Below are 57,671 nucleotides of genomic sequence, written 5' to 3'. Positions count from 1 at the left end.
GGAACTAATTACATGGTGATGCAAGGACTTGTGCAGAAAGGTTATGGTAAACTGGCACGGGAGATTTGTTTGAATCATTATGCTCAAGTGTTTGAGGTCTATAAGAAGACTGGAACTTTTTGGGAATATTATGCTCCGGAAAGTGCTGAGCCGGGATTTATGGCAAGGGATAATTTTGTAGGTTGGGCAGGACTTCCTCCTATTGCCGAATTGATAGAATTTATTATCGGTATTCGGGGAGATTATGCCAAAAAGCAGATTATCTGGGATATGAATTTGACGGAGACTAACGGCATAGAACGTTATCCTTTTGGTCCCGAAGGGCTTATTTCCTTAAAAGCTGAGGCACGCCGTTCGGCAAGTGATGAACCTCGTATTACAGTAGATTCCAATATCGATTTTGAACTGTGTGTACTCTATGGTGGAAAAGAGAAAAAGATAAATGTGACATCCGGTAAGCATACCTATTAAAGAAGACATCAATCATGAAAAACAATATGTCAAGACGCCAATTTCTGAAGACTGGCGGGCTTGCCTTGGCTGCAATGACCTTTCAGCCCGCTTCCGTGTTATCTTCATCCGGGACTTTGAGCCAGAGATATGTTTCGTTGCGTCCTTCTGCAAGCAAAAGGAGCTTCATTTCGAAGGCAGTAGATGCTGCCATTGAAGAAGCAAAGCCTAAAATAAAGGACGAGAAGTTGCGCTGGATGTTCGAGAACTGTTTTCCCAATACGCTTGACACTACTGTCAGATATAGAGTGAAGAATGGCAGACCGGATACTTTCGTCATTACAGGTGATATAGATGCCATGTGGCTGCGCGACTCTTCAGCGCAAGTATGGCCCTATCTGCCGTTGATGAAGAAAGATAGGGACTTGCAGCTGATGGTGGCAGGACTTGTCAACAGACAGACTGAATGTATCTTGATAGACCCGTATGCCAATGCCTTCAACGACGGGCCGTTGGGCAGCTATTGGGAAACCGACCATACACAACATATGGTTAAGGAACTGCATGAACGCAAATGGGAGATAGATTCTTTGTGCTATCCCATTCGTTTGGCCTATCATTATTGGCAATACACGGAAGACACGTCTGTGTTCGATGAAAATTGGCATAAAGCGATGCTGCTGGTGGTCAAGACCTTTAAAGAGCAACAGAGGAAACAAGGCTTAGGACCTTATAGCTTTACGCGCGATTGCGACCGCCCTACAGATTCGCAGATTAACAACGGATGGGGAGCACCGGTAAAGCCGGTCGGCTTAATCGTTTCTTCTTTCCGTCCGTCAGATGATGCTACACAATACGGTTTTCTGATTCCTTCTAATATGTTTGCAGTTGTGTCATTGCGCCAATTGGCCGAGATAGAGGATAAAGTTTATGGAAACAAGGACTTCTCTGGCAAATGTATAGCACTGGCAGATGAAGTGGATGCAGCTATCCGCAGGTATGGTACTTTCAATCATCCGGTTTGTGGACGTATTTATGCTTTTGAGGTCGACGGTTTTGGTAACGCGCTTTGTATGGACGATGCCAATGTACCCAGTTTGCTGGCTGCGCCTTATCTGGGTTATTGTTCTTTTAAAGATGCGATTTACCAGAGTACCCGCAAAATGATATGGAGTGACAATAATCCTTATTTCTTTAAAGGAAAAGCCGGCGAAGGGGTAGGAGGTCCTCATGTGGGATTGAATTATATCTGGCCGATGAGCATCATTATGAAGGCTTTTACAACGGATGATTCCGAAGAAATACGTGCTTGTCTGAAGCAACTTCGTGATACGGACGGAGGGACGGGCTTTATGCATGAGTCTTTCCATTCGGAGGATGCCGCGGACTTTACTCGTTCCTGGTTTGCCTGGACAAATACTTTGTTCGGTGAACTGATATTGAAGACAATCAAGGAATATCCCAACTTATTATCCCAAATACTATGAAGATAAGATATTGGTTACTGGCTATGTCATTCATTTTTCTCTCTTGTGGGAGAGTGGCTGATGATGTAGCGGCAAACTATGGTATTATACCCATGCCGAATGAACTTGCTCCAATGCAGGGAGTGTATGTCCTGCAAGGGGAAAAAACAGTGGCTGTCCCTTCCGGGGAAGCCGCGATGAAAGTTTTTCATTATTTGGAGGATGCGTTGAAAAACACTTCTGTAACGCTGAAGGGTATTTCGGAAACGGGAAAGGCCGATATTTGCTTATCTATAGATAATTCCTTGCCCAATGAGGCCTATACATTGGAGGTTTCTTCCGATAGGATAAATATATCTTCCAATGAAACTGCCGCAGGATTTTTTTATGGTGTCCAGTCTTTGCTGCAGCTCATGCCGGCAGCCATTTATGATGGTGACCGGAAATACGAAGGAAAGATTAGGATTCCTGCTGTCAGCATTACGGATGCTCCCCGTTTCCCTCATCGTGGGGCTATGATGGATGTAGGACGTAATTTTCTGCCCAAAGAGGAAGTGCTGAAGTTTCTTGATTTGATGGCATTCTATAAATTGAATAAATTCCATTTTCATCTGACAGATGACCAAGGATGGAGAATAGAAATAAAGAAATACCCGAAACTGACTGAAATAGGTTCTTATCGTAAACAGACTCAGATAGGACACTCTGATTATTATTTTCCACGGCGTTACGATGGAAAAGAAAAGAGAGGTTATTATACGCAGGAAGAAATAAAGGAAATTGTGAAGTATGCATCCGACCGTTTCATTACGGTCATTCCCGAAATAGAAATGCCGGGGCATGCATCCGCAGCACTGGCTTCCTATCCGGAACTTTCTTGCGGATTGGGAAAGACTTATGTGGTGCGTGATTATTTTGATGTTTTTGATGAGGTCTATTGTTCCAAAGAGCATACATTTGAATTCTTACAAAATGTGCTGACCGAAGTTATGGAACTCTTCCCCAGCCATTATATCCACATTGGTGGAGATGAGTGTCCCAAGAAAGCATGGAAGAAGTGTGCCCATTGCCAGCATTTGATGAAGCGGGAAGGTCTGCCCAACGAAGAAGCTCTGCAAAGTTGGTTTATCCATCGGATTGAGCAATTTGTGAACAGTAAAGGGCGTGACATCATCGGGTGGGATGAGATTCTGGAAGGAGGGCTTGCCCCTAATGCTACCGTCATGTCATGGCGTGGCGAGAAAGGAGGTATCGAAGCGGCTCGCCAACGGCATAAAGTCATTATGACACCCGGCAAAAAGTGTTATTTGGATTACTACCAGGAAAGTCCGGAATTCGCTCCGTTGGCTATCGGCGGTTTCCTTCCATTGGATACGGTGTACAATTATAACCCGCTTCCTGCAGAACTGACTCCGGAAGAACAAGCTTATATAATAGGTGTACAAGCCAATATCTGGGGAGAGTACATACAGACTCCCGAGTATTTTGAATATATGGCTTTCCCCCGTTTGCTGGCTATGTCAGAGGTGCAATGGACACAGCCGGAACATAAGGACTTCGAGTCGTTTGCCCGTAGGCTGGATAAGGAGTTTGAACGATTGGATTATTGCGGAGTGAATGCTTGCCGCAACTTCTATGAAGTCAATCAGACTGGTGCGTGGAACAAGTCGCAGCAGACTTATGAGGTGACTTTGAACACCTTCTGTCCGGATGCCGATATTTACTATGCCGTAAATGATTCAACGGTCAACACTTCATCTTCCCTTTATGAGACTCCGATACCGTTGGACGAGGATGCAACTGTTTATTCGGCAGTTTACAGAGACGGTAAGCCGCTAGGGAAAGTGACCCGCAAGAGTTTTGCTGTAAACAAGGCAACCGGATGTGACTATACTTGTAATCCTGAAGCAGGATGGGAGCACTTGAATAAAGGCTTCGGACTAACTGATGGACGATGTGGCTATGCCCGCGACATGCGTCGCTGGATTAGCTTCTACCAGGATACTGTACAGATTGTAGTGGAACTGAAGAAACCTCAAAAAGTCAAGGAAGTTGCCTTTTCTTCTTTATGGAGGCCGGTAAATGGGATATGGCCGGCAAGAGCGATGGGTGTCTCTGTTTCAATGGATGGTCAGACTTTTATTCCGGTGGGCACTAAACGGCTGACTTATGATTTTACCTTGACGGAAGGTACCCGCTTCCCGGTATCTCTTTCATTTGCCGAAACGGAAGCTGCATTTGTCCGCTTGGAATTATTGAGTGGTGGCTTGTGCCCGAAAGGATATTTTCATGAAGGGTTGCAGAGTGAGTTGGCAATAGATGAAATAGAAATATATTAATCTCAAGAAATTATGAAGAAAATAGCTGTTTTTTTAATTGTACTATTGGGCTGTATGTCGGTAACGGCTTTTGCGCAGAAGCAATTCTTTTTTAAGAATGGCAAGTTTGTAGTAGCACAATTTACAGATTTGCACTGGATGCCGGGTTCTGCAAAGTGTGCCGAAACGGCAGCTACTATCCGTGCTGTCCTGGCAGCCGAACATCCGGACATTGCTATACTGAGTGGGGATGTGGTGACCGATGACCCTGCTATGGATGGATGGAAAAGTGTAGTGGATATTTTCAATGAAGCTAAGATGCCTTTTGTGGTGATGATGGGAAACCATGATGCAGAATATTTGACGCGCAATGAAATCTATGATTTCCTCTTGAAGTCTCCCTACTATGTGGGGGCAAAAGGCCCTGAAGATATTATGGGATGTGGTAATTGTGTGATTTCTATTTATAGTCCGGAGAAGAAGGACCAGGTAGAGGCATTGCTCTATTGCATGGATTCCAACGACTATCAGCCTAATAAAATCTATGGTGCTTACGACTGGATTCATTTCGACCAAATAGAATGGTACAGAAAGCAAAGTAAACACTTTGCGGAGAAGAACGGTGGTAATCCCGTTCCTGCTTTGGCCTTTTTCCATATTCCGCTGATTGAATACAACGAAATCAGAGGTGACGGGAAAACTTATGGCAATGATAAAGAAGGTGGAGTTGCCTCCGCTAACATCAATTCCGGTATGTTTGCTTCCTTCCTTGACATGAGGGATGTAATGGGAGTATTTGTAGGGCATGACCATGATAACGATTTTATAGGAATAGATAAAGGTGTTGCATTGGGATACGGACGGGTGACCGGTGCGGATGCGTATGGAGAGTTGACGAGAGGAGCCCGTATCATTGAACTGTACGAAGACCAATTCAAATTTGACACATGGATTTCCACTCCTTCGGGAAGGGAGGCTGCCTACTATTACCCTTCAGGTCTGAATTCGGATGAGGAGCAGAGTATGGCTTATTTGCCGGCTACGGGAACTTCTCCCAAGAAGCAGGGTGTGGCATATACCTATTATGAAGGCAAATGTAAACGTGTTGCCGATATTGCCGCCTGTAATAAAGTGAAGGAAGGGGTGATGAAGAATTTCTCGATTGAAGAAGCAGCCGTCCCTGATCATTTTGCTTATGATTTCCGTACGTTGGTGAAAATTCCAGAAAGGGGAGTATACCGTTTCTATACTTTTTCCGATGATGGTTCTAAACTATACATAGACGGTAAATTGATTGTTGATAACGACGGCGGACACAGCGGACGCCGTTCCGAAGGGAAAGTCGCTCTCGAAGCAGGGTACCACGAGTTGCACCTGCTGTATTTCGAAGATTACATGGGCCAGGAATTGGAAGTCGGGTATTCGGGGCGGAATGTTCTGGAAACCGTGTTACCTGATACCATGTTGTTTGTACCAGATTAAATCAGTGCTGGTAACTCTTTGTCTGGTACTCTTTCCGATATTCATTGGGAGAAACTTTCTTCAAAGCTTTAAATTGGCGGGACAAGTTCTTCAGGTTATTTATTCCGACTTGTTCCGCCACATCTGCAATCGGAGCATCACTGGTCAACAGCAATTGGGCAAAGCGTTCCATCCTAAGGTTGAAGATATATTTGTGGATGGACTGCTGAGTGACTTGCTTGAAACGAATCTCCAATAAACGGCGTGATAATGGTACTTGTTTCACTATATCCGATACAGTGATATCAGCCGCTATATTCTGATGGATATATTTCAGAGCGGTTTGGATATGGGCATCGGTGGTAGAATAGAAGTCGGTCGAAAGCCGGTTAATTATATTAACCGGTTGGAGGACTACGTCCTGATAAGTGGCCTCCTCGTCATTCAATAGATGTTCTATGAGGGCGGCAGCCTCAAATCCGCCTCTTACAATGTTTTGGCTGATGCTGGATAGGGGAGGGTCTGAAAGGTTGCATATAATCTCATCATTGTCGACTCCTAATATTGCTATCTTGTCGGGCACTCTGATATTGTTGACTTTACAGATTTCCGTAATGCGGTTACCTTGATTGTCATCGCAAGCCATGAGTGCCGTAGGTTGCGGCAATGACTTTAACCAATTGAGCAGAGGTGGTGCCTCATAAAACCATAAGTCATCAAGTGATTGATCTTGATAAGAATAGAAATTGTTTCCAAACCCTTGGGATACTATGCACTCATAGAAACCCTCGCAACGTTCTTGTGACCATACCGTATCGCGATAACCGTAGAATGCGAAGTTCTGAAAGCCTTTACTCAGAAAAAACTCTGCTGCCATTCTGCCGGTCTTGCGGTAATCGCCGGTGATGTTTGGAATATTGCTGAACCTTGATTTGTAATCCTGGGCCAACGCGATAATCCCGTTTTCACGGAATAGCTCCACATTGTCATCATTGTCAAATCTGCCGATGATTGCATCTGCATGCCATGTCTTTGCCCATTTCAAGACTCCTTCTATACCATGACTGTTTTTGTAGGAGGGTGGCATACGGCATACTACCCATGGTTCATGGCTTTTGGAATAGGCCAATACCCCCTTTAGCAGATTGTACGAAAAGGACTCTGTAAAATCGGTCAATAATATCAATCGAATCATAGCAGTTGACTAAATGTAACAGATTGTTACTTATACAAATGTTAGCTTAATTGACAAATATAGGATTTTATTTCTTTTTCTTCAAATCTTTTCCCTCATATTTGCAGATTGCTTCAATCCACTCTTCTTCCAGTGGTTTGGATTCGTGTTTGGCGAGGTCGAAGGCTACCATGACGGAAGTACAAACGCATTTTACTTCTTGGGTTTCCGTATCGATGACACGCTGTGCCAGATGGAAACTCTTGGTTCCTATTTCAGTAACGGCAGTTTGCACGGCAATATGGTCCGAACCATAAATCTGCGCAAGGAAATTTGCTTCAATATGGACGACAACGATGCCATCCTTTTCCCAATCTACATCCGGGCATACGGAAGCGAAATATTCCGTTTTTCCTAAATCATAAAAAGAAAAGTAAACAGTGTTGTTTACATGGCCGAATTTGTCGACGTCATTGAAGCGTAGTTGTATGGGCAGGGTGTGGTTAAATTGAATTTCTTCCATTGTTTTCTCTTAAACTTTATTTATAATCGCTGCAAAAATACTATTTTTGCATGTTAATCCGTGAACTTATATATCAAGAAATGATAGAAGACATTAAAAAAGCCTGCCAGGTGATGAGCGAAGGCGGGGTAATTTTGTATCCGACAGATACGATTTGGGGCATAGGTTGTGACGCTACCAATGAAGAAGCGGTGCGCCGTGTATATGAAATCAAGCGACGCTCTGACAGTAAGGCGATGCTGGTATTGGTAGATTCCCTGGTAAAGGTGGATTTCTATGTGCAGGATGTTCCAGAGGTTGCCTGGGATTTGATAGAACTGGCTGACAAGCCTCTTACCATAATTTATTCCGGAGCGCGTAATCTGGCTCCTAATTTGCTTGCCGAAGATGGTAGTGTGGGTATCCGCGTCACCAGTGAGGCATTTTCAAAGCGGCTTTGCCAGCAGTTCCGTAAGGCGATAGTCTCTACTTCTGCCAATGTCAGCGGGCAACCGTCTCCCGGCAACTTCAGTGAAATAAGTGAAGACATCAAGTCTGCGGTAGATTATATAGTAGGATACCGCCAAGAGGAAACGGGACGCCCGAAACCGTCCAGCATCATTAAGTTGGGCAAGGGCGGAGTCATCAAGATTATTCGCGAATAAAAGGAAAAAATGGCAGAGGATAAGAGGAGTTTGTTGCAGCGCTTCATCATTTGGCGCGAAAAGAATATCAAGGAGAAGCAATTCATACTGATTCTCAGTTTTCTTGTGGGTATTTTTACGGCGTTCGCCGCACTGATACTGAAAGGCATCATACACTGGATACAGAACTTCCTGACGGACAATTTCAATGCGACGGAGGCCAACTATCTTTATCTGGTTTATCCGGTAGTGGGTATCTTCCTGACCGGATTGTTTGTCCGTTACGTGGTGAAGGACGACATCAGTCATGGTGTTACGAAAATCTTGTATGCCATCTCGCGGCGACAGGGACGTATCAAACGACATAACACTTGGTCGTCCATCATAGCCAGTTCCATTACCATCGGTTTCGGTGGTTCGGTCGGGGCGGAGGCGCCTATTGTGTTGACGGGTTCGGCTATCGGTTCTAATCTGGGAAATATATTCAAGATGGAGCATCGTACGCTGATGCTGTTGGTGGGATGTGGTGCTGCTGGTGCGGTTGCAGGCATTTTCAAGGCACCAATTGCCGGTCTGGTATTTACGCTGGAGGTACTGATGATAGATTTGACAATGTCTTCCTTGTTGCCGTTGCTGATATCCGCGGTGACGGCTGCAACTGTTTCCTATATCGTGACGGGTACGGACGCCATGTTCAAATTCCATTTGGACCAAGCTTTCGAATTGGAGCGTATTCCGTATGTCATTATGTTGGGCGTCTTCTGTGGATTGGTTTCCCTTTATTTCACCCGCGCCATGAACTCTGTGGAAGGCGTGTTCGGAAGGTTGAGAACTCCCTATAAGAAGCTGATAATGGGCGGTGCCATGCTGAGTATCCTGATATTCCTTTTCCCACCGTTGTATGGCGAAGGTTACGATACGATAGAATTATTGCTGAATGGAGTGAGTAATGCCGAATGGGACACGGTGATGAATAATTCCTTCTTCTACGGGCACGGCAATCTGTTGCTGATATACCTCATACTGATTATTCTGTTCAAGGTTTTTGCCTCGAGTGCCACGAATGGCGGTGGCGGTTGCGGCGGTATCTTCGCACCTTCATTGTATTTGGGGTGTATTGCCGGTTTTGTCTTTTCACATTTCAGCAATGAAATAGAGATGACGGCTTATCTGCCCGAAAAGAATTTTGCCTTACTGGGAATGGCGGGGGTTATGAGTGGGGTCATGCATGCTCCGCTGACCGGCGTGTTTCTCATTGCCGAACTTACGGGAGGATACGACTTGTTCCTGCCGCTGATGATTGTTTCCGTCAGCTCCTATCTTACCATTATCATGTTCGAACCTCACAGTATTTACTCCATGCGTTTGGCAAAGAAAGGAGAGTTGCTGACGCACCATAAGGACAAGGCCATCCTTACCCTGATGAAGATGGAGAATGTGGTGGAAAAGGATTTTGTGACCGTGCATCCCGAAATGGATTTGGGTGAACTGGTAAAGGCCATTTCTGCTTCGCATCGTAATGTCTTTCCCGTGGCCGATAAGGAAGGAGTACTGATTGGTATTGTTTTGTTGGACGATATCCGGAACATTATGTTCCGTCAGGAGTTATATCATCGCTTTACAGTGGGAAAACTGATGACTTCGGCTCCGGCACGTCTGTATGATACGGACAGTATGGAGCAGGTGATGCGTACCTTTGATGATACGAAGGCGTGGAATCTGCCGGTGGTGGATGCGGAAAACAAATACTTGGGATTCGTGTCCAAGTCGAAGATATTCAACTCGTATCGTGAAGTGTTGGTACATTTTTCAGAGGACTGAGGACATGTACAATTTACCATTTACAATGTACAATTTGCCATTCGGAGTGCTGTGTACATTGTACATGGTAAATAGTACATGAGTAGCCTCGCAAATTGTACATGGTACATGGTAAATAGTAAATGGAGTAAATTGTAAATGAAATGGTGGAAAAGAAGAATTTGAGGATTGTATATATGGGTACTCCCGATTTTGCGGTGGAGGCTCTTCGTTGTCTGGTAGAAAGAGGTTACAATGTGGTGGGTGTCATTACGATGCCGGACAAGCCTGCCGGACGGGGGCATAAGCTCCAATTCTCTCCGGTGAAACAGTATGCACTGGAACATAATCTTCCGCTTCTTCAGCCGGAGAAGTTGAAGGATGAGGCTTTTGTGGAGGCGTTGCGTGCATGGAAGGCCGATTTGCAGATAGTCGTTGCTTTCCGCATGTTGCCGGAGGTGGTATGGAACATGCCGCGATTGGGCACCTTCAACCTGCATGCTTCCCTGCTTCCGCAGTATCGCGGCGCAGCCCCCATCAACTGGGCGGTGATTAATGGTGATACGGAAACGGGCATCACCACTTTCTTCCTGAAACATGAGATTGATACCGGTGAGGTTATTCAGCAGGTACGGATACCCATTGCCGATACGGACAATGTGGGTATCGTTCACGACAAACTGATGCTGTTGGGCGGTCGCCTGGTGGTAGAGACTGTTGATGCCATTCTTGCCGGTACGGTGAAAAGTATTCCTCAAGAAGAAATGGCCGTAGTGGGTGAACTGCGTCCGGCACCGAAAATCTTCAAAGATACTTGTCGTATTGACTGGAACCGTCCGGTGAAGCGTATTTACGATTTTGTACGCGGCCTTTCTCCCTATCCTGCCGCTTGGACGGAGTTGGTCCAGCCCAGTGGAGAATCTATTGTAGTAAAAATCTTCGAGACGGAGAAGATAGGGGAATCCCATCAACTGGCTCCCGGAACCTTGCAGACAGACGGGAAAAACTATATCCGCGTTGCTGCCGAAGATGGCTTTGTCGGCATCCGCTCCCTCCAGCTTCCGGGCAAGAAGAGACTGAAGACGGATGAACTGCTGCGCGGCTTCCGGTTGACGGAAGAATGTGTGATGAAATAACTGATTGTCATTCATCAACTTCCTACTGCAAAACTACTGCATTTGTTTTGCAGCGTCACTGCAAACCGCTTTGCAGTGTTGCTGCAACTAATATGCAGTGTGACTGCAACTGCTTTGCAGTAGCACTGCAACACGTTTGCAGTGACGCTGCAAAAGGTATGCAGTAAGTTTGCAGTGAGAGTTTTGACTTCCAATGTTAGGCCGACTTAAATCTTTTATCTATATTTGTACATCACAAAGTTCGTAAACTTTAGAATACAGCATTATGAAACCAATCATATCCCCTTCTATTCTCTCTGCCGATTTCGGTTATCTGGCACGGGACATTGAAATGATTAACGAAAGTGAGGCAGAGTGGGTACATATCGACATCATGGACGGTGTGTTTGTCCCCAATATTTCTTTCGGATTCCCGGTACTGAAGTATGTGGCAAAACTGTCGCAGAAACCTTTGGATGTGCATCTGATGATTGTACAGCCGGAGAAGTTTATTCCGGAGGTGAAGGCTCTGGGAGCCCATGTCATGAATGTGCATTATGAGGCTTGTCCGCATCTGCACCGCGTGGTGCAGCAAATTCGCGAAGCAGGGATGCAGCCGGCAGTAACGATTAATCCGGCAACTCCCGTGTCCTTGTTGAAGGATATTATTAATGATGTATACATGGTGCTGATCATGAGCGTAAATCCTGGCTTCGGCGGACAAAAGTTCATAGAGCATTCTCTTGATAAAGTGCGCGAGTTGCGTGAATTGATTACGGTTACCGGTTCGCAGGCCTTGATAGAAGTGGATGGTGGCGTAAACTTGGAAACCGGTTCGCGTCTGGTAGAAGCTGGAGCAGATGTACTGGTGGCAGGCAATGCCGTTTTCTCAGCTCCCGATCCGAAGGAGGCCATCCGTGCATTAAGGAATCTGTAATCCGTCTTCTGGATTGATAATCGACAGCTGGCAACGGCATCCTTTCCTTCGACTGTTGATGCCGTTGGTAGTTGGTATTTTGTGTGGAGATGCGTTTCCACACGTGCTTTCTGCATGGGAGTATGTGGCAGGTTTTCTGCTTTTTCTTTTTATCATAGGCAGATACAAGCATACCGGATGGGTGTATGGAGCGGCGGTATACCTTTTCTTGGGTGGTACGGGGCTCTGCTTGATGAGTTGGCAGCAGGGAAAGACGGCATTTCCCTTTTCGGGCAAACCTGCTGTTTATAGGGTTTGTATCCGCGAGCATCCCGAAGAGAGGGAGCGCAGCATATTGTGCAGGGTTGTCCTGCTGGGAGAGGTAGAGCAGGATGCAGTTACGGGTTGCCCCCGGAATCATCTTTTTCTGGCTTATTTTCCGAAAGATTCTGCTACGGCCACTTTGCGCAGTGGTGATGAGTTGCTGGTATCTACCCGGCTTGTTCCTCCGGCAAACAATGGTAATCCCGACGAGTTTGACTATGCTCGCTACCTGAGGCGGAAAGGCTATAGCGGCACGGCTTACGTGGCTGACGGACATTGGCGGAAGACGGGGCATGATGCCTCTCGCACTGTCAGCCAGGTGGCACTGGATTATAGGGAGAAAGTGATTGGCTTATACCGGAGTTTGGGTTTTGAAACTGATGAATTGGCGGTACTTGCTGCGTTGACAGTGGGGGATAAAGAGGAACTGAGTGATGATATTGTGGAGACCTACTCCGTTTCGGGAGCCAGCCATGTACTGGCACTTTCGGGATTGCATATAGGGTTTCTGTATGCTTTGCTCTTGTTTGTGCTTCGTCCTTTGTGGAGGCGATGGCGGCGGTTGAAACCTTTGTTGCTTTTGCTTCTGGTCCTTTTCTTGGTGAGTTTTGCTTTTTTCACGGGATTGTCCTCCTCGGTGGTGCGGTCGGTTGTCATGTTCTCTTTGTTGGCGTTTGCCGGTTTGCCGCCGGAAAAGCCGCTGACTCTGAATACGCTGGCGGCAACTGCTTTCCTGATGCTGCTGTGCAAGCCGGCCTGGTTGTTTGATGTCGGTTTTCAGTTGTCATTCTCGGCGGTTACAGCTATTGTACTTGTACAGCCTAAGTTGTATGCCCTTTGGAAGGTTGACAATTGTTTCCTGCGATATTTGTGGGGACTTATGACAGTGTCTGTGGCAGCTCAGCTGGGTACGGCCCCTTTGGTCATTGTCTATTTCTCCCGTTTTTCCACTCATTTTCTGTTGACTAATCTTTGGGTAATTCCCATGGTGTCACTCGTTCTGTATTCGGCGGTCTTTCTGTTGATGCTTACGCCGCTGCCTTTTGTACAACATCTGTTTGCAAGGGTAGTAGAGGCATTGGTACATGTCCAGAATGAAGTGCTTCGCTGGATAGAGCATCTTCCCGGCGCTGCTGTCGATAATATTTGGTTGGATATATGGGGCGTTCTGCTCGTCTATCTGTTCTTGGGGATGGCATATTATGGCTTTCTACGCCTTACGGTACGTAGAGTCTGCTTTGCGTTGCTGGCATTGTTGGCAGTGGTTTCCTGGCATTCCCTTTCCATCATGTCCAATGCTCCCCGGCAGGGGATTGCTTTTTATAGCGTGAGAGGCTGTCCCGTTGTCCATTGTATGGCAGACAACCGTCATTCTTGGTTGGCATGTACCGATAGCTTGCCGGATATGCCGCGTCTGTGCCGTGCCCTTTCTCCACATTGGAACCGCCTGCGTCTGGAGACTCCCCGACTGGTTGCCGGAGATTATACAACTCCCGGCTTATCCATGCGCAATCAGATTGTCTCTTATGCCGGTAAGTGCATCTGTCTTCTTTCCGACAACCGTTGGAGAAACAAGAACTCTTCCCGTCCCCTCTCAGTTGATTATTTGTATATCTCCAAGGGGTATCAAGGTGGGATAGAGGAACTTACTTCGCTCTTTTCCATAGGGATGGTGGTACTTGACTCTTCTCTTTCAGACTATTATCAGAATAAGATTGCCAATAATTGCGTTCGCTTAGGTATTCCCTATCTTCTTCTTTCTCAAAAAGGTTCTTACCGCATATTGTTATAAATCACAAACTTTTTGTACTTTTGCCCCTTCAATTTGTTATAAACGCCAAATAGTAAATAGTCAATCGTCAAATAGTAAATAAATATATGTTGACCAAAGTAATAGAACAATCCAAGATAGACCATTTCACCAAATGGTTTGACCGTGCAGACAAGATAGTAATCGTTTCGCATGTGGGCCCCGACGGGGACGCCATCGGCTCTTCTCTGGGCTTGTGGCACTTCTTCAGCTCGCAGGGAAAGACGGCGAATGTTATTGTGCCGAACGCTTTCCCCGACTTCTTGAAATGGATGCCCGGGAGCAAGGACATCCTTCTGTACGACCGCTACAAGGAGTTTGCCGACAAGCTGATTGCCGAGGCGGATGTCATTTGTTGTCTGGATTTTAATGCTATCCATCGTATAGATGCCATGGGTGACGCTGTTCTTGCATCCCCGGCAAGAAAAATACTGATAGACCATCATCTCCATCCGGAGGATTTCTGCAAGATTATCATCTCCCATCCGGAGATATCTTCCACTTCGGAACTGGTTTTCCGCCTGATTTGCCGTATGGGCTATTTCAGTGACATTTCAAGGGAAGGTGCGGAATGTATCTATACGGGCATGATGACCGATACCGGCGGGTTCACCTATAATTCCAATAATCGGGAAATCTATTTCATCATCAGCGAACTGTTGTCGAAAGGTATTGATAAGGACGAGATTTACCGCAGAGTGTTCAATACTTATTCAGAAAGCCGTCTGCGCCTGATGGGATATGTCTTGTCACAAATGAAGGTCTATCCGGACTATCATGCAGCCTTAATTTCCTTGACTAAAGCCGAACAAAGCCAATTTGACTATGTGCGTGGAGATAGTGAAGGGTTTGTGAACATTCCTTTGAGCATCAAAGGGGTGATTTTCTCTTGTTTCCTGCGTGAAGATACGGAGAAGCCGATGATAAAGATTTCTTTACGTTCGGTCGGTACGTTCCCTTGCAATCAGCTGGCTGCCGAGTTCTTTGGCGGCGGTGGTCATTTGAATGCTTCCGGCGGTGAATTTTATGGAACGATGGATGAGGCCCGCAAGGTCTTTGAGCAGGCTTTGGAGAAATACAAACCGCTGCTGAATGCCAAAGGATAAAAAAAGTTCAGTTGTAAAGGTTAAAAGTTACGAACTTTCTATCCGCAGCTTTCAACTTTCAAGGAAATCAGATACTTTTGTACGAAATTACTAAATAACAGAAATGAAGAAACTTACTTTATTCTTTTTTGCCTTACTTGCAGTTTGTTTAGCCTTCCAGGCATGCGATAATTCTAAAACTTATGCCGAAATGCTTGAGGAAGAAAAAGATGCCATCAAAGCGTTTATCAAAGACAGTAGTATTGTCGTTATTTCTCAAAGTGAATTCTATGCGCAAGATTCGACAACGGATGTAAGCAGGAATGAGTATGTGCAGCTGGCAAGCGGGGTGTATATGCAGATTGTGGATAAAGGTTCGACGAATCCTGCAGATACAGTTAAACCGAATGATTTGGTTTTGGTGCGTTATGAAGAATATGGATTGATAGAAAAGGCGGTGACTTCATCTAATTTGAATAATCCGACAGTTGTGGATGAATTCAGATATACGGTTACTTCTTCATCTATAGCCGGACTTTTTACACAAGGATATATGCTTGCATATTATGGATCGTCCGTGCCTGCCGGTTGGTTGGTCGCTTTGAATTATGTACGTGATGGGGCGCATGTGAAACTGATTGTACCATCTAAGATGGGGCAACAGACTGCCATGCAACAAGTGTATCCTTATTATTACGATATACATAAATTCCAAATTTGGAACTAACCTATAAATTTTAAATCATTAACCTATGACTCTAATCAAATCTATTTCTGGAATCCGCGGAACCATTGGCGGTGGTGCCGGCGAGGGATTGAATCCGCTCGACATTGTGAAGTTCACTTCAGCTTATGCTACCCTGATTCGTAAGACGTGTACTGTAAAAAGTAACAAAATCGTGGTAGGGCGTGATGCCCGCATCTCTGGCGAGATGGTCAAGAACGTAGTAGTCGGTACCTTGATGGGTATGGGCTGGGATGTAGTGGACATTGATTTGGCTTCTACTCCGACTACCGAGCTGGCTGTAACCATGGAAGGTGCCAGTGGAGGTATTATCCTGACTGCCTCACACAATCCCAAGCAGTGGAATGCGTTGAAACTGTTGAATGAAAAGGGCGAATTTCTGAACGCTGCCGAAGGTCAGGAAGTACTCCGCATTGCAGCTGCCGAAGAATTCGATTATGCCGAAGTGGACCAACTCGGCTCGTACCGTCAGGATTTAAGCTACAACCAGAAACATATCGACAGCGTATTGGCGCTTGACCTTGTAGACGTGGAAGCTATCCGAAAGGCAAACTTCCGTGTAGCCATCGATTGTGTAAACTCTGTAGGTGGTATTATTCTGCCGCAACTACTTGAACAACTTGGTGTTCAGCACGTAGAGAAGCTCTATTGCGAACCGACCGGTAACTTCCAGCATAATCCCGAGCCTCTGGAAAAGAACTTGGGTGACATCATGAACCTGATGAAAGGAGGGAAGGCAGATGTTGCATTTGTTGTAGACCCTGATGTAGACCGCCTGGCAATGATTTGCGAAGACGGCAAGATGTACGGTGAAGAATATACACTGGTTACTGTTGCCGACTACGTATTGAAACATACTCCGGGCAATACGGTATCCAATTTGAGTTCGACCCGTGCCTTGCGCGATGTAACTCGCAAGTATGGGCAAGGATATTACGCTTCCGCCGTAGGTGAAGTGAATGTAACTACCAAAATGAAGGAGGTAGGTGCCGTTATCGGTGGCGAAGGAAACGGTGGGGTAATTTATCCGGCCAGCCACTATGGACGTGATGCCTTGGTAGGTATTGCCTTGTTCTTGAGCCATCTGGCACACGAAGGCAAGAAGGTGAGCGAACTCCGTGCATCCTATCCTGCATACTTCATGGCAAAGAATCGTGTAGACTTGACTCCTGAAACAGATGTAGATGCTATTCTTGCCAAGGTGAAGGAGCTGTATAAGAATGAAGAAATCAATGATATAGACGGTGTGAAGATTGACTTCCCCGACAAATGGGTTCATCTGCGTAAAAGCAATACGGAACCGATTATCCGCGTTTATAGTGAGGCCGGTACACCAGAAGCTGCCGAGGAAATCGGTCAGCAGATTATGAAGGTGATTGAAGACCTGGCAAAATAAGACTGATTGTAATGACTGTTATATGTCCCACTTTTTTTTTGGAGAGTGGGACTTTTTTTAGGGAGTATTTATTGCTGCTACAATTCGATGACTTTCTCTATCTCTTCTTCAAAGTTTGGAGTAAAGACTTCCTTGCCTATGCTTTTTTTGATTTCATCAATGCTCCAGAAACGTCCTCCGTCCAGCTCGTCACTGGGATGTATTTCACCGTCGTAGACCGTTTTGTGTACGAAGACCAGTTCCTTTTCGCGGGCAGACTCGAAGACATAATGCAAGACGGTTTCGGGAACAAAGTCGGTAATGCCGAGTTCTTCGCGTACCTCGCGTTTCAGCGCCATCTCTACACTTTCACCTAAATCGACGTGTCCGCCTACGGAGGTGTCCCACTTCCCCGGTTGTATGTCTTTCCATTCGGGACGTTTCTGCAGATACAGCTCACCTTTGGAATTGAATACATGAAGATGGATTACCGGATGCAGCAGTTTGCTACCGTTATGGCATTCGCCACGGGTGGCGGCACCTATGATGTTGCCTTGTTCGTCGACAAGGGGGAACATCTCTTGATTGTTATCGTGGTTCATTGTGTTTAGGGTATTAATAATGATGAATCTCCATAGCTCAGAAAGCGGAAATCATGTGCCAGTGCATAGTTATAAATCTTCTGCCAGTCGCCGTGTACGAAAGCTGATACGAGCAGCAGCAAGGTGCTTTGCGGTTGGTGGAAATTAGTCACCATAGCCTTCACGATTTTGTATTCATATCCCGGGGCGATGATGATTTGAGTGCTGGTATGCAGAGTCTCCATACTATGCTTGTCAAGATAGGCGACAATGGCTTGCAGGGCTTCTACTGCAGGGGTGGTGGCAGCCTTGGCAGACATTTCATAAGGTTGCCATTGGTGGACGTGCAAGTCTTCCTCCGTGGCTTCGGGATTATTCAGTAAGGTGGCTCCGATGTGATAGAGGCTTTCCAATGTGCGCACCGAAGTTGTCCCTACGGCCACTGCCTTGCCGTCGTGCGCTATGAGTTTTTCCAATGTGTTGCGCGAGACGGAGATGTATTCCGTATGCATTTCATGCCCTTCTATTTCTTCACTTTTCACCGGTTTGAAGGTTCCGGCTCCCACATGGAGTGTCAGTTCTTCCAATTCTACTCCTTTATTGCGCAATGCGTCCAATACGCGTGGGGTGAAATGCAGTCCCGCTGTAGGGGCAGCCACCGAACCTTTGATTTTGGAATAGACAGTCTGGTAAGTCTCCTTGTCACTTTCCTGGGTTTCCCGGTTCAAGTAGGGAGGGATGGGCAATTCACCGAAGACCTCGAGAATGTCGGCAAAAGTCACTTCCGGATTATTCCAGCGGAAGTTTACCCAATGGCTGGTTCCGTGGCATTCGCCCCGTTCGGCGGTCAGGGTGAGTGGTTTGCCTTTCACGGTCATCTCACGTCTTAGCATGCCTTCTTTCCATTTTTTCAGGTTGCCGACCATGCAGAGCCAAGCGGTATGCTCGGTTTGCTGGAAGTTGAGGGCATAGTCGTTCGGCTGTATAGGTTCTAGGCAGAATACTTCAATCAGTGCTCCCGTTTCTTTCCGGAAATGCAGGCGTGCTTGGATGACTTTGGTATTGTTGAATATCATCAGGCTTCCCGATGGCAGATACTCCGGCAGTGAAGTGAATCTGTCTTCTGAAACTTCTCCGTGGCGATACAATAACAGTTTGGACTGGTCACGTACGGACAATGGGAACTTTGCAATGCGTTCGTCCGGCAATGGGTAGTTGAATTCGCTGATTCTGATATGTCTGGGGTCTTCTTTCATGATGGCTTTCTCTTTATTATATCGGCTGCAAAGGTACGGATATTTGGGAAGATTTGAAGAATAAGGGAAATAATTCCTAACTTTGCAGGAAGAAAGTAGGAAAAGACAAACTAAAAGATACGTTACTATGAAGATAGGAGATAAAGTTCGTTTCCTCAGCGAAGTTGGGGGTGGTGTTGTGACAGGATTTCAAGGGAAAAACATCGTGTTGGTGGAAGATGCCGACGGTTTTGACATACCGATGCCCATAAACGAATGTGTGGTGATAGAGACCGATGATTATAATATCCCCACTCCGGCAGCCAAAGCGGCTGCCAAGAAGAAGCGGGAAGAAGAGCAACAATTGCGTACGACTGCTACTGCGGCAAGGCCGTCTGCTATGGAGTCTCAGGTTTCAGAGCCTCAAACGGTCCGTTTGGAGAAACCGCAGATATCTGTTTATCGTCAGCCCGAGATGAAAGGCGGAGATATCCTGAATGTTTTTCTGGCTTTTGTTCCGGAGGATATCAAGGCTGTCAGCACTACACCTTTCGAGGCATATTTGGTGAACGACAGTAATTATTATATGTATTATACCTATTCGAGTGCTGAAGGAAAGTCCTGGACAGTCCGTTCGCATGGTTTGATAGAGCCGAATACGAAACTTCTGCTGGAGGAGTTCGAAAAGTCCGAGTTGAACGACCGTGAACGTGTGATGGTACAGCTGGTGGCATTCAAAGATAACCGTGCGTTCACAATGAAACCGGCTGTCAGTGTGGAAGTCCGCATAGATATGGTAAAGTTCTATAAACTGCATACATTCCAGCAGACGGTTTTCTTTGAAACACCGGCCTTGGTGTATGATATTGTCCGGAATGACCAGCCTGCCAAGCAGGTGTATGTTTCGGCAGAGGAACTGAAGGAGGCTTTGATACAGAAAAAAACGGCAGATACTCCATCCAAACCGCAGACGGTCATCAAACGTGGGGGCAAGAATGGGATTGTCGAGATTGACCTGCATATCGGCGAGTTGCTGGATGACACCTGCGGCATGAGCAACAGTGAAATATTGAATTACCAACTGGACAAGTTTCGTGAAGTGATGGAACAATACAAGAAAAAGCGCGAACAACGCATCGTCTTTATTCATGGCAAGGGGGATGGTGTACTTCGTAAAGCGCTATTGGATGAGTTGAAACGTAAATATTCCAATTGCCGCCACCAGGATGCTTCGTTCCAGGAGTACGGATTTGGGGCGACGATGGTGACGATTAAATAAAATCAAGTATTTGAATAGTGAATAGGGCAGTTCAAACGTTGGAATGCCCTATTCATTATTTTTGATGGCTTATTAGCTAAATATTGTACTATGATGTGATTTTTTGTTTCGTTTTAATAAAGCGGTAACGTATGCTCTTTTATGGCTGAGAAATACGCCTTATACTTGACGGCATTTCGCAAAAATATTTTAAGTTTGTAGATGTATTGAATAAATAATCTAATTACGGGAAACATGGGAGAGAGGATGGATAAGCGAATTCGATTTTACATTTATTGGATATTAGGGCTTGTGTTTCTAGGGGCTTGTGCGCCCGGAGATGAAGAGGACGTATACACAGAGATGAGAGCTTTTGAGGATTTTTCCCGTATAAATGGAGACTCTGTGGCCATTGTGCCCCGAAAGGTGAGGTTGAAGGCTCTTCAAAAGATGGAAGAGGCAAAGGATAGCTTGGTCAAATATAATTATCTGGCAATGACACTGAAAACATATTTGATTACTTCACAGCTTGATTCGGCGCAAATCGTAATCCAGCAGATACATGACTTTATTGAAAGGCAGCATAGTTCTTCTCAAATGGCAGATTTGGAGTCTGAATGTTTCAATATGAAGGGAAATATCTTTGCACGCGTTGGGAATATGGATTCTGCCGAAATTTGCTTCCGGAAGGCTTATGAATTACGGATGAGAGGGACTAGGATTGAAGTGGTGCCGGATATTTTGATGAATCTTGCTGATGCGAATAACCGTTTAGGAAAATTGGATATAGGGGCAGCTTGGTATAGGAGAGCTTTGTTGATGTGTGACTCTTTGCATGTAGCTTCTACCAAGAAACCTCCCATTTATTATGGTTTGGCACAAGTATATGTTACCATGCGTGATTTCGAACAGTGTGATTACTATTATAATCTGGCAGGGGAAAGCTATGACAGTATGCTGCCTTATGAAAAATATATTTATTTGAATAATAGAGGGACTTCTTACTATTATAGGGAGGATTACCAGACAGCGATAAAATATTTCCAAAAGGTTATTGATTTAGTCGAAGGATATGATGATATGAGTTTTGAACTTAATCTGGGGAGGTTGAATTTGGGAGACTGTTATCTTCAACTGAATATGGTTGATTTGGCTGTTAAATATATAAATGAATGCCAACCTTTTTTTGAGGAAATGGGGGTGAGTACTGCACTATATTATATCGATACGCAGAAAATAGAATTAGCCCTGCTTCAGAAAGACTTTCAAGAAGCACGCCGTTTATTGTCCGAGAGTGTAGTTCCTCCGGGCATCGACCCTGATATGGTACATATCCGTAATAAATACCTTCAGCAGTTTTACGAGGAAACCGGCAACTACAAGAGGGCTTATCACTATCTGCAGAGGAACAACCTGCTTGATGATTCTATCAGGAATGAGCGTGTCCGGATGCGTACGGCAGACTTGACTTTGCGTTATCAGCAGGATTCTACCTTGATGGCACATCGGGTTTTGCTTCAGGAGCAGAAAAACGAGGTGCTGGTGCTGAGGCAGACACAGTTTGTCGTGTTTGCTGTAGCTGTTGTATCTATATTGACGGCGGTTTTTCTTTATCTGTACAGCAAAAAGAAACGTGCTTTGTTGCTTGCACGGAATCATCGCACAGTCTCTACACTTCGTCTGGAGAATATCCGTAACCGCTTGTCCCCTCATTTCATCTTCAATGTGCTGAACTGGGAGATGGCGGAGCGGAATGTAGAAGAAAAGCAAGAGCTTTCGTCGCTGGTAAAACTGATGCGTCGCAATCTGGAATTGGCGGAACAACTGTGTGTAACCTTGGCAGAGGAGCTGGATTTTGTGAAAACATATATTAATCTGGAACGCCGTTCTTTAGGTCCGGATTTTCATTCGGAACTGAAGATAGAAAAGGATGTGCAGCCGGAGCAAATAAGGATTCCGTCTATGATGATTCAAATTCCGGTTGAAAATGCAGTGAAGCATGCGTTGCGCGAGAAGGAAGGTGAACGTAATCTTTGGGTTTCGGTCTGTCGCCGGGGAAACGGTATCTGTATAAAGATAACGGATAATGGTGGCGGTTATCGTCCAGACAGTCGGAACTGGGGCACGGGGACGGGAATGAAAGTCATTATGCAGACCATTCAGATTCTCAACAATAAGAATAAGGAGGCCATTGATGTTTCAGTGCACAATGTCTCTCTACAGAGTGGTGAGATGGGATGTGAGGTGACTTTCTGGTTGCCAGACAACTACGATTACAGGATTTAAAAGAACCGTTTAATCTCGTTTTTTGCAAGGATAGGCATATTTACGGATAAATAGTCCGTAAATGGCTTCTTGTTGCTTTGTATGGGAGCAGGATTATGTATATATTCGCGAAAAGAAAAACATAAAAGAAACATGGATAAATATAAGGTTGCAATAGTTGACGACGATGAGGTGGCTCTTGAGAATCTGAGTTTTGAATTGGGAAAGGATGCACGCTTTTCTTTGAAGGGAACTGCCCGTAATGGCAAGCAAGGGAAAAAACTCATTGCCAAGGTACAGCCGGATTTGTTGTTCTTGGATGTGGAAATGCCGGATATGACAGGAATGGAACTACTGCAGGAAATACGTGGCAGTGTTTCATGGAACATGCGGATTGTTTTCTATACGGCTTATGATAAGTATATGGTTCAGGCTATCCGGGAGGCTGCGTTCGACTATCTGTTGAAACCTTTTGAAGAGCAGGAGTTTCGGGATATTCTTGCACGTTTTGTAGAGCAGGCAGAAGCTGGGCAGAGAATGTCATATCCCATTGGTGCGCCGTTGCATACCGGACAGACATTTATCGTATTTACGCCAACCAATGATATGCGTGCATTGCGTCCGGCTGAAATCGGTTTTTTTCGCTATTGCTCCGAGCGTAAACAGTGGGAGGTGATACTAAACAACCAGCCGCCATTGGTGCTGCGTCGCGGAATGACTGCTGAGCAGATTACTCAATATTCATCCAGTTTCGTGCAGATACATCAATCGTATATTATCAATATTGATTATCTGATGATTATAAAGGATAGCAAATGTATGCTTTATCCACCATTTGACAAAGTGACGGAACTGCTGGTTTCCAGAAAGTATAAGAAAGAACTGCAAGACAGATTCTGCTTGTAAAGTGATAAGAATTATTTGGTTAGGGAGTTGACGCCGCAGACTTTGGTGGCGTTGACGTAAAGAAAAGGCATTGAACCTTTAAAGTCCAATGCCTTTTTATTTATCAAATACAATTTTCGTATTCATCAGAAGCGAAGCTTATTTCACTTCGATACCTTTGTTCTGCAGTGTGACATTTAATACTCTGGCATAATCAGCATACTGCTTTTCATTCAGAGTCTTTTTCATCAACTTCAGATTACCATAAACTGCATTACGGAGTAACTTCTCCTGATTCTTCTTGGAATTTGTAGCGCGTTCCATCTGTTCTGTAAAATATTCGCAGATGTTTGCCACTTCTTCATGCTGGTTGGAATCCAGATTCAAATACTTGCTCAACTTTGTTATGTTGATATTACCTTCCCATTTTGCAGTTGTAGGTTGGTTTCCTGCTGCAAATGTTGTAGCAGTCAGGCAGACTGCTGCCACTAATGTTAATCCTAAACGTTTCATAATACCTACTTTTTAATTGTTATTCCTAAAAACTAATCTCAATCTAATACCTATTGAAAACTCTCTAAGCGCTTAGCTTTTTCTTTTTACCTATGCAAATATAGATATATGTTTTATAACACAAAAATGGATAAGTAAAAAAGTGTAGTTTATACCTTCATTTCTTGACTTAAATCAATTTTGTAGTGTGAAAATGCTTTATTTGGATGCTTTTTGTAATACGAATGTAATGTAGGTTAAATGAAATTCAGTTTATTATAATGGATAAAAGGGGTTTTATTAGTCAAAATGTTATCGCCAAACAGTTTCGGGCAATTCTATGATTACTCTGCTTTCCGAGCAGACTCCCACAAAGCCTAATCCGCCTATGACGTTGCAAGGCAGACTGATAGGTTCCATTAAAGCATCGTCGTAATCCCCATCATCCAGGCAGTTTAAGGCTTTCAGGTAGCGGTATTCGGCTTCAGTGATGCTAAGCAGCCGTACGGTGATGGTTTGTTTGCGGGATATATGGTCGTAGTAGTGTCCCTCTACCGGATAATATTCTTGGTAGAGAGGGGTATATACTTTTAATGTGGCATACGAATCACGGAAAGTGTTATCATTGAATATATTGTATTTGTTATTGATGGTGGGAAACAATTCATTTTCTTCATCATCATAGTTTCCGGGATGGCCGTCAGTCAGTATAACATCTTCCCGGTTAATGATTTCGTTCTGCCGGGGAGCAAGGATGGTGGTGTCTCTGGGTATGAAGGCCCAATGCCAAGAGCCGTCCTCGTCTTCCACTTTGATGAGGCTGCCGTTTTCATCTTCCAGGTATTCTTTCCATTTGCAATAGTAACTACGGTCATTCCAAATGTCCAGCCGGTAGTAGTTCTTCTCGTTGGGGCGGTCTTGCAATGTAATTTTGTATTGGCGGTAAAGGGTTTGTCCGCTGTACTCGCGCAGGTAGGCCAGGCAAGTGTCCACGTGCAGGCTCTCTATCGGTTGTGGCACGGTGACCTCGGCACTGGCATGGTATTTCCCGTTTTCGGCAGTGGCTTCCAGACGTATGTTGTCGCCGGGATGCAGTGTGCTGGTCAGACGATATTTCTTGAAACGTATACTTTTCAGTAATGATTCATAAATGTCCTTATCAAGTTCTCCTTCCAGATGCCCATAAATTTCTTCCGGGGAAACCGCTTTCGGAGTTTCTGCTATTTTGCCATTGATGTAGAGGGAAAGAGTTGCTTCGTTCAAATGCTCAATACTATAGCCCTCGCCTAAATGGAGATAGACATCATTCTCAGCTTGTCCGGTTTCGAGCAAGGCGTTCATGATGATTTGCGGATCTTGTTGTCCGGGATTGTAAGGAATCTCGTTTTCGCAGGCTGTTAGGAAGCCTACAATAGTTATATATATAATAAGGTGTAATTTCATTTTTGTTTTCATATGCCGGATTTGTTTTTAAAATCTATAAGTATAGGTAACAGAAGGAATACAAGGCAGTATTGTTATTTTCTTGATGACAGTTTGAGCTTTCTTCTGCCCGGTATTTCCATGATAAATACTTTCGTAGAAATCATCGTAGTATACGTTGTATCCATTTTTGTATTTGCTGTAAACGATGTTCGGATTCATGGCATTGTATGCATTGTAGATACTGATATTCCAGGTACGCATACCATGTTTGGTCTTCTTGTTGAAGTTGACGCCGAGATTCAAACGATGGCTGGCGGGAAGGCGGTAATTGTTACGCCGGGAGATGTAGCCGGTTTCCTCAATAGAGCCATCGGGTTTGATGATGATTGTTGCCTTTTCGGGGATAGTGATACATCCACCGGTATTGAATATCCAGGAAGCTCCTGCATCAATGCGGTCACTGAACTTATGGCTGAGATTGAGGCTGATGCTGTGGCGGCGGTCATATTTGTAGGGGAACCATCGGCCTTGGTTGATGGTACCGTTCTTAAAACGGTGATCGGTCTTGGATAGGGTATATGCCAGCCAGCCGGTAGTCTTGCCCAATGTTTTCTGTGCCATCAGTTCCAGACCGAAGGAGCGGCCTTCGCCCGTTTCTACTTTTTCCTCCCAGTTGGTAGAGGTGCCGAAGAAGGATACACCGTCTTGATATTCAAGTATGTGTTTCATCTGTTTATAATATCCCTCGACGGAGAACTCCCAACCCGGCAGTCCGGAATAGTAGCCTCCTATGGAGAACTGGTTGGCATACATCGGACTGATGTCTTTGGTAATGGGTACCCAGAGGTCGGTAGGCATAGACAGCGGAGTAGAGGACAGCAGATGCACATACTGTGCCATGCACGTATAGGATGCTTTGGCAGAATATCCTTGTCCGAGGTCATAGCGGGCGGAAAGGCGGGGCTGCAACGAATAGTAGCTTTTCCCTTGTGTGTGGAACAGCGATGTGCGTACACCTGCATTCAGACTGAGCCTGGCGTTTACATTGAAATTGTCTTCGGCGTAAAGGGAGATTTCTTGTCCGCGCATGGCATGGCTGTTGCTGGTATTGTAAACCGTATCTTCCTGGAGGGCGCCATTATCTATATCTTGTATTTTCGAGGTAGCTATTCCCGGACGGAACGTATGGTGGATGTACTCTGCACCGAACTTGATGTGGTGCTGCGGCATGGGGGTGTAGTCAAAGTCCATACGCGCACTCCAGTCACGGATACCGGAGTTGAACTTGGAGGAGTAATAGTATCTGTCTTGTACTTTATTGGCGACAGTATAGGTATCTTCTATGTTTCCGTCCAGCCCCATCTCATATTTGTTGTATGAGACGGTGGTGTTGCAAAACAGCTTGCTGTTGAATACATAGTTCCAGCGGCCGTAGGCGATGGTGTTTCCCCAATTCAGATGGCTGTTGTCCTTGGAATAATTCTTAATGCTGTTGTCGTAATTGTCACCGTGGTAGTCACTGTCATAATGATAGTGGTCTTTCCCCTTGTAGAAACTGAGGAAGATGCGGCTACGGTCGCTGAACTTATGATTGACCTTTGCATTGACGTCGTAAAAATAGTAGTTGTATTTGTCGGAATAGGTGTCGTCTTTGTCTACAATGAGATTTTTGAAGAATAGGGTGGGGATGGCTCGTGCGCTGAAACTGAAGGAGGTCCGTTCTTTCCAGATAGGGCCTTCGATATGCAGTTTGTCCGTCAACAGGCCTATGCTGAATGCGCCGTGGTATTTATGCATGTCTCCGTCGTTGGTCCGTACATCTACTATAGACGAAAGACGCCCGCCGTAGCGGGCAGGAAAAGAACTTTTGAAGAGTGTGGTGTTCTTTACCGCTTCGGGCGTAAAGATGGAGAATACTCCCAACAGGTGGTCTGCGTTGTAAACTGGAATTCCGTCCAGCATAACCAGGTTTTGGTCGGGACCTCCCCCTCGCACATACATGCCAGCAAAACCTTCCATGCCGGCTTGCACACCCGGCATCAGCTGAATGGTCTTCAGCAGGTCGGCTTCTCCCAATATGGACGGGGTATGCCTGATTTGTGTCATCGGTATCTCATGCGCTCCCATGGCTGTGCTTTCTATGCCGGCCTCCCGCTTGTCCGAGAGCACTACGACCTCTGCCAGCTGGTTATTACTGTCCAATCTGACGTTGAGCAAGGTGTCTTTCGTCAGCTCGAACCGGCTATGCCGGCTTTCGTAGCCCAGGTAGGAGAAAACCAGTTCCGTTTCCCCTTCCGGCAAGGTGAGGGAATAGAAACCGAAAGGATTGGTGGCAGTACCTGTGGAACGACGACTCTCAAGGATATTGGCACCAATCAGCGTCTCGGAAGACGCTCCGTCGGTCACGTATCCGCTGATGGTGAACTTACGGCTAACGGGTTTCTGCGGCACGGGCCGCTTATGGAGTAGAATGTGCTTTCCGGATATTTCGAACGTGATGGGTTCGTTTTCAAAGGCACGTTGCAATATCTCACTGATGTTCTTTTGTTTCATCTCCAGTGTGATGCGGTGCGTGAGCTTTACTTCTTCCCCATAGATGAAGGAGAATCCGGTTGCATTTTCCAGTTGCTTCACGAAACTCTCTAAAGTTGCGTTACGGATATTCAGGTTTATACGTGTTTCCTTGTTTTGTGCTGGTGCATGGAGTGAGGAGCTTAAAAGAACCACACACATCAGAAGTACGGTTCTGATGCGGTGGTGCGAACAGATAGTAGAGCTGGTCATTGTCAGTTAAGTTTAGTAGTAAGGATAATGGTGTTGTTTTCTTTTTTATAGGTAAAGTTACCGGCTTCCTTCAGTAGGTCGAGGATTTCTGTAAGACTCTCCCCTTCGCGGAAGGTAGCTGTCATGTGATAGTTCTTCAGGCTGTCTCCTTCGATACGTATATCGGTACGGAACGTTTCGGAAAGTTGACGAACGATTTCCTGCAAGGGTTGCTGATCGAATGTCAGTACGCTATGGATTACTTGGGTTTCCTCGGTAGTATGTACGGCTTCTGTGGGAATGGCTTCCCGTTGCGGTGCTACGTATAAGAACTGATAGGCTGCCCAGCTCGTTACACAGAGCAGGACTACGGCTGCGGCACTGGCTGTACGCATCCAGAACCGCTTCATGCTGCGGCGCTTTAACAAACGGCTTTCCAGCAGCTTCCAGCTGTTTTCTGCCGTAAAGCGTCCTCGTGGGGAACGGGTAGAAGCAACCAGTTTGTTCAGTACCTTGTCGAAATTCTCGTTATTCACTTTCATTTTTGGCAATTTATTAAGAGCCTATGACTCCTTTCCTGCATGTAAAGACAGCTGCTTTTCAGGAATTCCCTATGCCTATATCCTGAAATAATGTTAATCTAAAGCTCTTTGTCCGTGAAAGTCCGTCCAGCTTACGTGTGACTTCCTTGCTTCTCTGTTTCAATCAATAGGGAAAGTCTGCATGAGATGTGCATCTCATACATACATACGCGGCTTCTTGCGAGGAAGATAAAGCAGAGTTCACTCCGTCAGCAATGCTTCCTTGAGTCTTGTGAGTGCTTTTTGCAGTTGCGCGTCTACTGTCTTAGTGCTGATGTTCAGCTCCTCCGCCACTTGTGCATAGCTTTGTTTCTCTTCGCGCAGGCGGATGAATACTTCACGGCAACGCTCCGGCAGGCGGTCGAGCGCCTTGACATATCGGGCAAACAGTTCTTCGCTGATAAGAGTGTCTTCGGGGGAATCGGCTTGGTCTGAAAGTTCGGGAAGCTGTTCGGACGAAAGTGTAGGGTGCCGGTTCTCTTTTTCCAGGTAATTGAGGGAGGCGTTTTTGGTAAGGATAAAGCAGTAATCCTCTATGTTGTTCACTTCCGGCAACCGGGTGCGTTGTTCCCAAAGCTTCATGAAGACGTCGAGCACAATTTCTTGCGCCCACTCTTCGTACTTCACGAAATAGCAGGCAATACGGAACAAACGGTCGTAGCACAGATTGTAGAAACTGTGAAAAGCCCGTTCCGAGTCTTCTTCCTTCATTTGGCGCAAGTAGCGTCTGACTTCTTGTTCGGTCATGCAGTCTCCCGGTTTTGCTGTTAATCAATGAACATCAGGTCGCTTATTATGCCGTCCGAAACAAAGATGCCTTCCCGGGTCAGGCGCAGGCGGTCTGCCTGCATCTCCAGTTTGTGGCTTTGGAGGTATGGAGCCGCTATTTTCATGCAATATTGGCATAATTCCGTGCCGAAGGCTTCTTCCGTATATGTCAGGGAGGCTCCCCACATGGTACGCAGGGAAGTCATGATGTATTCATTGTAACGGGTCACTTTATCCAGGATTTCTGTTTCGGAGGAACGCTGTCCCTCTTCAATGGACTTTATGTATCTTTCCAGAGAAGCTGTGTTCCATTCCCTTGTCTCCGCATTGAAGGAGTGGGCGGAAGGGCCGCAGCCCAAATACGGAATGCCTTTCCAGTAAGCGGTGTTGTGGCGTGAGTACATGCCGGGCTTGCAGAAGTTGGATATTTCATAATGCTCATACCCCGCGGCTCCCAGGGTGTCCATGAGCGCCGAGAAGAAGCGCAGGCTACTCTCTTCATCTACTTCGCTGATGCGGTGGCTTTGCAGCATTTCGTAGATGCGGGTACCTTTTTCGTAAGTCAGATGATAAGCGGAGATATGCTCCACATCAAGGCCGACGGCTTGTTGCAGGTCGCATTCCCACCGTTGGTCTGTTTCATCCGGCAGTCCATAGATAAGGTCGATGCTGATATTCCGGAAGCCGGCTTGGCGGAGGCGGTGTACGGCTGCGATGGCTTGCGTGGCATTATGCCGGCGGTTCAACAGTTTCAGGGTGGGGTCGTCGAATGTCTGTATTCCCATGCTTATGCGGTTGAAGGGGAGGGTACGCAGCATGGACACATATTCTTCCGTCAGGTCGTCGGGATTGGCCTCGAGGGTAATTTCTTCGGCATGTTCTGTTCCATACACCTCTTTGATAGTCCGGAATATCTGCTCGAAATCTTCGTGGGCGAGCTGTGAGGGAGTTCCTCCGCCAAAGTAGATGGTCTCTATCGGTTCTTCCTTCAGATAACCCTTGCGGGTTTTCAGTTCAGTGCACAAGGCATGGATGTACTGCAGCTTCAATTCGCTGCGAGTGGTGGAATAGAAATCGCAATAGATACAGCGTGTCTTGCAAAAAGGTATATGAATATAGATGCCTGCCATGGTATGCTTATGGATATTTATTGCAAAAATAGTCTTTTGGCAGGAGAATATATCGGTTTTCGGGACATTTAATGTAATATGGAAGGAGTCAGTGTCTTGGTGTGTATTCTCAGTTTTGTCTGTAATCCGGAAAAATAGAACATTTTTTGAGTCGTATGGAAATTCATTATTCCGAATAAATTCCTTTTCTTTGTTATCAGAAAAAGGAATAGGTGTCTATTAAAATAATGGGTAATATGTTTGAAGGACTTGACTTTTGGTTTGAACAGATTATAGCTTATTGTATTGCCTTTGTACTGGTGCAGTTCATGCAGAAACAAATATAACGGTAAATACTTTAGTCATTTCCGTCGTGGAATGATTTAATCTTGGGCTTTTTTCTTGTGATTTCTGAGTTTCTGGGGCACTAATGACCGATATTTACCCCTTTTTGAAACAATAGTGCCCCCGAAATTACCGGGGATGGGGTAATTTGCAGTATTGAAAAACAAACTTAAATAATATCATGAGAAAAAGTAACTACTTATGGCTGCTGCTGGTGGCAGTTTTATTGCTGCCCGTTCAGGAAATGGCTGCCAAGAAGAAAAAAGAGAAGGAAGTGACAGACCGCGAACTTTGGGTCGGGGTGTTGTATCAAATGGCTGCTCCGGACTGAGCAATATGAGTGAAGGGAAGCTCTAGGAAAATATGCAGGTGGAGCTTAGCCCCACTTGGGATGGACGCGACAAACGGGTGACCTATATGGAATGCTTCGGCCGTTTGATGGCGGGGTTGGCGCCTTGGTTCTCTTTGCCGGACGATGACACTGCCGAAGGCAAACAGCGCAGGCAACTTCGCGAGTGGGCATTGAAAAGTTATGCGCAGGCGGTAGACCCTGAAAGCCAGGATTACCTGCTTTGGTGGAAAGAGGGGCAGCTGCTGGTCGATGCCGCTTATATTGCTGAAAGCTTCCTGCGAGGATACGATGCTTTGTGGGTGCCTCTGGATAGTTTGACTAAACGGCGTTACATTGAAGAGTTCACCCGGTTGCGCCGTGTGAACCCTCCTTATACCAACTGGCTGCTGTTCTCGTCTACGGTAGAATGCTTCCTGCGCAAGGCTGGGGCTAAGAGTGAGGCTTACCGTATTGTCTCCGCTCTGCGCAAGGTGGAAGAGTGGTATGTAGGTGCCTTGCCCCTGGGCTTGTCCGCTGACCATCCGTTCTGGACAGATGCTCCGCAGGCATGGACCTAGAAAAAGGCGTGGAATTATCTGACTACTGTAGCCTTGCAGCCCGATGGTCGCATAGGGTATGTACAGCCGATTGGCGAGAAAGCCATTCACGGACAAGTGGTTGATGCCCACTCTACTGCTAACTTTGGGGTAGGGGTATTTCTGCTGGCAGCTTGTGAGATGGTGCGTTTTTTGAATGCCGACTGATTTGAGAGAGTAAATAAGTGTATATGTTACACAACATATACACTTTCTTTGTATTATAATGTATATAGTGTTAATTTTACACCCGTTAAAAGGTTTAATATAAAAAGATTATGATTGTACGGATGAAAAACACTTTCCGGATGCTTTTGGCGGCAATGCTATTGTCGTTGTTTGCACTTCCGGGATATTCCTGGCAAAAATCCTTTCCCCAAAAAGATTATGTAGCTTATTTCACTGGGAATAGTGGCGATGAAGAAGCTGTCCGCTATGCTGTAAGCATGGACGGTTATACCTACTGGGCATTAAATGATAATGAACCGGTAATCGATTCGAAAGTCATCAGCTCCACCGGGGGAGTCCGCGACCCGCATATCTTCCGTTGCGAGGATGGCAAGACTTTCTATACAAAACCCCATTCAGAACTTTGCTTTGGCGCCCAATAACCTGACGGATGCTCCGCAAATCTGCCTCGACTTTATGAAACAAGTGCCCACTACTTGGGACGAGACCCGTTTCATTGACGGCTATCCAGGGAGACATATTGTTCTTGCCCGTTGTCATGGCAACACGTGGTACATAGCCGCTGTCAATGCAACGACGGAACCTCTGAAACTGAAACTTGACCTTCTTATGCTGGCAGGACAAGAGGTATCTCTGTATAGTGATGACAAGAAGATGCAGCCTCAATTAAAGCTGCAGAAGATAAAGACTGATGGTTCTCTGCAACTCACGGTTCGGCCGCAGGGAGGGGCGGTAATCGTGAAATAAAGAAGGCATGGAGCAACCCTTGTTTTGTAATGATATATTACGACGGATTACTTATTTTTTAAATATTTGATTATCAAGTGTCTATAATTGGCCTAATTCAGCCGTATACTGAATGGCATTCACTATACGACTGAACCCTATTCACTATACGACTGAATGGCATTCAGAATACGGCTGATTGTGACTATCGAACTAAATGTAAATGATTAATACCGACTTAATACCATGAATAGATTCTTGAAATTATTGTCCTTGTGTCTGTTCTTGACACTGACCGTTCCTTTGTGGGCTGTGATGAACGGAGTGGCGAATGAACCCGATTCAGTCTACCTCTTTTCCTACTCCCATGCCGACGGCAGTGGCGGTTTGAAACTAGCCTGGAGTCCCGATGGCAACCGATGGTTCAGTGTGGCAGACGGCAACTCCTTTGTCAACTCCGACTTCGGTCCCTGGGGGCTGGATCTGATAGAGTATGCCAATGGCGATGCGCGCCGCACCGTGTGGGGAGGAGGAACTGGGTGTGCCCATGGTAGACGAACACTATTACGTGGACTCGGGTTGGATGATTCACAACCAGGACTATTAGGGAAAGTAAGGATAAAGGATTAGGGATTAAGGATTAGAGATTAGAAACTCTGTGCTTTTGTGGCTCTGTGTTGAAATTAAAAATCCGTGTAATTCCGTGCTTGAAAACATAATAACTCAATACCTTAAAAGATATGAAGCAATTATTGACATTGGCATTTGTTGCAGCCATAGCCGGCAATGCATCGGCACAAAAGCAGCAGTCTTTGCATTCGGGTTATCCCATCGACCCGGTGCCTTTCACTTCGGTCAAGGTGACCGACAGTTTCTGGGGACAACGCTTGAAGGCAAACCGTGAGGTAACCATTCCGCTGGCTTTCGGCAAATGCGAGGAGACGGGACGCTATGAGAACTTTGTGAAAGCGGCTCATCCCAGTGACGAATATAAAGTGGAGGGCTTCTCCTTCGATGATACGGATGTCTATAAGACGATTGAAGGGGCAAGCTATTCCTTGCAGACTTACCCGGACAAGAAACTGGAAAAATATATCGACAGCGTGCTCGTCATCGTTGCCGCTGCCCAAGAGCCGGACGGATACCTCTATACGGCCCGCACGATGAACCCGAAACATCCGCACAACTGGTCGGGGCCGGAGCGCTGGTCGGAGGTGGAGAATCTGAGCCACGAGTTCTATAATCTGGGACACATGGTGGAAGGGGCTGTGGCCTATTACCAAGCTACTGGCAAGCGGAATTTTCTGGATATAGCCATCCGTTATGCCGATTGTGTATGCAAGAATATCGGCGAAGGTCCCGGACAGAAGCGTGTGATTCCCGGACACCAGATTGCTGAAATGGCATTGGTGCGCCTCTATATGGTGACGGGCGATAAGAAATACCTCGACCAGGCCAAGTTCTTCCTCGATGCACGCGGTACTACGGCGCGCAAGGATATCTATTTGCAGTCGCACAAGCCCGTGCTGGAGCAGGATGAGGCTGTGGGACATGCCGTGCGCGCAGGCTACATGTACTCGGGCATGGCTGACGTGGCCGCCATCACGGGCGACAGCTCTTATGTCCGTGCCATCGATCGCATTTGGGAGAACATTGTGGGCAAGAAGATATACATTACCGGTGGCATCGGTGCGCGCCATGAGGGTGAAGCCTTCGGCGACAACTATGAACTGCCCAACCTGACGGCCTATAACGAGACGTGCGCCGCCATCGGCAATGTTTATACCAACTACCGTCTGTTCCTGCTGCACGGTGATGCCAAATACTTCGACGTGCTGGAACGTACGCTCTACAACGGTCTGATTTCCGGTGTTTCGCTGGACGGCGGACGGTTCTTCTATCCCAATCCGCTGGCTTGCGACGGGAAGTACCGTTTCAATGCCGACCACACGATTACGCGCCAGCCGTGGTTCGGTTGCGCCTGCTGCCCCAGCAACATCAGCCGCTTCATCCCTTCGCTGCCGGGCTATGTCTATGCGGTGAAGGATGACAAGGTGTATGTCAATCTGTTCCTCTCCAACCGGGCCAAGCTGAAGGTGAACGGGAAGAATGTGGTGCTGGAGCAGGAAACCTCTTATCCCTGGAACGGTGATATCCGCTTGACAGTGGCAAAGGGCAACCAGCCGTTCGTCATGAATGTCCGTATTCCGGGCTGGGTACGCGGCAGTGTGCTACCGGGTGGCTTGTATTCGTATGCCGACGGAGAGGAGCTTGCCTACCGCGTGTCTGTCAACGGTCAGGAGGTGAAGGGAGCACTGCAGAAGGGTTACCTCAGCATCGACCGCCACTGGAAGAAAGGGGATGTAGTGGAAATTCATTTTGATATGCAGCCGCGTGTGGTGAAGGCCAATGACAAGGTTGCCGCCAACCGTGGCCGTGTGGCCATAGAGCATGGTCCGCTGGTGTATTGCGCCGAGTGGCCGGACAATGATTTCGATATCTCCACCCTGCTGCTGAACCGGCATCCGAAATTCCAAGTGGTGGAGCACCCCGACCTGCTGGGCGGTATCAACGAAATTACCACCCGTGCGCAAGCCTTGAGCTATGACGCCACGGGCCGCCTTGCCGCGAAGGATGTGAAGTTGACGTTGATTCCTTATTATGCTTGGGCGCATCGTGGTGAAGGCCGGATGGAAGTGTGGCTGCCGATAGAAGTGGGAGCCGCTTCGGCAGAACTGCAGGAATAAACTATGTATCTGTATCTAAAGATTTTATTATTTTTGTAAACTGTTTCCGTATTACTATAACATTTGACATTACTTATATGAAACAACTGATTACCACCCTTTTATTGTCTTGCGCCTTGGGTGCGCAGGCACAACATGTAATGACCGTTGACGTATCCCGGCCGACAGCCAAGATACAACCCACGATGTACGGCATCTTCTTCGAAGACATCAACTTCGGTGCCGACGGCGGACTCTACGCTGAACTGGTGAAGAACCGCTCCTTCGAGTTCCCGCAGCCCTTCGTTGGCTGGGTACCCTTTGGTAACGTCACGGTGCAGGACGCCGAGCCCTGCTTCGACCGCAATCCCCACTACGTGCGCATCGTCAACGACGGCCGTCGGCTGCGTGCCGGGCTCGACAACGAAGGTTTCCGTGGCATCGGCCTCAAGCAAGGCGAGGAATACCGTTTCACTGCCTATGCCCGCACTCCCGATGCCCGCCCCATGAAGCTCTCCGTTGAGTTGCTGAACTCCCGCGGCGAGAATCTGTTGACCAAGGAAATCGAAATCAGCGGCAACAGCTGGCGGAAGCAGACCGTCCTCCTCCGCTCCCCCTTCACCGATGCCCACTCGCGTCTGCGTGTGGTGTTGCTGACGGAGGGTACGGTGGACATGGACCACATCTCGCTCTTCCCCGTCAAGACCTGGAAGAACCGAGAGAACGGTCTGCGTGCCGACCTCGCCCAAGCGCTCTATGACCTCAACCCCGGCGTCTTCCGCTTCCCCGGCGGCTGCATCATCGAGGGCAACACCCTTGCCACCCGCTACCAGTGGAAGAACTCCGTGGGCCCGGTGGAGAACCGTCCGCTGAATGAGAACCGCTGGAACTACACCTTCAAGCACAAGGCCTTCCCCGACTATTTCCAAAGTCTGGGCCTGGGCTACTACGAATACTTCCTGCTGAGTGAGGATCTCGGAGCCGAACCGCTTCCCGTTCTCAGTTGCGGCCTCTCCTGCCAGTACGAGAGCAACGAAGTGGTGCCCCTCGACGAGCTCGACCTCTACGTGCAGGATGCCCTCGACCTTATCGAATTCGCCAATGGCCCCGCTACTTCCACCTGGGGAAAGCTGCGTGCCGAGATGGGACATCCGGAGCCGTTCCACCTCAAAATGATTGGCATCGGTAACGAACAGTGGGATAAGGTCTATACCGAGCGTCTGGAAGTCTTTACCAAAGCCATCCGCGCCCACTATCCCGACATCAAGATTGTTGGCTCCTCCGGCCCCAACGCCGATGGTGACAAGTTCGACTACCTCTGGTCCGAGATGAAACGCATCGGTGTGGACCTGGTGGACGAGCACTACTACATGGCCCCCGACTGGTTCTTTGCCAATGCCGCCCGCTATGACAGCTACGACCGCCGCGGCCCCAAAGTCTTTGCCGGCGAGTATGCCTCCCACGACCACCCCACGGGCAAGGCCAACAATTTCCTTGCCGCCCTCTCCGAAGCAGCCTTCATGACCGGGCTGGAGCGCAACGCCGACGTGGTGCACCTTGCCACCTACGCCCCGCTCTTTGCCCATGTGGATGCCTGGCAGTGGAATCCGGACCTTATCTGGTTCGACAACCTCCGCATGATGCGCACCCCGAACTATTACGTCCAGCAGATGTATGGAATGAATGCCGGTACCGACGTTCTCCGTCTGCAGATGGACGGCAAGCCGGTGGCTGGGCAAGACAGCCTCTATGCTACGGCCTCCCTCGATACCCCTACGGGAGAAATTATCCTGAAGCTGGTCAACGCAGGCAGTACCCCGGCCCAAGTGCAAGTTAACTTCAACGGTTTGAGGAAACGCCAACTCATCGGCGGTTCGTGCACGTATCTGCAGAACTGTGACTGGCGTACGGTGAATACCTTGGAACAAGAAACTCTCGTTCCCCGTATCCGCCCGGTGCAAGTCGGCGCGCAATCCCTCGACTTGGAGCTGCAGCCCCGTTCATTCAGCGTCTACCGCCTGCATTGACATCCCTTTCCGAAAGGTGGAGGGAGATGGCATACAGTTAGTTTTCCCTCCCCTTTCCGGGGCATGAGCCGTGGAAAATTGCTTCCGTGAGCAAATATTCATCCTTTTTGGGCCGATTCTCCTCTTGAAATAGCCCGATTCGCCTTATTTTTGTAACAGCATTCGGAGCATTCCCTATGCTGTTATTACTATTTTTAAACTAATCATCATGAAGAAACATCTTATTACCGGACTGTTTGCAGCCTTGGCCTTGTCTGCCAGCGCACAGTCTTTCAAAGAATGGCTCGACCCTGAGGTCAACGCCGTGAACCGTGCCCCCATGCACACCAACTACTTCGCCTACGAGTCGGCCGATGTCGCCACCCGGGGCTTGAAAGAACAATCGTCCCGTTTCATGACACTGAACGGCATCTGGAAGTTCTTCTGGGTGAAGGATGCCGATGCTCGCCCTACCGACTTCTGGCGTGTGGGCTACAATGACAAAGGTTGGAACGACATCCCCGTCCCCGGCGTGTGGGAACTGAACGGCTTTGGCGATCCTATCTATGTGAATATTGGCTACGCCTGGCGCAACCAGTTCCAGAACAACCCGCCGCAGGTGCCCGTCGAGAACAATCATGTAGGTTCTTACCGCCGTGAGATTACCGTGCCCGCCGACTGGAAGAATAAGGACATCATCGCCCATTTCGGCTCTGTCACCTCCAATATGTATCTGTGGGTGAACGGCCGTTATGTAGGTTATAGTGAAGACAGCAAGCTCGAAGCCGAATTCGACTTGACCCCTTACTTGAAGCCCGGCCAGAAGAATCTGATTGCCTTCCAGGTATTCCGCTGGTGCGACGGTACCTATCTCGAAGACCAGGACTTCTTCCGCTACAGCGGTGTAGGGCGTGATTGCTATCTCTATGCCCGCGACAAGAAACGCATCCAGGATATCCGCGTCACTCCCGACCTGGATGCCGACTACCGCAACGGTTCCTTGAGAGTGCAGCTCGATGTGAAGGGTGGCGGTAACGTCAGCCTTGAACTGCTGGACGCTGCCGGAAAGCAGGTGGCTACAGCTGCTGCCAAAGGCAGTGGCACTGCCCTGATAAATGTGGAGAATCCTCATAAATGGACGGCAGAAACACCCTACTTGTATACCCTGCGTGCCACCCTGCAAGGCAGCAGTGAAGTGATTCCCGTAAAGGTAGGTTTCCGCAAGATAGAACTGAAGGGAGAACAGATACTTGTCAACGGCCAACCCATCCTCTTCAAGGGCGCCAACCGTCATGAGATGGACCCGGACGGCGGTTATGTCATCTCTCGCGAACGTATGCTGCAGGACATCCAGGTGATGAAGCAGTTCAACTTGAACGCCGTGCGCACCTGCCATTATCCCGACAACAATCTTTGGTATGACCTTTGCGACCAGTACGGTATCTATGTAGTGGCAGAGGCGAATATCGAGTCTCATGGCATGGGCTACGGCGAGCAGACCCTTGCCAAGCGTGATGATTATAGAAAAGCGCACTTGGAACGCAACCAGCGCAACGTGCAGCGCAGTTTCAACCATCCCAGCATCATCTTCTGGTCGCTCGGCAACGAAGCCGGCTATGGTCCTAACTTCGAGGCCGCCTACGATTGGGTGAAAGCCGAAGACCCCAGTCGTGCCTGCCAGTACGAGCAAGCCGGTAAGACAGGCAAGACTGACATTTACTGCCCTATGTACTATGGTTATGAGGGCTGCCGGAAGTATTGTGAGGATGCCTCCATGACGAAACCTCTCATTCAGTGCGAATACGCTCACGCCATGGGCAATTCTGAAGGAGGCTTCAAGGAGTATTGGGATTTGGTTCGCAAGTATCCCAAATACCAAGGCGGCTTTATCTGGGATTTCGTTGACCAGTCTCCCCGTTGGACGGGCAAGAACAGCAAGATGATTTATGCCTACGGCGGCGACTTCAACCGCTTCGATGCCAGTGATGTGAACTTCTGCGATAACGGTCTTATCAGCCCCGACCGTGTGCCCAATCCTCACATGTACGAAGTGGGGCGTATCTATCAGGACATCTGGACTACTCCGGCCGACTTGGAGAACGGTGAAATCAATGTGTTCAACGAGTACTTTTTCCGCGACCTCTCTGCCTATTACATGGAGTGGGAGGTGCTGAAAGGCGGCAAGGCAATTCGTACCGGTCGCGTGGATAATCTGAATATAGCTCCTCGGCAGACAGCCAAGATTAAACTGGATTTGGGCAAGACCTGCCAATGTACCGAATGGCTGCTGAACGTTTCCTATAAGCTGAAGAACCGCGAGGGTCTGCTTCCCGCCGGCCATGTGGTGGCCAAGGACCAGCTGGCACTCAATCCCTACAAGGCTCCTTCCATGGAACTGAAGAACTGCGTGCAGAGCAATGTAGAGGTGGTGGCTCCCCAAGTGCAGGATAACGATTGGAAGTATCTCATCGTTTCAGGTGATGCGTTCCGGGTAGAAATCAACAAGCACAACGGTTACCTGACCAAGTACGAAGTGAACGGACAGAATATGATTAAGGACGGTGAGGCCTTGACGCCCAACTTCTGGCGTGCTCCGACCGACAATGATTTCGGTGCGGGCCTGCAACGCAAGTACATCGTTTGGAAGAATCCGGAAATCAAGTTGACTTCTTTCAACCAGCGTACGGAGAACAATCAGGTCATAGTAGAATCAGCTTACGATATGCCAGGTGTTTCCGCTAAGCTGGCCTTGACGTATGTCATCAACAATGCCGGTGCCATCAAGATAACCCAGAAGCTGATAGCCGACAAGAACGCCAAAGTTTCGAACATGTTCCGTTTCGGTTTGCAGATGCCCATGCCCCGCAGTTTCGAAACAGTCGAATACTACGGACGCGGTCCGGTTGAGAACTATAGCGACCGTAACCATTGCACAGATTTAGGCATCTATCGCCAGAGCGTGACAGAGCAGTTCTATCCTTATATCCGTCCGCAGGAAAACGGAACAAAGACCGATATCCGCTGGTGGAAGATGTTGAATCAGTCTGGCAGTGGCATTAAGATTGTGGCCGAAGCCCCCTTCTCCGCATCGGCCTTGCACTATACCATCGAGTCTTTGGACGAGGGTTTGGACAAGCAGCAGGGACACTCGCAAGAAGTGGAAGAGGCTGATTTGACTAATCTCTGTATCGACAAGGTACAAGCTGGTCTGGGTTGTGAGGACAGCTGGGGACGTATTGCGCGTCCGGAGTACCTGGTGCCATACGCTGATTATGAGTTTACGTTCATCCTTTCTCCCGTGCGCCACAGCATCGGAATAGAATAACATTTACTGCGTACTAAACCACTGGTTTCATAACACAGCAGCGGTCGCCCTCCCCATTGGAAAGGCGACCGCTTTGCTATTGATGCTTTGTTTGCTTTTGTATATTTCTTCGTTTATATCATGATACAACTTACCTTTTCCGGCAAATGCAATCTGTCAGATGATCGTTGATAAATCCCGAAGCTTGCAGATGGGCATAGCAGATGGTAGAGCCGAAGAACTTGAATCCCCGTTTTTTCATGTCTTTGCTCATGGTATCTGATTCGGGAGACGATACCGGAATCTCACTCAATGACTGGAAGTGGTTGATAATCGGTGTCCGATCGGGAAAGAAGGATAACGTGTAGTTGTAAAAGCTGCCGAATTCTTTCTGTATGGCAAGAAACAGCCGTGCATTGGTGATGGTCGACTTAATTTTCAGACGGTTTTTCACGATGCCGTCAAAATGCATCAGCCGTTCCACGTCTTCGTCAGTCATTTGCGCCACTTGTGAGGCATCGAAATTGCAAAAGGCTTTGCGGTAGCCTTCCCGCTTTTTGAGGATGGTTATCCAGCTCAGTCCGGCCTGGGCACTTTCCAATACAAGGAACTCGAATAGTGTCTTGTCGTCTGTTACCGGTTTTCCCCACTCTTCATCGTGGTATTTCACATACAGCTCGTCGGTTCCGCACCAGCCGCAACGTCCGTTTATAATGTCTTGCATAAGAGTTATTTTTGTAATGAGATGCTAAGATATTGTTTTCATTGTGAATAAACAAATCTATCTATTCAGAATGGACAGTTTCCATATTCTTTCTTACTTTTGCAAAAAGGTGGTTTGGCAAGAAGGACAAGATAACTCTTGCCAATCTCGGCAAGGCAGGCATCCAGACGGTATGTTACAACCTAATGCCGGTGATTGACTGGATTCGCACGGACTTGCAACATTCCTAGGAAGATGAGACATTTCCTATTCAAGCGTTTGCTGGCGCTATACAAAGGGATAGACTGGGAGGTTTTACGCGAAATATGCGTTATTTCTTGTCTGTCATCATGCAGGTGTGCGAAGAATATGGGATGAATATGTGATACACCCTAATGACCCTCCTTTTCAGATATTGTGGGCCGCGTATTGTGACAGACGAGGCGGATATTACCTCGATATTGAGGGCAGTGGACAATCCTCATAATGGCCTGACTTTTTATGCCGGTTCATTGGGTACCGGTGAACAGAATGATACCCGTGAACTGGCAAGGAAGTTTGCCAAGCGTACCCACTTTGTGCATTTGCGCAGTACGAAGGCAATGCCGGCTGTGGTAGACGATGAATTGTACGGAAAATCTGTTTGATTGATTTTTCGTGTAATCCATGTCTAAATAATCTATTAGCGTATGTAAGTCCGACTTAATAGTTGAAAGCCTTGGATTTTACGTAAACCTTGAAGTCTTTGATTCCACCCGGTACCTCGCTTTCCATTCTGGGTAGATATTGTATGCCGGTCAGGGTGCGGGTACTACCCAAGTCAATCACGACAGAATGCGGGTATGGAGTGTCTTTTGTTGTGCTCCAATAGGTTGATTCCTGGAGGTCGAAGATTTTGTCCGCAGAACAGTTGACGTGGGATACGTCTTCGCTGTCGGCATAATTGACAATCCAGGGTTCGCGTGACAGACGTTCCCCATTCTCATCCAGCAGATACATTTCGGCAATGCAAGCCAGGTCTTTTCCATCTTGTGCACTCAAGGCTTCCAGGCAGACATAACGTCCGGTGACGGGTTGGTCGAATTTGCGCTCCTGCCAACCGTTGCCGGGATTGAAGCTGCCGGAGAGGACGGGCTGCTCACCGGACAAGTCGAGATTTTCACCCTCATTGCGGTGTGTCAGCGGTTTGGTAACGAGTAGTTGGTCCAGCAATGGCTCGCTCAGTCCTTCGGACTTAACTTCTTTGGGACCGATGATGTCGAAGACAATCACTTCATTCTCGCCTTTCTTCAACCAGCATCCCGGGATGTAGAGGGGCTGTTGCGGGCCGATTTCCCAAATGCGTCCCATGGCGTGCCCGTTGACGTAGACAAGTCCCTTGCCCCAAGTCTCGAAGTTTAGGAATGTGTCGCTGGGCTTGTTCACCTTAAAGGTGGCACGGTAGCAACCCGGAATGTGTTGTCCTAACTCATCTTTCAGTGAGCCGATGGGCTGGAACTTCATGTTCTTATAGAAATCGTATGTATCTTCGAGATTATAGACTTCCCAATCCTTCAGGTTGCAGGTGAAAGGACGGCCGTCGATGTCTACGGTAAGTTCTACGCTTTGGGTGATACCCTTGAAGTCCTTGATGGCACGTCCAAAGTTGATGCGGCCCATGGCTTCTACCAGAATGTCGAGGCGTGCACCTTTGGGGCAGGCGGGGAATTCCAGTTGCTTTTCACCGTTGCGGCGGTCCAGTTTGCCGATGTATTTGCCATCTAGGAAAACTTGGGCATAATCGTGCGCATCGTTCACAGTGAGCAGGGACGGGGTTTTCATCTCGGGCAGTGTGGTGCGGTAGAGAATACTTCCGAATCCCTGGTTATATTCCTCCATGGTACGGATATTGCAGTCTTTCTTGGCAGCAGGAAGATTGTCGAACAAAGGAGCCATCTCTGTAAATTGGAAAGACGGAATACGGATGGGCTTGATTAAAGCGGGAACTTTAGCCTGCTTCTCGCCGTTCATGTATTTGGACAATGCTTTTCGCAATTCCCAGTATTTGGGAGTGGTCTGTCCCGATTCGCTGATGGGGCGTCGTAGTCGTAAGAGGTTACGTCAGGGGCGAATCCGGGTGAGTTGGCTCCTGCCCAGTGTCCCCAGTTGGTCCCTCCGTGGGTCATGTAGAGGCTGAAGGAGATGCCTTTGGACAACATCTCGTCAATGCCGGCAATCATGTCGGCAGCCGGACGGGTTTCGTGGTTGGCTCCCCACTTGTCGAACCAGCCGCTCCAGAATTCGGAGCACATCAGCGGGCTATCAGGACGGAGTTTCTTCAGCGGTGCAAACTGTTGGTCGATGTTGGCTCCTGTACCGAAGTTCATGGTCCATACCAGGTCGTGGAGTCCGTTCTTGGTGAAGTTGGACGCCCAGTCGCATTGAAACAGTGCTACGCCGGGGTAATTGGCGCGTACGATGTCGCGGATTTGCGATACGTAACTTTTGTCTTCCCCGTAGGAGCCGTATTCGTTCTCTACTTGTACCATGATGATGGGACCTCCGTTCTGTATGGTCATGTCGGCTACCTGCTCGGCAACGGCTTTTTCAAAGATGCCTACACGTTCTATGAAGTAAGGGTCGGATTCGCGCAGGCGTATGTCCTTCTTCTTGAGCAACCACCAGGGCAGTCCGCCCATTTCCCATTCGGCACAGACATAGGGCCCTGGGCGCAGGATGACATACATATCGTTCTGCTGGCACAAGCGGCAGAATTCTGCCAAGTCATTCTGCCCGGTGAAGTCGAATACACCCGGCTGAGACTCATGAGAGTTCCAGAAGACGTAGAGGCAGACTGTGTTCATGCCCAGTGCTTTGCACATTTTGATGCGTTGGTCCCAATAGGCCTTGGGGATGCGTGGATAGTGCAGTTCTGCGGCTTTGAGACAAACGGCTTGCCGTTCAATAGGAATGTTCCTTTGCCGGCAGAGAAGTCGCCTTGTCCTTCCCATTGGGTACGCGGGTCCCAGCTGTCGCGCCAGGGTATCGTGATTGTTCCGTCCTTGCCGAATTCAAGCGGGAGCCATACGTAGCGCGAGTCCTCAAGGTCTTTCTTTTTCCAGCGGTCGAACATGGCAATGTAGGCATTTCCTTTTCCGTATATTTGCTGCACGTAAGTGCTTTGTGCATAGAAGGTCTTGTCTGCATCAGGACCGGTACATGGATTGCCGATGGTAGTCCATTGCCCCATGATGGAGTCGGCTACAGCCAGCTCGGCAACATTGGGATCCCAGCCGGTACAACCGGAAGAGAGCATATAGTATTTGCCGTTATACTTGAATACGGCGGGTGCTTCGCGGCTTTGCTTCACGAAATTGCGTGTATAGCGACCAGTGGGCTTCAGGTAGTCATCCGTTAGCTCGCTTATATATAAGGTAGCGTTGTTTTCCGAAGAGTAGAACTGATATGCCTTGCCGTTATCATCAATGAACACTGTTTGGTCGCGGCTCATCGCACCGTTGGGACGGAAGCTGCCTACATAGGTGAATGTTCCGGTAGGAGAATCGCTGACCGCTACGCCGGCACATGCCTTACTGTAGTCAGCACTTTCCACATGCGCCCACATGACGAATTTCTTTGTCTTCTCGTTGTAAATCACTTTGGGACGTTCCAGCACCTTGCTGGGGTGCAGGTCGTGTTTCTCGTCGTCTTTCACGGCAGGAAGTACAATACCCTCGAACTTCCAGTTCAGCAGGTCTTTCGAAGAGTAGCAGCTGACACCGGTTACGTCGGTGCGGTAGCATTCCCACGTAGCCCATTCGGGCAGGATGGTTTCTCCTTTTTTGTATTCGCCATACCAATAGTAGGTTCCTTCGTGGTAAAGAAGGCCGCCGCCATGGGCGTTGATGGGATTGCCGTCGGTGTCTTTCCATACTTCCCCTGGTATGATTGCGGCATTTTTCGTTTGTGCTTTTGTTTTTGCAGATGGCAGGCAGCAAAGGCAGGCCAGCAATGCAAAACTCCAAATAATTTTCCTTTTCATTTAAGAATTCGGTATTAGATAATTAATAAATCGTTTATGTTTTGGGCAAAGATATGCGAAAGTTGAGAAATGGAGGGTATGTAAATGTGTCAAAAAGGAGAGATTAGAGCTATAATCTCTCCTTTTTGTGATGTTTTTCTGTCTTTTCTATTTGGTTTGCACTTGTTTCTTAAGTTATAGGTAGGGGGTATTGTGTTTTATAACATGCTTCCCGATGTTGCTTTTCTTTGAATTAATGCCTAATTTGCGCCTCACAAAAAGTTAACGGCATCATCGTATGTCAGGTTATTCACTTAAAATCTTAATATATCATGAAAGTATATCAGACGAATGAAATTAAGAACATTGCCCTCCTTGGCAATGACGGCTCGGGTAAAACCACTCTCACAGAAGCGCTGCTCTTTGAGAGTGGTATTATAAAACGTCGCGGCAGAATTACTGCCAAGAATACAGTCAGCGATTACTTCCCGGTGGAACAGGAATACGGTTATTCTGTGTTTTCCACCGTTTTCCATGTGGAGTGGAACGGTAAGAAACTGAATATCATTGACTGTCCGGGTAGTGATGACTTTGTAGGAGCTGCCATGACGGCGCTCAACGTTACTGATACTGCCATACTGCTGCTGAACGGACAATACGGTCCTGAGGTAGGTACGCAGAACCATTTCCGCTATACCGAGAAACTGGGCAAACCGGTTATTTTCCTGGTAAACCAGCTCGATAATGAAAAGTGCGATTATGACATGGTACTTGAGCAGTTGCAAACCATATACGGTCCGAAGGTGGTGCCCGTGCAATATCCGCTGGCTACCGGACCGAATTTTAATTCGTTGATTGATGTACTTTTGATGAAAAAATATTCGTGGGGACCCGAAGGTGGCGCTCCCACTATTGAAGAGATTCCGGCCGAAGAAATGGAAAAGGCTACAGAGATGCACAAGGCTTTGGTAGAAGCTGCAGCCGAACATGACGAAGGCCTTATGGAAAAATTCTTTGAGCAGGACTCTTTGACAGAAGACGAAATGCGCGAAGGTATCCGCAAGGGACTGGCTTCACGCGGTATGTTCCCAGTATTCTGTGTCTGTGCCGGTAAGGATATGGGTGTACGCCGTCTGATGGAATTCCTGGGTAATGTGGTGCCGTTTGTGGACGAAATGCCACCGGTGCACAATACACGCGGTGAGGTGGTGAAGCCGGATTCTGATGGACCGACTTCCTTGTATTTCTTCAAGACTGCCGTTGAACCGCATATCGGTGATGTCCAGTATTTCAAGGTTATGAGTGGCAAGGTGCACGAAGGTGATGACTTCACCAATGCAGACCGTGGTTCCAAAGAACGCATTGCGCAGATTTATGCTTGTGCCGGTGCCAACCGTATCAAGGTAGAGGAAATGGTAGCCGGTGACATCGGCTGTACGGTGAAACTGAAGGACGTACATACCGGTAATACATTGAACGGTAAGGGCTCTGAAAACCGTTTCAACTTCATTAAATATCCGAACTCCAAATATTCACGTGCTATCAAGCCGCTGAACGAGTCGGATACGGAAAAGATGATGGTTGCTTTGAACCGTATGCGCGAGGAAGACCCGACGTGGGTGATAGACCAGTCTAAAGAATTGCGTCAGACTATTGTACACGGGCAAGGTGAATTCCATTTGCGTACCTTGAAGTGGCGTCTGGAAAACAACGAGAAACTACAAGTCAAGTTTGAAGAACCGAGAATACCGTATCGTGAAACGATTACGAAAGCTGCCCGTGCGGATTATCGTCATAAGAAACAGTCGGGTGGTGCAGGCCAGTTCGGTGAGGTCCACCTGATTGTTGAGCCTTACTACGAAGGTATGCCGTTGCCCGAAACCTATAAATTCAATGGTCAGGAGTTCAAGATGAACGTCAAGGGTACCGAAGAAGTTCCATTGGAATGGGGTGGCAAGCTGGTATTTGTCAATAGTATTGTGGGTGGTTCCATTGACGCACGTTTCATGCCGGCCATCTTGAAGGGTATCATGTCACGTATGGAGCAGGGACCGTTGACCGGTTCGTATGCCCGTGATGTACGTGTCATCGTATATGACGGAAAGATGCACCCGGTTGACTCCAATGAAATTTCCTTTATGCTGGCAGGACGGAACGCGTTCAGCGAAGCGTTCAAGAATGCAGGCCCGAAGATTCTGGAACCCATTTATGACGTGGAGGTATTTGTTCCGTCGGACAAGATGGGTGATGTGATGGGTGACTTGCAGGGACGCCGTGCCATGATTATGGGTATGAGCAGCGAGGCCGGTTACGAAAAATTGAGTGCCAAAGTACCTTTGAAGGAAATGTCATCCTACTCTACGGCACTTAGTTCACTGACCGGTGGACGTGCTTCGTTCATCATGAAGTTTGCCAGCTATGAACTCGTCCCGAGTGATGTGCAGGATAAACTGATTAAGGAATTTGAGGCTAAGCAAGCTGAAGAATGACTTTCAGGAGTTGGTAGTTTGGCTGTTGTAACTACCGGCTGCTAATATAACAATTGTTAAAGCCGTTGTTACTTCATGGCAAGTAATGACGGCTTTTTTCATTAACGTAGATTAAGAACATGTGGAATTGTGAATTGAATGATTAATTTTTTATTAAATTTGCAAACCAAAGACTTGTGTTTTTGTTATAATGCTCATAATACAACCTAAAAAATGGTCTTCGGTTAATTTACGAGAACGTCCGGTTAAATCAGGTTAATTGGTTAGGAGTGTTAATTAGGGAGTGTTAATTTTGTGACTATGAAAAAGTCAACTATATGGATATTAGGTGTTGTTATGGGTCTTTCCTTCCTCAGTTTGCTGTATTTGCAGATTGGCTATATTGAGGAGATGGTGAAGATGCGTAACGGACAATTTGAGGAGGCGGTGAAACGTGCATTGATGGCTGCTTCGAAAGAGGCGGAGTCCGCGGAGGTTGTGCGTTGGCTGAATGAGGATATCTCCGAGGCGGAAAAGAAAGCATGGGAGCAATCGCAAAGCAGTAGCGGAGTGATGCGGACCCAGCGGTTTGTGATGACAGCTCCGGATGGCAGTGTCCGTTCTTCGGTGGAATTGAAGACTTTCAGCAATGAGCCTTCTGAATTGCCAAGAGCAATGATTTCACGCAAACATGGGGTAAAAACAATTCCCCAGACTTCACGCTCGCAGATAGAGATGCTTAAAAATCGCTATCTTTACCAGCGTGCATTGGTAGATGAGGTTGTGTTGCAGATGGTATATAATGCCAGTGACAAGCCGATTGAAGAGCGTGTTAATTTCAAAAGTCTGGACCAGTATCTTAAAGCTGGTCTGATAGAAAATGGTCTCGGTGATATGGACTATCATTTTAAGGTGATAGACCGGGAGGGTAGAGAAGTATACCGTTGTTCGGATTATAGCGATGTTGGGAGTGAAAGTTCTTATTCGCAGCCATTGTTTTTGAATGATCCGCCTGCCCGTATGAGTATCGTCAAGATACATTTTCCGGGAAAGAAGGATTATATCTTTGATTCGGTCAGGTTTATGATACCGTCGATGATATTTACTTTTGTACTGCTGGTGACGTTCATCTTTACGATTTACATCGTATTCCGCCAGAAAAAACTGACGGAGATGAAGAATGATTTCATCAACAATATGACGCATGAATTCAAAACACCGATTTCAACGATTTCGTTGGCGGCACAAATGTTGAAAGATCCGGCTGTGGGCAAGTCTCCGGCCATGTTCCAGCATATATCGGGTGTTATAAACGATGAGACGAAGCGTTTGAGATTCCAGGTTGAGAAAGTGCTTCAGATGTCAATGTTTGACCGCCAGAAGGCTACATTGAAGATGAAGGAACTGGATGCTAATGAACTGATAACAGGTGTTATCAATACGTTTACGCTGAAAGTGGAGCGTTATAATGGAAAGATTGAATCGGAGCTTGAAGCTACAGATCCCGTGATCTTTGCTGATGAGATGCATATCACTAATGTGATTTTCAACCTCATGGATAATGCGGTGAAGTATAAACGTCCGGATGCGGATTTGCAATTGACGGTGAAGACCTGGAATGAGCCGGGCAAACTGATGATTTCCATCCAAGATAACGGCATCGGCATCAAAAAGGAGAATTTGAAAAAGATATTCGAGAAGTTCTATCGCGTGCATACAGGTAATCTGCACGATGTGAAAGGCTTCGGCTTGGGACTGGCTTATGTGAAGAAGATTATCATGGATCATAAGGGAACTATCCGAGCAGAAAGTGAACTGAACGTAGGAACTAAATTTATTATTGCATTACCTTTATTAAAAAATTGATTGATATGGACGAGAAACTGCGTATTTTATTGTGCGAAGATGATGAAAATCTTGGCATGCTTTTGAGAGAATATTTACAGGCAAAAGGTTACGCCGCCGAGTTATATCCCGATGGAGAGGCAGGATACAAGGCTTTCCTGAAGAATAAATATGACTTGTGTGTATTTGATGTGATGATGCCGAAGAAAGACGGATTCACACTGGCGCAGGAAGTGCGTGCGGCCAACGCCGAAATTCCAATTATCTTCTTGACGGCAAAGACGTTGAAGGAAGATATTTTGGAAGGTTTCAAGATTGGTGCCGATGACTACATCACCAAGCCCTTCAGTATGGAAGAACTGACTTTCAGAATTGAAGCTATTCTAAGACGCGTTCGCGGAAAGAAGAACAAGGAGAGCAACATCTATAAGATTGGTAAGTTTACATTCGATACGCAGAAACAGATTCTGGCGACTGCTGAGAAGCAGACCAAACTGACCACCAAGGAATCTGAACTGCTGGGTTTGCTTTGTGCACATGCCAATGAAATCTTGCAGCGTGATTTTGCATTGAAGACTATCTGGATTGATGACAACTATTTCAATGCACGTAGTATGGATGTATATATCACGAAGTTGCGTAAGCATCTGAAAGAAGATGATTCAATTGAAATCATCAATATTCACGGAAAGGGATATAAACTGATTACTCCGGAGGCTGAGTCTTGATGAGACTTGGCTTGGGAGGAAGAGAAGAAGAGAAAATAAAGAAGGCGGTCTTGCATGTATATGCAAACCGCCTTCTTTATTTCTTTCCTTTTGATATTAGTCGGCAATTCTCTTGTTGATGACAATGTAGGAAATCAATCCCACTACAACCAAAACGGCAGAACTGCCCAAGATGGCATTGTTGTTAACATTGCCGGTAAAAGAACATGCAACCAGGATTACAGCTCCTATTACGACTAATATCAATCCCAGATTTTTTAATAAACCTTTCATGTGTGTGTATTTTAATTAGATTATTATATTCTTTCGTATTCTTGTCACAAAGAAAAGCATAATTCTTTAACAAGCGAAATTATTTTTGCAAAAAATCCATATTTTAATAAAGAATGGAGAATGAGGAATGAAAAATGAAGCTTCATCCCCTTTTTTCTCCTCCCTTAATCTCTAATCCTTAAGCCCTAATCCCTATATCTTAGTCCTTGGTATTGAAGAAAATCTTTCTCAGTACCTCCTGGCTCACACTGAGCTCTTCGATGGTGATGCCTTTCAAGGCTTCTTTGAGGGTCTGGTTGGCAATGACGCGCGCACGTTCTTCCAGTTCCTTGCCGTCCTTGGTCAAATGTATCAGATTGGTGCGGCGATCTTTCTTGTCCGATATGCGCACGACGAGATGCTGACGCTCCATATTGTCTATTAAGCGCGTCATGCTGGGCTTGTCTTTGAAAGTTGCATTACACAACTCTTGTTGTGTCACCCCGTCCTTTTCCCATAAGAAGATGAGGACAGTCCACTGTTCCGGAGTAATCTCCAGACCGTTCTGACGGAAGTTACGGAACAGTTTGCGGTTAATGGCAGCCGACACTTTGCCGTTCAGTATGGCAAAGATAAGGCGGATATCAAAGTTAAATTGCTCTATCATGAAATTATTGTTTAAACAACTTTGCAAAGATAAGGCAAGCTGAAGACAATTCCTATATCCCTATACAAAAAAACATTAAATGTTTGTAGTTCAAAATAAAATGTCTACCTTTGCACCGCATTTTTAAAACGAATAATTTATTTATTTAATTAAACGAGTATGAATCAATACGAAACCGTTTTCATTTTGACTCCCGTTTTGTCTGATGTTCAGATGAAGGAAGCGGTAGAGAAATTCAAAGGCATCCTTACTGCTGAAGGTGCTGAGATTGTAAATGAAGAAAACTGGGGACTGAAGAAGCTGGCATATCCTATCCAGAAGAAGTCAACCGGTTTCTATCAGCTGATTGAGTTCAATGCAGAACCTACTGTCATTGAAAAATTGGAAGTAAACTTCCGTCGTGACGAGCGCGTTATCCGTTTCTTGACTTTCAGACAAGACAAGTACGCTGCTGAATATGCTGCGAAGAGAAGAAGTGTTAAATCAACTAAAAAGGAGGATTAATCATGGCACAACAAGTTCAATCAGAAATCAGATATTTAACTCCACCCTCAGTAGACGTTAAGAAGAAAAAATACTGCCGTTTCAAGAAGAGCGGTATTAAGTATATTGACTACAAAGATCCTGAATTCTTGAAGAAATTCTTGAATGAGCAAGGTAAAATCCTTCCGCGTCGTATTACCGGTACTTCTTTGAAGTTCCAACGTCGTGTAGCTCAAGCTGTGAAGAGAGCACGTCACTTGGCGTTGCTGCCCTATGTAACTGACATGATGAAATAATAGGAGGAGGAAAGTATGGAAATTATATTGAAAGAAGACATCGTAAACTTGGGTTATAAGAACGACATCGTAACAGTAAAGTCTGGCTACGGTCGTAACTACCTCATCCCGACCGGTAAAGCTGTTATCGCTTCACCGGCTGCAAAGAAAATGTTGGCTGAAGAGTTGAAACAACGTGCTCACAAGCTGGAGAAAATCAAAAAGGATGCTGAAGAACTGGCTGCTAAGCTGGAAGGTGTATCATTGAAGATTGCTACTAAGGTTAGCTCCACTGGTACTATTTTCGGTTCTGTTGGTAACATCCAGATTGCTGAAGAGCTGGCTAAATTGGGTCACAATATCGATCGTAAGATTATCGTTGTGAAGGATGCTGTGAAAGAAGTTGGCAACTACAAGGCTATCGTTAAGTTGCACAAGGAAGTTTCTGTAGAAGTTCCTTTTGAGGTGGTTGCTGAAGAAGCATAAATAAGTACGCTATAAATAGAAAGCCCGATTTCTTTGTATAAGAAATGGGGCTTTTTGTTTGTTTGAATCGCAAATTGGCCACTATTTGTAGAACTCGTCAATGGCAGATGCCGTTTCATCAATCTGCTTGATAAATCTGTTGTACATACGGGTTGGACTGTTATGGGTGAAATATATCTGCTGAATTAACTGAATTCCTTCCGGAAATTTAAAGAAAAAAGTCCATTCTTCTGCTGTTGAGTAATCTGCATCATTGGTCAAGAATTTTTGTACCTCCGGTTTATTGATTAATTTATCAACCTTCTTTTGCTTTATTTCCATAAATGAATTAAAGGTTTCATAGGAGCCTTTTATTGCATTGTATGTTTTAATGATTTGAGTCGCAAGTTCCTTGTCTCTGATGGCAGACATGAGCGAGGACGTTTTAAGCATTTCCATTGCATCGTTAATGTAAATGAAGGTTTGTGTCTGAAAGGGTAAATTCCCATATTTCTCTAAAGAGTCGGGTGCTGCCTTTGCAATGTTTTCCTTGTGCTGAAGCAGATATGAAGCTCCTTGTTTTTCAAATTCTTCTCTTTCCATCATCTGTGTCATGTATCCCCGGTTGAGTAACATCTCATTTTTGACCAGTAATAGTGCATCCTTAAGTTCTTTCTGTTTTTTATGTTCTTCAATGAGGTTACTGCCGGCAAAGGTCAGTAAGATGCCTAATACAACTGCTGTGAAGTTACAGATAAAATCTCCCAATCGCCTTTTAACGGTGGGGCAGACAAAGATTTTTTTCAGCTTGTTTTTCATAAGTATGTGATTGAGATTTTATTGGTTGTATTCTTCATCAATGGCTGCAATGACTTTGTCTATTGCTTTCAAATGATTTTGGTAAATATCAGTACTTTGTATTTGGGGGATTTGCTGTATGAGAGCGACTCCTTCTGGATATTTGAAGTAGAAATTCCAATCAATATAGTTTGGTGGAATTCATTCTTTTTTTGACATCGGGGACTTTCATCAACTCTTCCAGGCAACGCTGTTTTATGTTGCCGTATGAATCGAAAGCGCTTTGGCTGTTCCTGACTATAGCGTAGGCGGTCAAAATTTGCACAGTCAGTTCTTTGTTTTTGATTTTGGGAATGAGGCCGGAAGCTTTGAGCATTTCCAATGCGTCGTACATTGCATTAAAAGAAATGCTTTGGAAGGGTAATCTATCATATTTTTGTAAAGAATCCGGGTCGGCCTCCTGTATTCTACCTTTGTATTCCAATAGATATAAGGCGCCTTTTTGTTCCAGTTCTACTAATTCTTTTATATATGCTATATCTTCACGGTTCGTTTGTAATTCACTTTTTACCAATAGTATGGATTCCTTCACTTCTTTTTGGGCATTGTGTTCTGTAATCCAGTCGCTTCCTGCAAAGGTGATGATAATACCCAATATGACAGCAAGAAAGTTACGGAAGAAGTCTCCAAATTTATATTCAGTGCTTATTTGTTTTGCTTTTTCTATCAGTTTTGTTTTCATGTTTTTTTGAACGTATGTTTTATCAAAGATAAAGGAAAAATGCAAATAACAAAGAAGGGGCATATCTTATTATTAAGATATGCCCTTGCTTATTGTCAGTCAATAATTTTTAGTTTCTTGGCAATGCTTCTTTTACTACCATCTGGCGGCCTACATATTCTGCTCCATTCAGTTTGTTGATTGCTTGTTGGGCTTCAGCAGCTTCGGGCATCTCCACGAAGGCAAAACCTTTTGATCTGTTTGTATTACGGTCCATAATCAGTTTTACTGATTCTACTGTTCCATACTCTTCCATTACTTGTCTCAAATCTGATTCCCTAACGTTGTAGCTAAGGTTTCCAATGTACATATTCATAAAATACAAAAATAAAAAATTAATAATTCAATAAAGGAGTCTTAGGAAGTTGTAGTCAGAAATGAAAATTCTCAATGTGGTTAATCGAGGAGAGACATAATGAAACGCAGATCGTAATAAACCTCTTATTGTTTTGTTGATGCAAAGTAACGTTTTTTATTTGGTATATGCACTATACTTTATCATTTATCTGCCATATTATACCCTTTTTTGTGAAATAAGACCAGGACTTAACAATTGGAAGGGAAAAGAATGAGAGGATAGGGCATAAAAAAAGTCTGGTGTGCTTGTATGCACGTCAGACTTTCAATTCTCTCGAGTGTTGTACTGAAATTATTCAGCTACAACAGCTGCGCTATCTACTGCTACAGTGTCAGCTGCTGCTGCGGCTGCTGCTGCTTCAGCTGCTGCTGCTTCTACAGCTGCGATTGAGTCAGCGATACGGATAGAATCTGCAGTTGCTTGTTCAGCGTTAGCTGCTTTGTTGCCACAAGATGCGAAAGATACTGCTACGATAGCTGCAGCCATCAAAACTAATTTTTTCATTTTCTTTACTTTTAAAACGTAATACAATCAATTGCTTTATTAAAACGTTGCAAAGGTATGTACTTTTTGAATATGTTGTTCTCGAAACCCCAACTTTTTTTATATTTTTTTTGGAGCTTCGGCTGTTTTTATCCCTATCTATATGTTCTACAACATATTAATCTTCGGCAATGCTATTGTATAAGTATCTTTTGATACTTCTTTTGGGCGTTTTCTCAAATTCTGTCGGATAAAGTTGGATTTGGCTTACCTTTTCGTAGGTTGCCACGCTGTTATTCAGATTTTTGAGATTCTCATCCATAATAGTTTTGAGATTGTCCGGCTGGTTCAACCCTAAAGAATCCAGGGCTTCATAGTCGGCATACACCAATGCTACCAGTTTTTTGTTCCGTTCGATGATAAGGCTTTCCAGGACGAAAGGCATGTTATTGAGCCGCGCTTCTATTTCTTCGGGGAAGATATTCTGTCCGCTGGAACTGAGAATCATGGTCTTGCTGCGTCCGCGGATATAGAGGTTGTTGTTCTCGTCCAGTGTGCCTAGGTCGCCGGTGCGGAGCCATCCGTCTTCGGTGAAGACTTCTTTGGTGGCTTCCGGATTTTTATAATAGCCGGTCATCACGTTCTCGCCGCGTACTTGTATTTCGCCGAGTTTGTCGTCGGGGTTTTCCTTGTAGATACGGGCTTCCATGATGTCGAGTACCCGTCCGGAGGAAGTCGGGACGAATTCATTCCAGGGAGCGTAACTGATGAGAGGGGCACATTCAGTCATGCCGTAGCCGATGGTGAAGGGGAACTTGATGCGGTGGAAGAATTCTTCCACTTCCGGGTTCATGGCCGCGCCTCCTATGATGACTTCCTTGAAACGTCCGCCCAGTGCGTCAATCAGTTTCTTGCGGATTTGCCCGTATATCTGTCCGTCGAGCAAGGGAATGCTAAGCGCCCATTTCATGGTCTTTTTGTTGATGATGGGCTGTATGACATTCTTGTATATCTTTTCAATGACAAGGGGGACGGTGATAATCAGGTTGGGTTTCACTTCCTCGAAAGCTTTCATCAGAATCTTTGGGGAAGGCACTTTTCCCAACAGTGTGACGTGTGTGCCGACGGCCGTGGCGGTAAGGAAATCGAATGCGCAGCCGTATGCATGTGCCAAAGGCAGGAAAGAGAGCACTTTGTCCCCTTTCTTCAACAGCTCGGTACGTATGCCGAAGGTGACGTTGCCGGCCAGGTTGTTTCCCGTCAGCATGACGCCCTTACTGAATCCGGTGGTGCCCGAGGTATAATTCAGCAGCATGACCTTGTCGTTGGAAAGGTCCGTGTAAACGATGTCTTCCTTACGGAATCCGTTCGGGTAGGTCGCTTCCATTTCATCGCCCAGATGCTTGAGGAAACGCTGGATGGTTTCGCCGTCCCGCTGATACAGACAGCGGAAGTCGCTCAGCGAGAACACACCGCGAATTCCGGTAAGCCGTTCTTCTTCCAGATGTTCCCAAATGGCATCGCTGGTGAAGAGGAACGTCGATTCGGAGTGGTTTACGATATGATGGACATCATTGGGGTTGAAGTCTTGCAGAATGGGGACTACGATACCGCCGTAGGTGATGGTGGCCATATAGGCGATGCACCAGCGGGCATTGTTCTTGCCGATGACGGCTATCTTGTCGCCGCGGCGCAGTTGGCAGTACTTGAAAATAAGGTGCAGTCTGGCTATTTCTTGTGCCACTTCGCCATAAGTATAGCTCTCGTTTTCTCCATAGTTGGTATAGCAGGGGAGGTCCCAATTCCCGCGGAAACTATGCTCGTATAGTTTGATAAAGTTCTCTTGTATCATTGCACAAATTTTAGTTGAGTGTGCAAAAGTAGGAAAAATAGATTAATAATGTATATATTTGCAGCATAAATGTGTTTATAAGCTCATGATAGATACCAATATATTTCAAGATAAGACGGCGGTTTACTATACGTTGGGGTGCAAACTGAACTTCTCGGAGACCTCTACTATCGGTAAAATTTTGCGGGAAGCGGGCGTACGTACGGCGCGCAAGGGTGAGAAAGCGGATATTTGTGTAGTGAATACCTGCTCGGTGACGGAAGTGGCGGACAAGAAGTGCCGCCAGGCCATCCACAAACTGGTGAAGCAACATCCGGGTGCATTTGTCGTGGTGACCGGTTGCTATGCCCAGCTGAAACCGGAGACGGTGGCAAAGATAGAAGGTGTGGACGTCGTGCTGGGAGCCGAGCAGAAGAAGGACTTGCTTCACTACTTGGGCAATCTGCAGAAGCACGAGACCGGCGAGGCCTACACTTCCGCTTTGAAGGATATACGTTCGTTTGCCCCGTCTTGTTCGCGTGGCGACCGGACCCGTTTCTTCCTGAAAGTGCAGGACGGCTGCGATTATTATTGTTCCTATTGCACCATTCCCTTTGCCCGCGGACGTAGCCGTAACGGCAGCATTGCTTCTATGGTGGAGCAGGCCAGCCAGGCGGCTGCCGAAGGTGGAAAGGAAATTGTATTGACCGGCGTCAATATCGGAGACTTCGGCAAGTCTACCGGTGAGACTTTCTTCGATTTGG

General features: G+C 46.5%; 43 protein-coding genes and 8 pseudogenes (2 of these 51 only partly in view). 32 read left to right on the top strand and 19 right to left on the bottom strand.

Translation table 11 applies throughout. The features are described from left to right. The 4 genes in view from EYA81_RS04990 to EYA81_RS04975 are tightly spaced (at most 14 nt apart) and all read left to right on the top strand, a layout consistent with a single transcriptional unit that may run on beyond the window. Positions 1 to 471, top strand: partial view of a trehalase family glycosidase gene (locus EYA81_RS04990; protein WP_131225418.1) — the final stretch only. The gene continues 1,134 nt to the left of window position 1, outside the view; only the last 471 of its 1,605 coding nucleotides appear in the window; the start codon falls outside the window, past its left edge; the stop codon is at positions 469 to 471. Between the two features lie 14 nt (positions 472 to 485). Continuing rightward, positions 486 to 1,937, top strand: a complete 1,452-nt coding sequence (locus EYA81_RS04985) for a glycoside hydrolase family 125 protein (RefSeq protein ID WP_117600841.1) — start codon at positions 486 to 488, stop codon at positions 1,935 to 1,937. Beyond that, the gene (locus EYA81_RS04980; protein ID WP_131225417.1) at positions 1,934 to 4,255 is read left to right on the top strand and encodes a glycoside hydrolase family 20 protein; all 2,322 of its coding nucleotides are present in this window, start codon (positions 1,934 to 1,936) and stop codon (positions 4,253 to 4,255) included. The genes EYA81_RS04985 and EYA81_RS04980 overlap by 4 nt, the downstream gene beginning before the upstream one ends. Before the next feature lie 12 nt (positions 4,256 to 4,267). Next, positions 4,268 to 5,716: a PA14 domain-containing protein gene (locus EYA81_RS04975; protein ID WP_117600843.1), complete on the top strand. Its 1,449-nt coding sequence runs from the start codon at positions 4,268 to 4,270 to the stop codon at positions 5,714 to 5,716. 1 nt (position 5,717) lies between these two features. On the opposite strand, the gene EYA81_RS04970 is transcribed toward EYA81_RS04975, so the two are convergent. Both EYA81_RS04970 and EYA81_RS04965 read right to left on the bottom strand, forming a co-directional pair. Continuing rightward, a complete protein-coding gene (locus EYA81_RS04970) occupies positions 5,718 to 6,890 on the bottom strand; it encodes a DNA-binding transcriptional regulator (RefSeq protein ID WP_117600844.1) in 1,173 nt (390 codons plus the stop codon). Between the two features lie 67 nt (positions 6,891 to 6,957). Next, positions 6,958 to 7,392: a thioesterase family protein gene (locus EYA81_RS04965; protein WP_117600845.1), complete on the bottom strand. Its 435-nt coding sequence runs from the start codon at positions 7,390 to 7,392 to the stop codon at positions 6,958 to 6,960. An 80-nt stretch (positions 7,393 to 7,472) separates the two neighbouring features. On the opposite strand from EYA81_RS04965, the gene EYA81_RS04960 reads away from it, so the two are divergent. The 8 genes from EYA81_RS04960 (at position 7,473) to glmM (ending at position 17,206) form a co-directional block, all read left to right on the top strand. After that, entirely contained in the window at positions 7,473 to 8,036 is a 564-nt protein-coding gene (locus EYA81_RS04960) for an L-threonylcarbamoyladenylate synthase (protein WP_129643258.1), read from the top strand. A gap of 9 nt (positions 8,037 to 8,045) precedes the next feature. Further along, complete coding sequence (locus EYA81_RS04955; protein WP_117965238.1) at positions 8,046 to 9,836, top strand: chloride channel protein; 1,791 nt, start codon at positions 8,046 to 8,048, stop codon at positions 9,834 to 9,836. A gap of 143 nt (positions 9,837 to 9,979) precedes the next feature. Beyond that, the gene (gene fmt, locus EYA81_RS04950; protein ID WP_117600848.1) at positions 9,980 to 10,951 is read left to right on the top strand and encodes a methionyl-tRNA formyltransferase; all 972 of its coding nucleotides are present in this window, start codon (positions 9,980 to 9,982) and stop codon (positions 10,949 to 10,951) included. A gap of 265 nt (positions 10,952 to 11,216) precedes the next feature. After that, positions 11,217 to 11,867, top strand: coding sequence for a ribulose-phosphate 3-epimerase (gene rpe, locus EYA81_RS04940; RefSeq protein WP_005830060.1), 651 nt, complete (start codon positions 11,217 to 11,219; stop codon positions 11,865 to 11,867). Between the two features lie 58 nt (positions 11,868 to 11,925). Beyond that, complete coding sequence (locus EYA81_RS04935; RefSeq protein ID WP_131226413.1) at positions 11,926 to 13,962, top strand: ComEC/Rec2 family competence protein; 2,037 nt, start codon at positions 11,926 to 11,928, stop codon at positions 13,960 to 13,962. Between the two features lie 86 nt (positions 13,963 to 14,048). After that, positions 14,049 to 15,086 carry a bifunctional oligoribonuclease/PAP phosphatase NrnA gene (locus tag EYA81_RS04930; RefSeq protein WP_117600850.1) on the top strand — a complete coding sequence of 346 codons (1,038 nt, stop codon included), beginning with the start codon at positions 14,049 to 14,051 and terminating at the stop codon, positions 15,084 to 15,086. A gap of 103 nt (positions 15,087 to 15,189) precedes the next feature. Beyond that, on the top strand, positions 15,190 to 15,792 hold the full coding sequence (locus EYA81_RS04925; RefSeq protein ID WP_117600851.1) for a DUF4827 domain-containing protein: 603 nt from the start codon (positions 15,190 to 15,192) through the stop codon (positions 15,790 to 15,792). A 25-nt stretch (positions 15,793 to 15,817) separates the two neighbouring features. Next, entirely contained in the window at positions 15,818 to 17,206 is a 1,389-nt protein-coding gene (gene glmM, locus EYA81_RS04920) for a phosphoglucosamine mutase (protein ID WP_117600852.1), read from the top strand. A 77-nt stretch (positions 17,207 to 17,283) separates the two neighbouring features. Here glmM and EYA81_RS04915 read toward each other — a convergent pair whose 3' ends face one another. Then, entirely contained in the window at positions 17,284 to 17,787 is a 504-nt protein-coding gene (locus tag EYA81_RS04915; RefSeq protein WP_098032152.1) for an NUDIX domain-containing protein, read from the bottom strand. A 5-nt stretch (positions 17,788 to 17,792) separates the two neighbouring features. Then, a complete protein-coding gene (locus EYA81_RS04910; protein WP_117966711.1) occupies positions 17,793 to 19,022 on the bottom strand; it encodes an S-adenosylmethionine:tRNA ribosyltransferase-isomerase in 1,230 nt (409 codons plus the stop codon). 127 nt (positions 19,023 to 19,149) lie between these two features. On the opposite strand from EYA81_RS04910, the gene EYA81_RS04905 reads away from it, so the two are divergent. The 3 genes from EYA81_RS04905 (at position 19,150) to EYA81_RS04895 (ending at position 23,430) form a co-directional block, all read left to right on the top strand. Next, positions 19,150 to 20,280: a DUF2027 domain-containing protein gene (locus EYA81_RS04905; RefSeq protein ID WP_119961184.1), complete on the top strand. Its 1,131-nt coding sequence runs from the start codon at positions 19,150 to 19,152 to the stop codon at positions 20,278 to 20,280. A gap of 234 nt (positions 20,281 to 20,514) precedes the next feature. Next, positions 20,515 to 22,545 (top strand): histidine kinase, encoded by a 2,031-nt coding sequence (locus EYA81_RS04900; RefSeq protein ID WP_131225416.1) that lies wholly within the window; start codon positions 20,515 to 20,517, stop codon positions 22,543 to 22,545. 132 nt (positions 22,546 to 22,677) lie between these two features. Continuing rightward, positions 22,678 to 23,430 (top strand): LytTR family DNA-binding domain-containing protein, encoded by a 753-nt coding sequence (locus EYA81_RS04895; RefSeq protein ID WP_057097582.1) that lies wholly within the window; start codon positions 22,678 to 22,680, stop codon positions 23,428 to 23,430. A 138-nt stretch (positions 23,431 to 23,568) separates the two neighbouring features. Here the strand turns inward: EYA81_RS04895 and EYA81_RS04890 are convergent, their stop codons facing one another. The 6 genes from EYA81_RS04890 to hemW form a co-directional block, all read right to left on the bottom strand. After that, positions 23,569 to 23,922: a hypothetical protein gene (locus tag EYA81_RS04890; RefSeq protein ID WP_005830102.1), complete on the bottom strand. Its 354-nt coding sequence runs from the start codon at positions 23,920 to 23,922 to the stop codon at positions 23,569 to 23,571. Positions 23,923 to 24,213: 291 nt separating this feature from the next. Continuing rightward, a complete protein-coding gene (locus EYA81_RS04885) occupies positions 24,214 to 25,356 on the bottom strand; it encodes a DUF4249 domain-containing protein (protein WP_057087168.1) in 1,143 nt (380 codons plus the stop codon). Between the two features lie 15 nt (positions 25,357 to 25,371). Further along, positions 25,372 to 28,110 (bottom strand): TonB-dependent receptor domain-containing protein, encoded by a 2,739-nt coding sequence (locus EYA81_RS04880; RefSeq protein ID WP_227201683.1) that lies wholly within the window; start codon positions 28,108 to 28,110, stop codon positions 25,372 to 25,374. A 2-nt stretch (positions 28,111 to 28,112) separates the two neighbouring features. Beyond that, positions 28,113 to 28,631, bottom strand: a complete 519-nt coding sequence (locus EYA81_RS04875; protein WP_117600857.1) for a DUF4974 domain-containing protein — start codon at positions 28,629 to 28,631, stop codon at positions 28,113 to 28,115. Between the two features lie 240 nt (positions 28,632 to 28,871). Beyond that, a complete protein-coding gene (locus tag EYA81_RS04870; RefSeq protein ID WP_131225415.1) occupies positions 28,872 to 29,417 on the bottom strand; it encodes an RNA polymerase sigma-70 factor in 546 nt (181 codons plus the stop codon). A 20-nt stretch (positions 29,418 to 29,437) separates the two neighbouring features. Then, a complete protein-coding gene (gene hemW / locus EYA81_RS04865; RefSeq protein WP_117966726.1) occupies positions 29,438 to 30,568 on the bottom strand; it encodes a radical SAM family heme chaperone HemW in 1,131 nt (376 codons plus the stop codon). Between the two features lie 505 nt (positions 30,569 to 31,073). Here hemW and EYA81_RS04860 point away from each other — a divergent pair. From EYA81_RS04860 to EYA81_RS04825, 8 genes and pseudogenes are all read left to right on the top strand, one after another. Next, positions 31,074 to 31,735 (top strand): annotated as a pseudogene (locus tag EYA81_RS04860) (DUF2264 domain-containing protein); the annotation flags it as partial. A 66-nt stretch (positions 31,736 to 31,801) separates the two neighbouring features. After that, positions 31,802 to 31,987 (top strand): annotated as a pseudogene (locus EYA81_RS04855) (glycoside hydrolase family 88 protein); the annotation flags it as partial. 110 nt (positions 31,988 to 32,097) lie between these two features. Further along, positions 32,098 to 32,391 (top strand): annotated as a pseudogene (locus EYA81_RS04850) (glycoside hydrolase); the annotation flags it as partial. Further along, positions 32,390 to 32,755, top strand: a pseudogene (locus EYA81_RS04845) (glycoside hydrolase family 97 C-terminal domain-containing protein); the annotation flags it as partial. The pseudogenes EYA81_RS04850 and EYA81_RS04845, both read left to right, overlap by 2 nt. A 225-nt stretch (positions 32,756 to 32,980) precedes the next feature. After that, positions 32,981 to 33,211, top strand: a pseudogene (locus tag EYA81_RS04840) (hypothetical protein); the annotation flags it as partial. Between the two features lie 263 nt (positions 33,212 to 33,474). After that, positions 33,475 to 35,481, top strand: a complete 2,007-nt coding sequence (locus EYA81_RS04835; RefSeq protein ID WP_117966729.1) for a glycoside hydrolase family 127 protein — start codon at positions 33,475 to 33,477, stop codon at positions 35,479 to 35,481. 77 nt (positions 35,482 to 35,558) lie between these two features. Next, positions 35,559 to 37,487: an alpha-L-arabinofuranosidase C-terminal domain-containing protein gene (locus EYA81_RS04830; RefSeq protein ID WP_131226411.1), complete on the top strand. Its 1,929-nt coding sequence runs from the start codon at positions 35,559 to 35,561 to the stop codon at positions 37,485 to 37,487. A gap of 208 nt (positions 37,488 to 37,695) precedes the next feature. After that, entirely contained in the window at positions 37,696 to 40,791 is a 3,096-nt protein-coding gene (locus tag EYA81_RS04825; RefSeq protein ID WP_117966734.1) for a glycoside hydrolase family 2 TIM barrel-domain containing protein, read from the top strand. 130 nt (positions 40,792 to 40,921) lie between these two features. Here EYA81_RS04825 and EYA81_RS04820 read toward each other — a convergent pair whose 3' ends face one another. After that, positions 40,922 to 41,494, bottom strand: a complete 573-nt coding sequence (locus EYA81_RS04820; protein WP_117599977.1) for a DNA-3-methyladenine glycosylase I — start codon at positions 41,492 to 41,494, stop codon at positions 40,922 to 40,924. A gap of 128 nt (positions 41,495 to 41,622) precedes the next feature. On the opposite strand from EYA81_RS04820, the pseudogene EYA81_RS19890 reads away from it, so the two are divergent. Together EYA81_RS19890 and EYA81_RS04815 are read left to right on the top strand one after the other, a co-directional pair. Continuing rightward, positions 41,623 to 41,722, top strand: a pseudogene (locus tag EYA81_RS19890) (mannonate dehydratase); the annotation flags it as partial. An 18-nt stretch (positions 41,723 to 41,740) separates the two neighbouring features. Next, positions 41,741 to 42,081, top strand: a pseudogene (locus tag EYA81_RS04815) (mannonate dehydratase); the annotation flags it as partial. A gap of 94 nt (positions 42,082 to 42,175) precedes the next feature. Here the strand turns inward: EYA81_RS04815 and EYA81_RS19885 are convergent. After that, a pseudogene (locus EYA81_RS19885) lies at positions 42,176 to 45,494 on the bottom strand (beta-galactosidase). A gap of 311 nt (positions 45,495 to 45,805) precedes the next feature. Between EYA81_RS19885 and EYA81_RS04805 the strand changes: the two are divergent. From EYA81_RS04805 to EYA81_RS04795, 3 genes are all read left to right on the top strand, one after another. Further along, positions 45,806 to 47,962 carry a translation factor GTPase family protein gene (locus tag EYA81_RS04805; RefSeq protein ID WP_117966737.1) on the top strand — a complete coding sequence of 719 codons (2,157 nt, stop codon included), beginning with the start codon at positions 45,806 to 45,808 and terminating at the stop codon, positions 47,960 to 47,962. Between the two features lie 300 nt (positions 47,963 to 48,262). Next, the gene (locus EYA81_RS04800) at positions 48,263 to 49,807 is read left to right on the top strand and encodes a sensor histidine kinase KdpD (RefSeq protein WP_117599979.1); all 1,545 of its coding nucleotides are present in this window, start codon (positions 48,263 to 48,265) and stop codon (positions 49,805 to 49,807) included. A 5-nt stretch (positions 49,808 to 49,812) separates the two neighbouring features. Then, a complete protein-coding gene (locus tag EYA81_RS04795; RefSeq protein WP_005830176.1) occupies positions 49,813 to 50,514 on the top strand; it encodes a response regulator transcription factor in 702 nt (233 codons plus the stop codon). 96 nt (positions 50,515 to 50,610) lie between these two features. Here the strand turns inward: EYA81_RS04795 and EYA81_RS19160 are convergent, their stop codons facing one another. Next, the gene (locus EYA81_RS19160; protein ID WP_165491355.1) at positions 50,611 to 50,787 is read right to left on the bottom strand and encodes a hypothetical protein; all 177 of its coding nucleotides are present in this window, start codon (positions 50,785 to 50,787) and stop codon (positions 50,611 to 50,613) included. A 199-nt stretch (positions 50,788 to 50,986) separates the two neighbouring features. Further along, positions 50,987 to 51,433: a MarR family winged helix-turn-helix transcriptional regulator gene (locus tag EYA81_RS04790; RefSeq protein WP_131225414.1), complete on the bottom strand. Its 447-nt coding sequence runs from the start codon at positions 51,431 to 51,433 to the stop codon at positions 50,987 to 50,989. Positions 51,434 to 51,592: 159 nt separating this feature from the next. Between EYA81_RS04790 and rpsF the strand changes: the two genes are divergently transcribed. Genes rpsF through rplI form a run of 3 tightly spaced genes read left to right on the top strand, consistent with a single transcriptional unit; the run spans position 51,593 to position 52,677 of the window. Continuing rightward, complete coding sequence (rpsF, locus tag EYA81_RS04785) at positions 51,593 to 51,937, top strand: 30S ribosomal protein S6 (RefSeq protein ID WP_131225413.1); 345 nt, start codon at positions 51,593 to 51,595, stop codon at positions 51,935 to 51,937. A gap of 2 nt (positions 51,938 to 51,939) precedes the next feature. Continuing rightward, positions 51,940 to 52,212, top strand: a complete 273-nt coding sequence (gene rpsR, locus EYA81_RS04780) for a 30S ribosomal protein S18 (protein WP_004288442.1) — start codon at positions 51,940 to 51,942, stop codon at positions 52,210 to 52,212. 15 nt (positions 52,213 to 52,227) lie between these two features. Continuing rightward, the gene (gene rplI / locus EYA81_RS04775) at positions 52,228 to 52,677 is read left to right on the top strand and encodes a 50S ribosomal protein L9 (protein ID WP_025832525.1); all 450 of its coding nucleotides are present in this window, start codon (positions 52,228 to 52,230) and stop codon (positions 52,675 to 52,677) included. Between the two features lie 81 nt (positions 52,678 to 52,758). Here the strand turns inward: rplI and EYA81_RS04770 are convergent, their stop codons facing one another. From EYA81_RS04770 to EYA81_RS04750, 5 genes are all read right to left on the bottom strand, one after another. Next, positions 52,759 to 53,475, bottom strand: a complete 717-nt coding sequence (locus EYA81_RS04770) for a hypothetical protein (RefSeq protein ID WP_131225412.1) — start codon at positions 53,473 to 53,475, stop codon at positions 52,759 to 52,761. 160 nt (positions 53,476 to 53,635) lie between these two features. Further along, positions 53,636 to 54,196, bottom strand: a complete 561-nt coding sequence (locus tag EYA81_RS04765) for a hypothetical protein (protein ID WP_131225411.1) — start codon at positions 54,194 to 54,196, stop codon at positions 53,636 to 53,638. A 109-nt stretch (positions 54,197 to 54,305) separates the two neighbouring features. After that, entirely contained in the window at positions 54,306 to 54,551 is a 246-nt protein-coding gene (locus EYA81_RS04760) for an RNA-binding protein (protein ID WP_005830186.1), read from the bottom strand. Between the two features lie 333 nt (positions 54,552 to 54,884). Continuing rightward, positions 54,885 to 55,097 (bottom strand): hypothetical protein, encoded by a 213-nt coding sequence (locus tag EYA81_RS04755; RefSeq protein ID WP_005833237.1) that lies wholly within the window; start codon positions 55,095 to 55,097, stop codon positions 54,885 to 54,887. A 157-nt stretch (positions 55,098 to 55,254) separates the two neighbouring features. After that, on the bottom strand, positions 55,255 to 56,928 hold the full coding sequence (locus EYA81_RS04750) for a long-chain fatty acid--CoA ligase (RefSeq protein ID WP_131225410.1): 1,674 nt from the start codon (positions 56,926 to 56,928) through the stop codon (positions 55,255 to 55,257). Positions 56,929 to 57,013: 85 nt separating this feature from the next. Between EYA81_RS04750 and mtaB the strand changes: the two genes are divergently transcribed. Next, positions 57,014 to 57,671, top strand: the start of a protein-coding gene (gene mtaB / locus EYA81_RS04745) for a tRNA (N(6)-L-threonylcarbamoyladenosine(37)-C(2))-methylthiotransferase MtaB (protein ID WP_117599983.1). 659 nt of this gene lie beyond the right edge of the window; only the first 658 of its 1,317 coding nucleotides appear in the window; it begins with the start codon at positions 57,014 to 57,016; its stop codon lies beyond the right edge, outside the window.

It is taken from the genome of Bacteroides sp. A1C1 (genome assembly GCF_004328515.1).
Classification (GTDB): domain Bacteria; phylum Bacteroidota; class Bacteroidia; order Bacteroidales; family Bacteroidaceae; genus Bacteroides; species Bacteroides uniformis.
Note: the sequence above shows the minus strand (reverse complement) of the source record. Positions and strands in the feature narration are given on the sequence as shown.

Bases quoted from the DNA above. Each gene is read 5' to 3' on its own strand.
- EYA81_RS04985 (WP_117600841.1), top strand. From the start codon at position 486: ATGAAAAACAATATGTCAAGACGCCAATTTCTGAAGACTGGCGGGCTT.
- EYA81_RS04980 (WP_131225417.1), top strand. From the start codon at position 1,934: ATGAAGATAAGATATTGGTTACTGGCTATGTCATTCATTTTTCTCTCT.
- EYA81_RS04975 (WP_117600843.1), top strand. From the start codon at position 4,268: ATGAAGAAAATAGCTGTTTTTTTAATTGTACTATTGGGCTGTATGTCG.
- EYA81_RS04970 (WP_117600844.1), bottom strand. From the start codon at position 6,890: ATGATTCGATTGATATTATTGACCGATTTTACAGAGTCCTTTTCGTAC.
- EYA81_RS04965 (WP_117600845.1), bottom strand. From the start codon at position 7,392: ATGGAAGAAATTCAATTTAACCACACCCTGCCCATACAACTACGCTTC.
- EYA81_RS04960 (WP_129643258.1), top strand. From the start codon at position 7,473: ATGATAGAAGACATTAAAAAAGCCTGCCAGGTGATGAGCGAAGGCGGG.
- EYA81_RS04955 (WP_117965238.1), top strand. From the start codon at position 8,046: ATGGCAGAGGATAAGAGGAGTTTGTTGCAGCGCTTCATCATTTGGCGC.
- fmt (WP_117600848.1), top strand. From the start codon at position 9,980: ATGGTGGAAAAGAAGAATTTGAGGATTGTATATATGGGTACTCCCGAT.
- rpe (WP_005830060.1), top strand. From the start codon at position 11,217: ATGAAACCAATCATATCCCCTTCTATTCTCTCTGCCGATTTCGGTTAT.
- EYA81_RS04935 (WP_131226413.1), top strand. From the start codon at position 11,926: ATGCCGTTGGTAGTTGGTATTTTGTGTGGAGATGCGTTTCCACACGTG.
- EYA81_RS04930 (WP_117600850.1), top strand. From the start codon at position 14,049: ATGTTGACCAAAGTAATAGAACAATCCAAGATAGACCATTTCACCAAA.
- EYA81_RS04925 (WP_117600851.1), top strand. From the start codon at position 15,190: ATGAAGAAACTTACTTTATTCTTTTTTGCCTTACTTGCAGTTTGTTTA.
- glmM (WP_117600852.1), top strand. From the start codon at position 15,818: ATGACTCTAATCAAATCTATTTCTGGAATCCGCGGAACCATTGGCGGT.
- EYA81_RS04915 (WP_098032152.1), bottom strand. From the start codon at position 17,787: ATGAACCACGATAACAATCAAGAGATGTTCCCCCTTGTCGACGAACAA.
- EYA81_RS04910 (WP_117966711.1), bottom strand. From the start codon at position 19,022: ATGAAAGAAGACCCCAGACATATCAGAATCAGCGAATTCAACTACCCA.
- EYA81_RS04905 (WP_119961184.1), top strand. From the start codon at position 19,150: ATGAAGATAGGAGATAAAGTTCGTTTCCTCAGCGAAGTTGGGGGTGGT.
- EYA81_RS04900 (WP_131225416.1), top strand. From the start codon at position 20,515: ATGGGAGAGAGGATGGATAAGCGAATTCGATTTTACATTTATTGGATA.
- EYA81_RS04895 (WP_057097582.1), top strand. From the start codon at position 22,678: ATGGATAAATATAAGGTTGCAATAGTTGACGACGATGAGGTGGCTCTT.
- EYA81_RS04890 (WP_005830102.1), bottom strand. From the start codon at position 23,922: ATGAAACGTTTAGGATTAACATTAGTGGCAGCAGTCTGCCTGACTGCT.
- EYA81_RS04885 (WP_057087168.1), bottom strand. From the start codon at position 25,356: ATGAAAACAAAAATGAAATTACACCTTATTATATATATAACTATTGTA.
- EYA81_RS04880 (WP_227201683.1), bottom strand. From the start codon at position 28,110: ATGACCAGCTCTACTATCTGTTCGCACCACCGCATCAGAACCGTACTT.
- EYA81_RS04875 (WP_117600857.1), bottom strand. From the start codon at position 28,631: ATGAAAGTGAATAACGAGAATTTCGACAAGGTACTGAACAAACTGGTT.
- EYA81_RS04870 (WP_131225415.1), bottom strand. From the start codon at position 29,417: ATGACCGAACAAGAAGTCAGACGCTACTTGCGCCAAATGAAGGAAGAA.
- hemW (WP_117966726.1), bottom strand. From the start codon at position 30,568: ATGGCAGGCATCTATATTCATATACCTTTTTGCAAGACACGCTGTATC.
- EYA81_RS04835 (WP_117966729.1), top strand. From the start codon at position 33,475: ATGAAGCAATTATTGACATTGGCATTTGTTGCAGCCATAGCCGGCAAT.
- EYA81_RS04830 (WP_131226411.1), top strand. From the start codon at position 35,559: ATGAAACAACTGATTACCACCCTTTTATTGTCTTGCGCCTTGGGTGCG.
- EYA81_RS04825 (WP_117966734.1), top strand. From the start codon at position 37,696: ATGAAGAAACATCTTATTACCGGACTGTTTGCAGCCTTGGCCTTGTCT.
- EYA81_RS04820 (WP_117599977.1), bottom strand. From the start codon at position 41,494: ATGCAAGACATTATAAACGGACGTTGCGGCTGGTGCGGAACCGACGAG.
- EYA81_RS04805 (WP_117966737.1), top strand. From the start codon at position 45,806: ATGAAAGTATATCAGACGAATGAAATTAAGAACATTGCCCTCCTTGGC.
- EYA81_RS04800 (WP_117599979.1), top strand. From the start codon at position 48,263: ATGAAAAAGTCAACTATATGGATATTAGGTGTTGTTATGGGTCTTTCC.
- EYA81_RS04795 (WP_005830176.1), top strand. From the start codon at position 49,813: ATGGACGAGAAACTGCGTATTTTATTGTGCGAAGATGATGAAAATCTT.
- EYA81_RS19160 (WP_165491355.1), bottom strand. From the start codon at position 50,787: ATGAAAGGTTTATTAAAAAATCTGGGATTGATATTAGTCGTAATAGGA.
- EYA81_RS04790 (WP_131225414.1), bottom strand. From the start codon at position 51,433: ATGATAGAGCAATTTAACTTTGATATCCGCCTTATCTTTGCCATACTG.
- rpsF (WP_131225413.1), top strand. From the start codon at position 51,593: ATGAATCAATACGAAACCGTTTTCATTTTGACTCCCGTTTTGTCTGAT.
- rpsR (WP_004288442.1), top strand. From the start codon at position 51,940: ATGGCACAACAAGTTCAATCAGAAATCAGATATTTAACTCCACCCTCA.
- rplI (WP_025832525.1), top strand. From the start codon at position 52,228: ATGGAAATTATATTGAAAGAAGACATCGTAAACTTGGGTTATAAGAAC.
- EYA81_RS04770 (WP_131225412.1), bottom strand. From the start codon at position 53,475: ATGAAAAACAAGCTGAAAAAAATCTTTGTCTGCCCCACCGTTAAAAGG.
- EYA81_RS04765 (WP_131225411.1), bottom strand. From the start codon at position 54,196: ATGAAAACAAAACTGATAGAAAAAGCAAAACAAATAAGCACTGAATAT.
- EYA81_RS04760 (WP_005830186.1), bottom strand. From the start codon at position 54,551: ATGAATATGTACATTGGAAACCTTAGCTACAACGTTAGGGAATCAGAT.
- EYA81_RS04755 (WP_005833237.1), bottom strand. From the start codon at position 55,097: ATGAAAAAATTAGTTTTGATGGCTGCAGCTATCGTAGCAGTATCTTTC.
- EYA81_RS04750 (WP_131225410.1), bottom strand. From the start codon at position 56,928: ATGATACAAGAGAACTTTATCAAACTATACGAGCATAGTTTCCGCGGG.